Raw genomic sequence first — 56255 nt, 5'->3', positions numbered from 1 at the left:
CAGAGAACGGGGGCTGGCGGCTGACATTGCCGGCCGAATTCGCGTTGACCTCGCACCAGCCCGGCGCGGCGCACTCCGTGCTCGGCGGTGGTCGCCGGGTGATACTGGTCGGCGGCAGAGACGGCCGCCGGGGTCCGAGTGCGATCGCCGGGCTCAACCCGGAGCGGGGGCTCCTGCTCTGGCGTCAGGCCTTGCCGCTCGGCAGCCAGGTTTTCCTGTTGGAGAACAGCTCCGTGGTACTGACGGCGGTCTGCCGCCCCAGGTCCTGCCGCCTGACCGGCTGGGACGCCTGGTCGGGTGTACTCCAGTGGACGCGCGCAGTGTCCGGGGCGGTAGGAGTCGTCTGCCAGGCCGACGCGCTCGCCACCGCCGACGGCCGCAGTGGGGACCATTGCGGGCCCTATCTGGTCACCCCCGACCGTGTCGGCACTGTTGACCCGGGCGACGGCGGGCTTCACTGGCAGGCGGCGCTGCGGCCGCCCGACGGCACCGTCGATCGAATCATCAAGGAAAACGACCGGGTCATCATGGTCACCGCACCGGCCAAGGGCAGCTGCCACGCCACCGTCCTCGCCAGCGGGGTGGAATCCGGTGACGGGGACCGCGGCTGGCAGTACAGCTTCGTCTGGGACCAGCCTCAGGCCCCGCGCGACGCGCGCACCGGATGCCGCTGGGACCGCACTCTTCCCCTGATCGTCGGCTACCGCATGGTACTGCCGGACGCCAAAGGCACCCTGGTCGTCGATCCCTACTTCGGCACCCTGCGCCGCTCCCGGCGACTGGCCCCGGGCGAGTACCTGGTCACCTACGGCACCATGAACGAGATCATCCGCGCGCCCGGCCGCCCGGATCGGCTCCTGTACGCAGGCGCCGACCAGCTGGTCCGCCCCCACGGGCTGAGCCCCGCGGCGCGGTCCGTCACCGGCGGCTTCTGGCAGGACGGTCGCCGCCTGCTCCTGCTGGACCACCGGGGCAATACCCTCTGGCGGGGCACATCGGACTGCCAGGCGTTCCGGCCCGCCAACAAAGCCGTCGGCGGGCCGCTCGCCTACTGCGACGGCAACGACCTGGTGACCTTGCGTCCCGTGCACAAAGACTGACAGCCCCGTACGACCGGCTGGCAGGCACCGCTTGGTGGCGTACCGGCCTGGGCAGGGCCGCGCCGGCCGGGTGGCCTGTCGCACATCCGCCACACGGACGCTAGTGACAGTGCGAAGTCGACGGAACCCATCCACCGCGGGCATAGGCCAAAAGCGGAGTGGCCCGGAGCTTGCGAGCAGTCCCATCCACAGGATTTGACAATTCCTCGGCGCCAGCAGACCCGTGCCGCAAGCTCAACCGCCTTGACCCCCTACAGCTGGTCCCCCACTCCGGCTGGTTCCGGAGGATGGATCCCGCCACCGTCCTTGACGTCCTGATCGCAGGTTCGTCGGTCATAGGACTGGTCATTGGGGATCAACAGCACTCCGGCAACCTGCTCAGGGTGCTCGACAGCGAGCCGGCCGTCGCCCGTAAGAGCACCGTCCGGCTGCTGCCACGCCTCCGACGAATAGATCGTCTGACACCCCAACGCCACGCGCTTCTTATCGACCGCGCAGACGTCCACTGCACGGCCGGAGTATTCGTCGGCGCCGTCGAAGCGGTAGTGGAAGTGGACCTTGTCACCTTCGGAGGGCACCTGCGGGTGGAGCTCAAGGCGCCAGCCAACGACCTCGACGGTGACGCCGGGACGCTGCCCATACGTGTCCACGACCTGCACCCTGACACCGGCCTTACCGCGCTTCGCCGTCGTGTCGGTGCAGCCCCAGGACGAGCAACCGGACAGGGCGAGAATCACCAGAGCCAGCGGGGCAACGGCGAGTGTCCGTGCAGGTAACACTGAGGTGACCTCCGGTAAGGGTGAGGCGGAGCAGTGTATCCCTGGGCCGCCTGGCAGCTGCGGGAGATGACGGCGAGTGCCTGCGGCAGTGAAGCCGAAGCGCAGAGGAGCCCTGTGAACTGGGCGGGCGCATCCCGATGCAGCCGACTCACCAAGTGAAGCAATGTCACAGCTCCGGGTCGCGCTGCCGGTAGCCGTCCATCGCGGGGAGGAAGTCGGCCGGCTCCATGTCCGCGTGCACGCCGAGGTCGACCATGGTGGCGAGGCAGGCATCGCGCAGCCGCTGGCCTCGACTCTTGGCGGCGCATGGCCCGCCAGCACAAGGTGTTCATCGCGCTTGCCGGGGACATCGCGCACCAGGCCGGACCCCACAAGATCTGGACTTACTGGGGCGGCCGTCGTCACCGGCTTCAACGGATATGCAGCTGACACGTCCCTGCATGGCCAAGTAATCCGGCGTGCGGGGCGGTCGACATGAGAGGGTGGCGTGCCCACCCGGCGCGCCACCCCTACAGATCGCCATGAACACGGGCCTTCTTCGGGCGAGTTTCGTGTGGCCCGACAACTGCTTTGCCGGGCCACCTTCCCCTCAGTGGGTATCGGTGCGCTTTTCGAGGCGGGTGCGGTTGCGACGTGTGATCGACATCAGGTCGCTGGGGGCCTCCAGCTCCAGGCGGTGCCAGCGCCCGCGGGGAACGATCACGGCGGTGCCTGCCTGCAACTGCACCATTTCCTCGCCGCCGCCGGGCCTGTCGGGACGAAAGTAGAGACGGACACCGCCGGTCAGGCAGCACACCGCTTCCTCGGCCTCTGGGTGCATCTCCCAGTGGTCGGCGTGCACGTCGGCGTCGGTCCCCACGTGGAACGTGGCGATCTGCCAGGCGCCGGAGCCGTTGCTCGTCATCTGCCGTTCGACGGCTCGGACGTCGCCGTCGGGGTGGAAGTGCAGTGCCGAGGCGAACAGGTCGACGGTGGTGGTCTTCATGACGGTGTTCCTTCCAGCTGGTTCTCTGCGGGGGCGGTGGATTGCGGGAGAGGTGTGACGGTCCGGCGGCGCGGCAGCACACCTATCGCCACGACTGCCGCGAGCACGAAAATGGCGGCGGCGATGGCCAGGCCCAGGGCGTAGCCGTCGTTGAGCGCGGCGGGGTCGGTGGCTGTGCCGGTGTGGTGCGCGGCGATGGTGGCCAGGGCAGCCAGGCCGATGGAGCCGCCGAGTTGGCGGGAGCTGTTCATGAGGCCGGAGGCCATGCCGGCCTCACGCGGAGCGACGCCGGTGGTCGCGGCGGCGGCGACCGGGGCCAGGACCAGTCCGGCGCCGACGCTGGTGACGAGGGAGGGGCCGAGCACGTCGGTGAGGAAGCTGCCGTCGGGGCTGATGAGGGCGAACCAGGCCAGGCCCGCGGCGGCCAGCAGAGCGCCTGGCACCAAGGATGCACGGGGGGTGCGTGACGCGGTGATGCGGGTCGCGCCTATGGTTCCCGCGACCAGCCCCAGGGAGAAGGGCAAAAATGCGGTGCCGGTCGCTGCGGCACCCATGCCCAGGACCTGCTGCATGTACAGGGACACCAAGTAGAACGCCGTGAACTGCCCGGCCGCGGCCAGGAACACCAGCACGTTCGCGCCGGCGACCCAGCGGCTGCGCAGCAGGCCGAGGCGCAGCAGCGGTGCGTCGGCCCTCGACTCGGCGAAGACGAAGGCGGTCAGCAGTACGGCCGCGGCAGCCAGGGTCGCCCACGTGACTGGGGAGTCCCAGCCGAGGGTGTCGGTGCGGACGACACCGAGCACCAGCAGCCCGACTCCGCCGGTCGCCAGGACGGCGCCCACCCCGTCGAGCCTCTCGCGCCGGGCGGGTGCTGTTCCGGCGGGCACCCCAGCGGGGATGAGCGCGAGAGCCGCCACGACGATGGGCAGATTGATCAGCATGACCCAGCGCCAGCCCGCGTACTCGGTCAGCAGCCCGCCTGCCAGCACACCCAGCGCGCCACCAGCGGCGTTCACCGCGCTCCACACTCCGAGGGCGCGGACGCGCTGGGGGCCTTCGGTGAAGGTGGTGGTGAGCATCGCCAGCGCGGCCGGTGCGGCAGCGGCGGCGCCCAGGCCCTGCCCGGCGCGTGCGGCGATCAGTTGCCAGGGCGTCTGGGCCAGTCCGCCCGCCAGTGAGCACAGCCCGAAGACGGTAAGTCCCAGCGCGAACATCCGACGCTGGCCGTACAGGTCGCAAGCGCGGCCTCCCAGCAGCAGGAACCCGCCGAACGTGAGCGCGTACACGTGCACGACCCATGACAGATCGAGCGGCGCGAATCCCAGCGCGTTGCGGATCGCGGGCAACGCGACGTTGACCACGGACATGTCCAGGGCGACGACGAACTGGGCGACGGCGGCTGCCGCCAGCACCACGCCTCGTCTCTCCCGCGAGTTTTTATACATGTAAGAAAACTTAGCGCCGGACGATGGCCGCTGTCGACACCTGCGGGATGATGGGGGCATGCCGCAACCGTCCGCACCGCGCAAAACCCCGGGCCGACCTCCCCGTATCTCTCGAAAGGAGATCATCGAGACAGCCCGCCGGATCGTGACCGAGACAGGCGTGGAACGGCTGACGATGCGGCGGCTGGCCACGGAGGTCGGCAGTACGCCGATGGCGCTCTACCACCACGTCCGCGACAAGGAAGAACTGCTCCTCCTCCTGCTGGACGACTACGCCGCGCGGACGCTGCACCGACCCGAATTGCCGGCCCACCCTCGCGAGCGGGTCATCGTCGCCGCCACGGCGATCCACGAGGCGCTCGCCGCCTGCCCATGGATCGTGGAGGTGCTGACCGCCGACGACTTGATGTCCACATCCGCGCTGTGGTTTGTCGAGCAGATCGTTGACGGTCTGGTTGAATGCGGCCTCTCCCTCGACGGGGCCGTGCACGGCTACCGTTCCATCTGGTACTACACCGCCGGAGAGATCGTGGTCAGGACGACAGCGGCCCGGCGGCGCGCAGATGATGACCGTGCGACCTACCGGGAGCAGGTCTTTGCCGATCTCGACTCCAGCGAGTTGCCCCGCTTGGCGCAGGCCGCGGACCGCTGGGCGCCGCTGACCGCCGAGGACACCTACCAGGACGGGCTCCGGGCCCTGGTGGACGGCCTTCTCGTCGGCCCCGGTGTCCCAGCTCAGACACCAGCCGCAAAGTAGGCCGCGGTAGCGCGGCGGGCCCGTTTCTCTGTTGTAATGGCCGGGCGTCGGCCACCCTTGTCGCCCTTGGCCTCCTACTCCCAGCTCAAGAGCTGTTCCTCCTCCGAGGTCGCGGCGATGATCGAGGGCCTGCTGCTGCACTGCACGGACGCCGAGGTCGAGTCCAACTACGCCGGCACGCACGGCGCGAGCGTCGTCGGCTTCGCCTTCACCGAAACTGTTGAACTTCCGCCTGCTGCCGAGGCTGAAGAACATCGGCAGCATCCGCTTGTACCGCCCGTACGACACGCCGCCCGGCTGGCCGGCGCTCGGTGCCTCGCTGACGCGGCCGATCCGCTGGGAGCTGATCGAGCAGCAGTACGACCAGATGGTCAAGTACGCCACCACGCTCCGCCTCGGCACCGCCGAGGCGGAGCAGGTACTGCGGCGCTTCACCGGCGGCGGCCCCAAGCACCCCACCTACCAGGCCCTCGAAGAACTCGGCCGCGCCGTGCGCACTTTCTTCGCCTGCAACTACCTGGCCAGCCCGGCCTGCGCCGGGAGATCCACGGCGGGCTCCAGGTCGTCGAGAACTGGAACTCGGCGAACACCGTGCTGCACTACGGCAAGGACGGCGCTCTGACCGGCGCGGGCAAGGAACACGCCGAGGCCCTCGCGGCACGTTCGCCGGGCCTGCGCGACCCTGGCCGGGTGCGGCAGCTGGGACAGGGCGTACTGCAACGCGACGGTCTTGCCCTGGCCGGCGTCGCCGTACAAACACACCACCGCCCCCACCCCGGCCGCGTGCGCGACCGTCCGCAGCACCGACCGCACAGCAGGCGTGTGCACCACCTGGGCATCCGGGACCAGGACCGGGACCTGCGCCAGATGCTTCTGCTCCCGCAGAAACACCTGTCCACCGACGCCTTTCTCGGCCACCACGTTCAGGCCCAGCTCACTGAGGGGATCCGGCCTGCGCGGCCCGGCAACCTCAGGCTCCCGCCCGGTCAGCAAAGCCGCCCCGCCCTACGGTCCCGGCGGATCACCCGGCACAACGTCGACATCGACGGAATGGCCACCTCGCCGCCGGCAGCCACCAGCCGACGCCTCAGCTCCGAGACATTGCCCCCCGCCTCACCCAGCAGCGCCCACACCTCGTCCGACACCGCGTATCCCTGCCGGACCGGCGCCTCTGCCCGCCCGGTCGACTTGGCCTGCTCCAGCCAGCGCCAGACCGTACGCTCCGAAACACCCACCGTCTCAGCGACCGCACACACATACCGCGTCGACAACTCCCCCGCCTGCTGCCCCTCCAACAAACGACGCACCACCAACGCCCTCGGCAGCACAGCCCCACGACCGGCCCTTACCTCTTGATCCACCCCATGATCACACCGGCCGGACCAACCTCAGCACATAAGAACTCTCGAACCTGAGACAACATCGGCTGCCATGCGATAAAGCCCCACGACAGCGTTCCCGCCCATCAATCTCTCACTTCATGACAGCGACCTCCCCACTCACAAACAGCCGCTGACCAGCCCCAGAACACCACCACCGACTCTCACCACCACCGACACGAAACCGAGAGATCGCACCTGGCGCAGCGTCGTTCACCAGGCGGGTCGGTTGCGATCACTGACTCACCTTGCTTACTATTATGATCGTAATTCAATAGACCTGGGCCACGTCAGGCCATGCCATCAGCGCTCTGGTCATCTCCTCTCCACTTCACCGGGAACCTTCATGGACCTCTCCGCCAGTACCGCCCTTGTCACCGGAGCGAACCGTGGCTTCGGCCGGGCCCTCGCCGCCGAACTGCTCAGCCGCGGCGCCACGGTCTACGCCGGCGCCCGCAACCCCGACCAGGTCGACCTGCCCGGCGCCAAGCCGATCGCACTCGACATCACCGACCCCGCCTCCGTCGCAGCCGCCGCCGAGGCCACCGGCGATGTGACCGTCCTGGTCAACAACGCGGGCTCCTCCACCGGCGCCGACCTGCTCACCGCCGACCTGGATGACATCCGCCTAGAGATGGACACCCACTACCTCGGCACCCTGTCGGTGGTCCGCGCCTTCGCACCCCAGATCGCGGCGAATGGCGGCGGGGCGATCCTGAACGTCCTGTCCGGCCTGTCCTGGGTCAGCTTCCCGGAGATAGGCGCCTACTGCGCCGCCAAGTCCGCGGAGTGGTCGCTCACCAACGCCCTGCGCGTGCAGCTCGCCGACCAGGGCATCCGCGTGGCCGGCCTGCACGTCGGCTACATGGACACCGAGATGGTGCGGGCGGTCGACGCGGAGAAGTCCGACCCGGCCGACATCGCGCGCATCGCCGTGGACGGCATCGCCGCCGGCGCTTACGAGATCCTCGCCGACAACGCGGCCCGCCAGGCTCAGGCAGCACTGTCCGGGGGCGTTTCAGCGCTCTACCCGCAGCTCCCCTGAGGAGCCGCGCCTCCACCGGCCAACCGCCAGGCGCGTCCGCCAAGGGACCGTCACGACGCAGCGGCACAAGCAACCGGTTCGAGGCGACAGCTCCGTCCGGGCGTGGTCATCACCAGCATGGCCGGATTCATCACCGCAGAGGGAAGCCGCCGCCGAGATTCTCGCGGATGGAGGGGAGGGCGCTAGCGACGATCAGGCTGTCCAGCCGAAACGGCCGGCGATGATTCCCCCGCATGTCGAGTCTTGCCTGCTGAGCGCTTCCCGGCCTATTATATTATGATCGTAAGATAAATGGTGGGAGACGAGCGATGCCTCGCCATCAGCTCGAACTAACAGAGGCCACACCATGCCGCACACCTGCAGGCGGGGGCGGCACAACCGATGCATCTCCGGCTGACACGTCGGCGACACCCGCACCCCACCAGACCCAACAGCCGCGTGGTCGCGGGACGCGATCACGGCCACGCAAGCCCAAGCCCCTCCATGAAACGGAAACCACGCCATGAGCCAGCCCAGCACGATCCGCCTTGAGCGGACGACTCCGCGGACCGCGAGGATCACGTTCTCGAATCCTCCGGTGAACCTGGTGGTTCCCGAGTCGATCGTGACGCTGCACAAGATCGTCTCGGAGCTGGAGAACGACCCGGACATCCAGGTCGTCGTCTTCGCCAGCGAACTCCCCGACTTCTTCATCAACCACTTCGACGCCACCGCGGCCGCCGACATCCCCGCGCCCGAGCACGAGGACGACAACCCGCTGTGGACCGACATGGTCCTGCGGCTGACCAAGGCCCCGTTCGTCAGCATCGCGGCCATCCGGGGCCGTACCCGGGGCGCCGGCAACGAGCTGGCCCTCGCCTGCGACCTGCGCTACGCCAGCCGCGAGAAGGCGTTCTTCGGCCAGCCCGAGGTCGGCCTCGGCCTCGTCCCCGGCGGAGGCGGCGGCGAGCGGCTTCCGCGCGCCCTCGGCCGCGACCGCGCGCTGGAGGCGATCCTGACCAGCGCCGACTACGACGCCGACACCGCCGAGCGCTGGGGATGGGTCACCCGAACCCTGCCCGACGCGGAACTCGACGCCTTCGTCGACGCGACCGTCGTCCGCCTCGCCTCCTTCGACCGGCAGGCACTGGCGACCGCCAAGTCCCAGGTCAACCGGGCGACACTGCCGCCGGACGCCCACCTGGTCGCCTCCTTCGGCGAGTTCGCGGGCACCCTGACGCAGCCGGGATTCGCCGCGCGCGCGGTCGGGCTCGGCGCACTGGTCGCCGAAAAGGGCCTCGACGTCGAGTACCAGCTGGGCGAGTACATCGGCCGGGTCAGCGAAGCCCTCTGATCACCCACCACCCGACCGCAGCGCCCCACAGGGCGCCCGTGGGCGCCGCGACACCCCGGGCAGCGTCCATCCCCCACCCATCAGGGTTCCCACGGCGGCCGGGCACGCCTCAACGGCAGCCCGACAGCCGGCTTCCCGGCCGGAGGGCCCCGCCGCACCCACCGGTCTCCGAACACGGAAAACGCGACAGCCAATGTCCCACCGTCGTCACGTGCAAGTAGACCGAACGTTCGGTTCAAGAGCGACGGGATCGACTGTTCGGGGATCGCCGCGCTGATGGCCTGATGCCGGGGGCTGGACACGATTCGCCCCGCCCCCGGCGGCTGTCAGAACATCGTGTTGTCGTTGGCGGCGGTCTCGGGCACGGCCTGTTCGGAGCTCCAGTGCTCGACGATCCTGGCATCGCGGACCCGGAAGAGGTCGATGACCGACCGGCCACGCTCGCCCGGCGTGTCGACGTAGTGGCTGTGCACGGCGACCAGGTCGCCTTCGGCGATGACGCGTTTCGGTGTGACACTCGACTGCGGGAACTTGTCGAAGTAGCTGCCCAAGTCGGCCTTGAGGCCGGCCGCGCCGTCGGAGATGTTCGGGCTGTGTTCGTGGTAGTCGGCGCCGACGTAGGCGTCGATGGCGGTCAGGTCCTTGCGGACCAGCAGCTGGTCGACGAACGCGGTGACCAGTTCCTTGTGGTAGGCGGTGAACCAGCGCTGCCCGACCGCGTCGGTCCGCGGCTCGCTGAGCGTGGCGAACATGTCGTTGCCGCTGGCCGTGGTAGCGGGCACTTCCTGAATGACGTCCCAGTGCTCGGCGATCTTGCCGTCCTGGAAGCGGAACAGGTCGAACACGGCCAGACCCTCGGTGCCCGGCACCATGACATAGCGGGAATGCAGCAGCACCAGATCGCCGTCGGTGATGATCCGGCGGGGCTCGAAGGCGGCCTGCGGGAACTGCTGTCGCATGGCGCCGCTGAAGTACTTGAGGGCGTCGGCTCCGTCGGGCGCCAGGGGGTTGTGCTGGATGTAGGAATCGGGCCGCACGACCCGATCGACGATGGCCGTGTCGCCGAGGACGAACACGTCATGCAGCAGTTGGCTGGCAACGTGTGCCTTGCTGTCTCGGACAGTCAGCACGATCTTGCCGGTGGTGCGGCCGGTCTCGCCGAGCATGTGCGCCTTCGCGGCCTCGGCGAGCGGGAAGGTGGCCTCGACGTGGGCGCGCAGTGCGCCGGTCTCGACGAGGGCGGCGATGGCCTGCATGCCGGCCTGGTCGGCCTCGACCAGCAGCGACTCGTAGCGGATCCCCCGCTCGGCGATCGCCGCCAGTTCGCCGGCGTCGACGGGTACCGGAAGGATCGAGACGAGGGTGCCGCCCGGGCGCAGCACGGCCACGGATCGGGCGCGGGCGGCGGAGTCACGGGAGACCGGGTCGAGGACCACGTCGATGTCGCTGAGCACCTCGGTGAAGTCGACGCTGTGGTAGTCGATGACCTCGTCGGCACCGAGGGATCGCAGGAAGTCGTGTTTGGCGGCGCTGGCGGTGCCGATCACGTACGCGCCGCGGTCCTTGGCGATCTGCACGGCGAGGTGACCGACGCCGCCGGCCGCCGCGTGGATCAGGACTCGCTGCCCGGCCCGGACGCCGGCGGTGTCGACCAGTGCCTGGTAGGCGGTCAGCGCGGCCAGCGGCAGCGCACCCGCCTGGACGTGGTCGATGCCGGCGGGCTTGTGCGTGAAGACGCGGGCCGGCCCGGTCACGTACTCGGCGTGCGAGCCGACTCCGCCCGGGTAGGGCAGCATGCCGAAGACCTCGTCGCCGGGCTTGAACAGGGTGACGCCCACGCCGACGGCCTCGACGACGCCGGAGACGTCCCAGCCGAGCACCAGCGGCAGCCGGGCGATGGTCGCGGACTGGGCACGGTTGCCCCAGTCGGTCGGGTTGACCCCGGACGCGTGGACGGCGACCAGGATCTCGCTCACCCCTGGCGCCGGTTTGGGCAGCAGGGTCTCCTGCAGCACGTCGGGGGCGCCGTAGGTGTCCTGGCTGATGGCTCGCATGGATTCGGTGTCCGTCATGGGCCCAGCCTGGCCGCCGTCACAAGGCCCCTACAATGGCACGATCGCCAATTTTCGACGGGATCCTGCCATGATCAAGGTGCACCGCGTCGTTGTCCTCGCCTCGCACGGGGTGTACCCGTTCGACCTGGGCATTCCCCACCGCGTCTTCGGCGCCGCGGACGGCCGCTACGAGGTCGTGACCTGCAGCATCGACGGTCACCCGGTGCGCACCAACGCGGACTTCTCCATCAGCGTCGATCATGGCCCGGAGGCGTTGCGCACCGCCGACACCGTCATCATCGCGCCGTTCCACACCGGCAACCCCCGCCGTCAGACGTCGGTCGACCTGGCGCAAGTCCTCGCGTACGTGGCCCCCGGCACCCGGATCGTGTCGACCTGCACCGGCGCCTTCGTGCTGGCCGCGGCGGGGCTGCTCGACGGGCACCGGGCCACCACGCACTGGCACGCCACGGGCCTCTTCCGGGAGTGGTACCCGCAGGTGGAACTCGACCCGAACGTCCTGTTCGTCGACGAAGGCGACGTGCTGACCTCGGCCGGTGCCGCTGCCGGCATCGATGTCTGCCTGCACCTTGTCCGCAAGGACCACGGCAGCGAGATCGCCAACCGTGTGGCCCGCACCTGCGTCGTCCCCCCGTGGCGCGACGGAGGCCAGGCGCAGTACATCGAACACCCGGTCCCCGACGCAACGGCGAACGACACGTCCGCCGCCCGGCAGTGGGCGCTGCAGAACCTGCACAAGCCGCTGACCCTGAGCGACCTCGCCGAGCAGTCGAACATGAGCCAGCGCACCTTCGCCCGCCGCTTCAAAGAAGAAGTCGGCTTGAGCCCCGGACGCTGGCTCATCCAGCAACGCGTCGATCGGGCCCGGCAGTTGCTGGAATCCACCGACCTGCCGGTCGACGACATCGCCGGCCAGGTCGGCTTCGCCGGCGGCACCTCGCTGCGCGAACACCTGCACGCCGCCATCGGCGTCACACCACTGGCCTACCGGCGCACCTTCCGAGGCCCACTGGCAACGAGCCGCGCCGCCGCGGCGGATGCCCGGCGGGACGGTCAAGCACGTCGCCCTCGACCGTAAAATTATGCACGTCATACCATCGGCCCTGCCGGGAACCGGTATCGGTCGCGCGTATGACAGCAAACGCACCCGCGAGTCGAGCTGTGGCCGAACACGCTGATCCTCAACCGGGCCGGCACCGACATCGCCACCCGCGCCAAGGACATCGACAACGGCATCGCCGACGTCGTCACCGTGGGCTCGATGGCACTCGCCAACCCCTACCTGGTCGAGCGCATCCACCTTCTACGGCGGCGGCGCGGCCGGCTACACCGACTACCCCACCCACACCGCCTGACCACAGCCCCCGGCGCCCGAGGCAGTCGCCTTCCTCGGGCGCTTCGGCGTACGCACGGCGCAGCCAAACAGCGGTGAACATGCACTCGCGACGCGAGCGGTGCGCCGTCGATGACCACGAGGTCCCCTCCCGCGGCTCCGCATCCGGACTCGCCGCACGGGACGTGGACTCAGCCCCATCCGACAAGGTCGTACTCATCACCGGCGGGACTCGGCAGCGCCACGGCCCGAACCCTCCTCTCCCGCGGCGCCCAGGTCGGCATCGTGGATCTGCGTCCGGACACGCCGGAGATCGCGGCCGGCATCTCGTCGTCCCACGTCGTCGGCTCTACCGCGGACGTCTGCGACCGCAGCGCGCTCGACGATGCCGTGGCCCACGTGTGTGAACGGTTCGGGCGGGTTGACGTCGTGATCTCGAACGCCGGCATCATGGGGCAGGGCTCCACACGCCCGCACCCGCGGTCGACAAGGTGCTGGCCGTGAACATCAACGGAGTCGTCAACACGGTCAGCGCGGCGATGGAGCAGATCATCGCCAACCAGGGCCAGGTCGTCCTGATCAGTTCCGTCTTCGCCTTCCTCAACGGTGTGGGGGCCATTCCCTACGCGATGAGCAAGTCCGCGGTCGAGCAGCTCGGGCGCGGACCGCGCGTGGAACTCGCCCGCCACGGCGCCTCCGCCACCACCGCCTACTTCTCTCTGATCCAGACGGACATGATCAGAAACGGCGTCGACGCGGATCCTGCGATCACTGAGATGCTAGCCAGGACATCGCCGCGGCCGCTGCTCAAGCGCCTGGAACTGGACCAGGCCGCCGAAGCCGTCGTGCAGGCCATCGAACACCGTTGACCCCGTGTGATCCGGCCGGCTCGCTGGCCCCACTGTCCGTGCTGCGAGGAGTGATCAACCCGGCGATCGACGGGCGGCTGGCACAGGATCGCGTGCTGCACGCGATCCTCGGCAGGCTCGACGGGCGGTCAGGCCGCTGAGCAAGGTCGCAGCGGGCTGTCGGCACCGAAGCCGACCTGGCCCGCGATCCGTCGCATCCGGACCCACCTCGGGGACGGCTGCCTGTCTTGCTGTCTGGCTCTGCCGCCTGGGTCGAGGCAGCCGGCCTGATCAGGAGAGGTGGCGCTTGAGGATCTTGCCGGTGGAGGTCAGGGGCAGTTCGTCGACGAACTGGACGATGCGCGGGTACTTGTACCCGGCGAGCCGTTCCTTCGCCCAGGCCACGAGCTCGTCCTCGGTCGTGCCGCTGCCTGCCTCGCGCACCACGACGGCCTTGATCTCCTCGCCGTGGGACTCGTGCGGTACGCCGATCACGGCGACCAGGGAGACCGAGGGGTGCTCCATGAGGACTTCCTCGATCTCGCGCGGATAGACGTTGAAGCCACCCCTGATGATCATGTCCTTGGACCGGTCGACGATGTAGTAGAAGCCGTCCTCGTCCCTGCGGGCGAGGTCGCCGGAGCGGAACCAGCCCTCTTTGATCGCCTCGGCCGTCGCGCCGGGCCGCTTGTAGTAGCCCTTCATGACGTTGTGTCCCCGGATCGCGATCTCCCCGATCGCCTCGGGGCCACCCTCGGCATCCGACCAGTCATCGCGGATGAGCTTCATCTCCACGCCCGGAATGGGCACACCGATCGAACCGACACGGGGCTCCTCGCCGAAACGGGAGAAGGACGCGATCGGCGAGGTCTCGGACAGCCCGTAGCCCTCGAGGATCGTCACACCGAAGCGGTCCTTGAACTGCTTGTGGATCTCGGCGGGCAACGCCGCGCCACCGGCCACCGCCACGCGCAGGTTCGCCGCCAGGCGGGCGACGTCGACCGTCTCGTCGAGCGCCGCGAGCAGACCCCAGTACATCGTCGGGACCCCGGCGAAGAACGTCACGTCGTGGGCGAGCATGAGACGAAGGGCCGCCTGCGCCTCGAACCTCGGCTGCATCACGATCGTGCCGCCGAACGCGAAGGCGCCGTTCTGGACGACGGTCTGGCCGAAGGCGTGGAACAGCGGCAGCACACACAGATAGGTGTCGGGGCGCCCGGGATCGGTGGCGAACAGGTCGCGGCCGACGAGCGCGTTGTCGTACACGTTGCGGTGCCGCAGCTCCGCGCCCTTGGGGTGGCCGGTCGTGCCGGAGGTGTAGAGGACCACCGCGGTGTCGTCCTCGTCGCGCTCGACCGTACGGAACGTCACGGGCTGCTCGGCGACGGCCGCCTGGTACGACTCTGGTGCCCCGCCCCCGGCCGCGCCGCCGCTCTCGATCAGGAAGAACTCGGTGCAGCCATCGGTCGCCCGGAACCCCTCCCACGCGGCCTGCGCGATCGCAAGCTCCGGCGTGCCCTCGAACGCGAAGTACGCCTTCGCGTCCGAGTCGGCGAGGTGGTAGGCGATCTCGCCAGACCGCAGCAGCACATTCAGCGGCACGACCGCTGCGCCGGCCTTGAGGATGCCGAAGTAGACGCTGGAGAAGTGGGGCACGTTGGGGCAGGACAGCGCGACCTTGTCGCCCGGCTGGATCCCGCGCGAGGCGAGCAGGTTCGCGACACGGTTGGCGGCGGCGTCGAGGGCGGCATACGTGATGCGGTCGTCACCGAAGACGATCGCGGTGCGCTCCGGGTGTCGGGACGCGGTGTCAGTCAGCAGTCGTGACACGTTGCGGCTCGGGCTGAGCATCATTGCTCTCCTGGTCTGCGGGCGGGGGCGGTCGAGCCGGGCAACGGCCGAGGCCGCCACGTGGGACCGTTCGATGGCCCGCGGGTCGGCCACAAAATCACCTGTCGATCATAATATTACATGCGTCAGATCACGGATTAGGATGGGATACGAGGCAATGGCCCGGCGGAGTTGAGGGAGGAACCCTGTGGCGCGCTACGCCAAGGAGCACAAGCAGGTCACGCGGCAGCGGATCATCGAGCGGGCCGGCCACCGGTTCAAGCAGGACGGCATCGACGGCTCCGGCATCTCCACGCTGATGTCCGACGCCGGGCTCACCAACGGGGCCTTCTACGCCCACTTCGAGTCCAAGGACGACCTCGTCGCCCACGTCGTCGCCGAGCAGCTGCGCACGCAGGTCCAGCAGTACGCCACGCTGCGGCCCGGCCGCGAGGGACTCGAGGATTTCATTCGCTGGTATCTGTCGCCCGAGCACCGGGACAACCCCGGCGACGGCTGCCCGTCCGCGGCCCTGCTCGACGAGATCGGCCGCTGCGGTGACGCGACCAAGGATGCCTACACCGACGGCGCGAGGGCCATCCTGGACGAGCTCGCCGCCCGTCTGGCGCCCGAGGATCCGCAGTCCGCCCGGGGGCAGGCCATCGGGCTCTACACCATGGCGGTGGGAACGCTGCAGCTGTCCCGCGCGCTCTCCGACCGGAAGTTCTCCGACGAGGTCCTTGAGCAGGGGATCGAGAACGCCCTCGCCTTCGGGCGATGACGGTCAGTACCGACTGGGTGAGCACCTGGCATGGGCCGGGACGCCGGCGCCGTGCACCCGCGTTTGCGCGCTCAGCCTGAGCCGGTGGTCCCTGGGGCGACTGCGCTCTCGGCAGCGACACCGACACGACGGTCCTCCGCTCGTACGGCGGCCGGCGTCGCGCGCGTTCGGCAGGCGCCGCAGCGGCAGCGCACTCCGGGGCCTGGCGCCCGGACGGGACGCCGACCACACCGGTCTCCGCGTCGCCCTCCTGCACGACAACCGCCTCGGCGCCGTTTGACCGAGAAGCGAGCAGGTCAGTCACGTCGGACAGGTGACAGAACCGCCCGCCCACCCGGGCGTCACGGCTCTGACCCAGTCCTCGGCCCGTACAGACCGCACCGCGGCCCTACTACGGTCGGCCGAAGAACTCGAGAGCCGTCGGCACGAACTGCTCGTGGTACTGGAAGATGCCGCCGTGGCCGCCGTCGGGGTAGATCACCAGCTCGGAGTTCGGCAGTCGCCGGTCCATGTCGTACGAGTTCGACGTCGGAACCATCCTGTCGTGGTCACCGTTGGCGACAAGCACGGGGATCTTGATGACGGACAGATCCTGCGGCCGTGCCAGCCCCCAGCGGTGAATGGCCTTGAGCTGGGAGAAGTAGGACTTGAGAGCGATCGCCTTGTCGCGGTCCTTGGTGCGCTCCTTCAGACGGGCCAGGAACTCCTTGCCGGCCCGAATCCCGTTCGGGGTGCGGGTGAAGAAGAGGAACTGCTTCACGTCCTGGAAGGTGAGCAGCGCCCGGACGGTGTCGAAGTGGGAGATCCGGGTGACGTTCTTGATGCCCTCGCCTCCGGCCGGACCGGTGCCCGCGAGGATCAGCCTGCGGATGAGCTGCGGGTCGGTCTGTGCGATGACCTGGGCGATCATGGCGCCCATCGAGAAGCTGAGGACGTCGACCTGCTCGAAGCCCAGCGCCCGGATGAAGGTGACGGCGTCCTTGGCCATCTCCTCGATCGTCTTCGGCGTCTCACCGGTTGACGCGCCCACGCCCCTGTTGTCGAACGTGATCACCCGGTGCTTGGCGGCGATGCCGTCGACGACCCTGGGGTCCCAGTTGTCCAGGACCGCAGCGAGGTGGGTGATGAAGATGACCGGCATGCCGGTGCGGGGGCCGAGGTCGCGGTAGGCGAAGGTCACTCCGTCGGCGGTGACGGTGCGGGTCTGCGCGTTCTTGTACGACGTCACCACGTCGCCTCGTGTTTCGCGTGCGTTCACGGTCGTGCCCTTCAATGTAAGGATTACCGCCACTGTGCGCCGGCCTACTGCTTCCTCGCAGGTGGGCGCAGAGCGATTCCCGGGTCTCCCGGCTGCGGCTGCAGTCCGGGGTCGGCGGCCAGAGGAGGCCCAGGAAGCGGGAAACCCCTTGGATCAGGCCCCTGAACAACCCGCCAACCATTAAAGTATGACCGTAATTTCATCAGGGTGCAAGGGGCTTGCCGAACGCGATGCACAGCGGCGGAATCACGGGCTCCCCGGGCGCCGGGGTGCACCAGCACAGCGAACCACCAGGGCAGGAGCGGCTCACCCACGCCGGCGGCCACGAGACGCTGGTCGTGACCGGCGAGCCGTGGCCGTCCTGCCCCGGACCGGGGACAGCCGACGACCTGCACGACGGTTTCAGGACCTGGCTGCGCTCCGGGTTCCAGGACGAGGACTGGACCGGAGGGCGCACCGTGGACCACGACGACGCCCGCCTCAGCCCCGAACCCCCCGCCACCGGTACGGCGCACCTCCCGCCTGCACCCGCAGCGGACCTGGTGCAGCGCTTGCGGCGCTCGTCGGCAACACCGTCAGCCTGACCGGGGAAGGCCGCTTCATGGCGCTGGAGCTCATGGGGCGTCAGATCGCACTCCTCGACGCCCTCCGGAAGCTCGACCGGCCCATCGTCGTCCTGGTCCAGGGCAAGCCCTCGACCCTGCCCGCCCGGGCGCACCGAGCCGAGCGGGCGGCTGCCGGTCCACTACCAACCAGGGCCGGGGGCAGCACGGCTACAGGTGCGCCGATCTGACACAGGATCAGCTGTTCGCCTTCAGCGAGGGCCTCAGCTGCACGGCGGTGCACGACTCGGACCCGACGGATCCAGAATCCGTTGTCACGTCCACGGGGACGCTGCGGGCCACGGTGACACTGACCAGGACGGGCCGCCGTCCGGCACGGGAGACTGCGCAGGCGTATGCCCGCGACCGCGTCACGAGCGTGACGTGGACCGATCGCGAATGAATGCCTTCACCCAGGTCGGCGTCGAGCCGGGCGAATGGGTCGAGGTGATGATCCTCGTTCCCGCCGGTGACTGCACCGTCGTCGTCGCTCGGGACCCGCGTCGTCGGACCGGGTGAGTTCGACCCCCTGCTCGGCCGCGGCTCACGCATCGAGGAGCCCCGCGCCGCCGCCTTCACCGTCGACCACCTGCGCGGAGCGAGCGCCACGGCACCCTCTGGACGGGCCCGGCAACGCGGTGATGCCCGGTGCGTGTGATCGTTTCACTGTGAGCGCGCGGGACGGGACGCTTCACGGTCTCTTCGCGAGACCCGGCACCGAGACAGAATTGCGTGCCGCCGAAAGTCCCGGTCGCCGGACACTGCCGGCGACGGGAACAGACCCGCGGACCCCTGTCGCAGGACAGGCGCGGGGTGACGGCAGGCGGACGACCAGTAGTGCGTGCCGCCTGCCGTGTCGAGGAGCGCTACGAGGCCACGGGGCCGGTACGCACAGGCTGCCCGGACTCGACGGTGATGACGGCCGGAGCCGTGCAAGGGCCGCCTCACGGCTGTGAGGCGGCCCTTGCACGAAGGCTGACCGGCCGTCGACCGAGGCTCGGGATCGGCGGCGCGGTCGGCGTCTTCAGGCGGCGAGGAAGTCGGCCACCTGCTTGGTGAAGGCCCTGGCGTGCTGGAAGAGGAAGGCGTGGCCGGCGTCGCCGTAGAGGAGGAGGGTGGCGTCGGCCAGGTGCTGGACGGCGACGTAGGACGCGTGGGCGGGGACCATCACGTCGTGCAGGCCGTTGGCGTACAGGACGGGGTGCTTGATGGACTCCAGTTCGGCCTTGACCTCGTCGAAGGGGGCTGCCAGGAGCTGGCCGATCGCGGCGAGCATGCCCTGCGCCGTCGCCTCGGTGACCGCGGGGCCACCGGCGGCGAGCCGGGGCGCGACGTGGGCGAAGTGCTCGCGCCCCGAGGCGCGGGCCCCTTCCGTCTCCGGGTAGAACAGGTACAGCATGTCCTCCTGGTCGGCGTCGGGCTTGGCCATGATGCCCAGGACCTTCTCGCTCGCCTCCGGCGCACCGGGCACCCAGCCGGTCGGGCCGCTGCCCGCCACGATGATCTTGCGCACCAGTTCCGGGCGACGCGCGGCCAGGCGCTGGGCCACGAAACCCCCCAGGGACCAGCCGAGCACGTCGGCCCGCGCGAGGCCGAGGGCCTCGATGAACTCGGCGGCGCCCTCGGCGAATCCGTCGAGGGAGTCGCGCGGCTCGCCGGTGGTGTAGCCGGTGCCGACGTTGTCGAACACGATCACGTCGTGGTCGGCGGCCAGGTAGTCCAGGAACTCCGGGTCCCACCAGTCGATGGTCGCCCGGAAACGCTGCAGCAGGACCAGCGGGACACCGCCCTGCGGACCCATGCGCCGGTAGGTGAAGGTCGCGGAGGACCCCTCCACGGTGAGGTTCTCGGCCTTGTCTGCCAGATAGGTGCTCATGACGTCCTTCTCTTGCAGGCGGGTGCCCGTCATGTCTCGCGGGTCTGCTCACGCAGCACACCAAGACATGCCGGGTCTGCGGGGTCGCTGCCCCCGGCTGCCCCATGCGGCGAGCCAGGGCTGTGGATCAGGCCGACGGCCTGCTCGGATCACTCGGTCACCGGCTCGAGCCCGATTAAATTACGCTCATAATATTAAGCAGGGGCGACTCGGGTGCGCAAGGGGGTTCCCGTGGTGCCGCGGCCCGGCCGCGGAACCCCCTGCGGGCCGGCGGCGCAAGCGGTCCGGCGCGGCGGGGGCCGAGGGGCGGCGGCCCCGCCCCGGCCGCGAGGGCGCCGGAATCCGGGGTCATTGAATTACGTTCACAATACAATACATTGGAGGAGCCGACGGAGGGCGAGCGGCCCACCCGGCGCGCAGAGGAGTTGCGGTGCGATACAGGAAAGAGCACAAGCAGGCCACCAGGCAGAGGATCATCGAGACGGCCGGCCGCCGCTTCAAGGAAGACGGCATCGACGGCTCGGGCATCACGGCGCTCATGAAGGACGCCGGGCTGACCAACGGCGCCTTCTACACCCACTTCACGTCCAAGGACGACCTGGTGGCCACCACGATCGCCGACCAGCTGCAGGCCCAGAACGCGAGCATCGTCGCGCACGCACAACCGGGCCGCGCCGGCCTCGAACAGATCGTGCGCTGGTACCTGTCCCCCTGGCACCGTGACAGCCGTGACGTCGGCTGCCCCTCCGCCGCCCTGCTCGACGAGATAGGGCGCTGCACACACCCCACCAAGCAGGCATACACCGAGGGCGTCCTGGCGGTCGCCGACGGCATCGCCGCGCGCCTGGCGCCGGGCGACCCGCTCTCGGTCCGCCCCATGGCACTCAGCTCCTACGCCATGATGGCCGGCACACTCCAGCTCTCCCGAGCCCTCGCCGACCCGCAGCTCGCCGACCAAGTCCTCGAACAGGGCATCCACAACGCCCTCGCCCTCCTGGGCATCGAACACGAAGGGGACACCAGGACGGCGCACTGACCGGCGTACACACAGACACTGCGGAGCGCGCGCCGCACCGCCCGCGCCGCGCCAACCCCTCACCTGCGGCGCGACACCCCTACGGGAAGAGGCGTCCACTCGACACCCGGAGCCTGCACGCGGACCCGTCCACCCTCTACGCCCAGGCACGACGCCGCGGGCGTCGTCCGCCACAAGGACCAGCCGGCCGGTCCGGGTTTCGTGGACTCGCCCAGGTGCCGCATCAGCTCGTCGTACAGGTCGAAGCGGACTGCCCATCGGGCTGCAGGCCATGGGCCCGAGCGGAGGCGATCTCACCACCATCGAATTCGCCCCGCTGCTCGGCCGGGAAGTAGACGGGTTCGTGCCGCCTCCGGCCCTCGTCCAGATCTGACCGCCCAACCCGGGGAACCAGGAAAACGACGCACACCACCCGACCCGCACGTGTCACGGCCGCCGCCGGATTCCGCCTGCCACTTCTCCAGAGCACACCGCGACCTCGTCAGCGACGACCGCATCGCACACGACGTCTTCGGCGCCGCAGCCAGCCGGATCGCGACCCAGCCAAGGTCGTGGCCAGGTCGTAGATCTCGTACAGGGCGATCCTGCCGGGCCCTCCTGTTCGGGGAAGCCCGGATACCCACCTGCTTGTGGTCACGCTGGGGGCGGCACTGACGGCCCGCGTTCTTGTAGACGCCTGGACCAAGGACATCTCGGCGTTGAGCTTCTCACATGCCTCCGAGAACCCCCGCCCCCGATCGCCCCGCACCAAAGGATCAGGGCCCTCGGAAGCTCGAGGGCGCGAAGCCGTCCGAGCACCCACGGGCCCTGTTGCCGCGTGACGAGCACATCCCGCTACATGTTGATCATGTGGCCGGCGAGGCCGTGGACGGCTTCCTTGACCGCTTCACCGAGGGTGGGGTGGGCATGGACGTTGCGGGCGACCTCGTGGACCGTGAGGTCCCACTGCTGGGCCAGGGTCAGCTCGGGCAGGAGTTCGGTGACGTCGGGGCCGATGAGGTGACCGCCGAGGAGCTCGCCGTACTTGGCGTCGCTGATCAGCTTCACGAACCCGGTCGCGTCGCCCAGGCCATGGGCCTTGGCGTTCGCGGTGAACGGGAACTTGGCGACCTGGACGTCGAAGCCCTTCTCCCGCGCCTGCGCCTCGGTGTAGCCGAAGCTGGCGATCTGCGGCTGGCAGAAGGTGGATCGCGGGATCATCACGTAGTCCAGCTCCATGGTCTCCGCGTCCGCGATCGTCTCGGCGGCGACCACGCCCATGGCCTCGGCGGCGTGCGCGAGCATCAGCTTCGCGGTGACGTCGCCGATGGCGTAGATGTGCGGGACCGAGGTGCGGCAACGGCCGTCGACATCGATCGCACCGCGCTCGGTGACCCTCACGCCGGTGTTCTCCAGGCCGTAGCCGGTGACGTTCGGCGCAAAGCCGATCGCCTGCAGGACCTTGTCCGCCTCCAGCACCTGCTGCGCGCCGTCCTTGCCGGTGACCGTGACACGGACCTGCGCGCCCGACTCGTCGATCGACTCGACCCGGGTCGAGGTGAGGACGTCGATGCCCAACTTCCGGTACTGCTTGGCCAGTTCGGCGGAGACCTCGGCGTCCTCCAGCGGGGCGACCCGGTCCAGGAACTCCACGATCGTGACCTTGACACCGTAGTTGTGCAGGACATACGCGAACTCGACGCCGATCGCGCCGGCACCGGCGATCACGATCGACTGCGGCAGGTCCTCGGCGAGGATCTGCTCCTCGAACGTCACCACGCGCGACGTACGGCGGGTGCCGGGCAGCAGCTTGGGGCTCGCCCCGGCAGCGATGATGCAGTGATCGAAACCGATGGTGCGGGTGTTGCCCTCGTAGTCGGCCACCTGGAGCGTGTGCGGGTCGAGGAACGTACCGCGACCGCTGATCTCCGTGATCTTGTTCTTCTTCATCAGGAAGTGGACGCCCTTGACCCGGCCGTCCGCGACCTTCCGGCTACGGCGGAAGGCCTCCCCGTAATCGAAGGAGACCTCCCCGTCCACCTTGATGCCGAAGGTCTTCGCCTCGCGCGTGAAGATGTGCGCGAGCTCGGCGTTGCGCAACAGGGCCTTGGTGGGGATACAGCCCACGTTCAGACAGACGCCGCCCCAGTACTTCTCTTCGACGACCGCGACACGTTTGCCCAGTTGGGCAGCCCGGATGGCGGCTACGTAGCCGCCGGGGCCCGCGCCGAGTACGACGACGTCGAAGCGCTCACCCTGCTCGTCCATGGACGGCTTCCTTTCCGCTGGGGCGACCGACTCCCGCGAGGGCCGATCGCTCCCGATCGAACGATCTGTTCATCAACACGTCGGCGGCGGCATCCGCCACCCCCCGCCAGGGGGAACCGGTGGAGGCGACCGTATGGTCCGCCATCTCGGCAGCGGCTTCCCGACGTCAGCTTCAGCGGCGCGGCACGGTGATCTATGCCCGCTCAGTCCTCATCGACGGCGGGCCGACGCCTCGTCGGCTTCGTGTACTCCGGCCTCGGCGGCACCGAGCCTGAGGTTGTCGAGGCCGAAGGCGGCGACCGGGCCGTGCGCGCCGGGCTTGAGAACGGCATCCGGCTGTGCCGCGCGGGCGGCGCCCCATGCCAGGAGGGATCCCGTCATCTCGTACGGATCGGGTCCGGTGAGCGCCGTCGTGGCCAGCGGTCGGCCCCGGCTGTCGCGGGCGACGGCGATCACCAGGGAACGGCCGTCGGGATCCGGCTCGCGCTGCGATCCCGGGAGCCGCTCGGACCACCGCTCCAGGGCGGCCCGCACCTTCGCCGAGCGCAGCAAGGGCGCCTGGACCGTGGCGGCGATCTGCACCGGGCGCGTCCACCGTCCGAACCACCCGAGGCCCACCTCGACGCTCTCCAACTGGGGGAAGACCTCCGGCAGTCCGAGATGCTCCGTGCCCGGGACGGTCATGGCCGCACGTTTCACGCCGCCGTAATAGAAGGTACGCACCCGCTTGCCGACGCGCTCGTCGACCACACGGGCGGTGGCCCAGGGCCGCGGGCTGCGGTGGGCGAACCCGTCCCCGGCCGCCGAAGCGACCAGCGTCTGACGTGTTCCTCCGGTGGTCAGGGTGTACGCGTCGCGCAGGGTGCTCCGGAAGAGCAGTTCGTCCGCGTGTCCGGAACGGGTGATGAAGTATCCGGTCTCCACATGCCGTGCCCGCTCGCCCGCCCGCGTCAGGGCGAGCGCGCCGGCGAGGTTGCCCGGCACGTAGTCGTAGCCGAACGCGGGTACGAGGGTCACTCCCCGGACGGCCGCGACGGCGTCCAGCTCAAGGAGGACGCGGCGGGCGAAGGCCCCCTCCCCCGTCGAGTCCAAGTAGTGAGCCCCCACCCGCGCGGCTGCCGTGACCGCGGCGATACCGAGCCGCATGAACGGGCCGATCGTGGAGACGACGACATCGCTGGGTTGCAGAAGGCGCGTGAGTTCGGCGGTCGAGGTGATGTCGACCTCGGCCACCGGCAGGTCCGCCTCGAAGCGGTCCGCCAAGGTCAGCATCCTGGTGCGGCTCCGCCCGGCCAAGGTCGGCTTCTCCCCTCGTGCGAGCAGTTCCCGGAGCACGCGCTGCCCGGTGTACCCCGTCGCACCCAGCAACACGACCCTGCGCTTTTCCACGGCTCCGCCTGCCTTCCGGAGGGCACTGTCACGATCGACTGACCCTCGGTCATTCACTGACCTCAGGTCATTGAATATACGATGGTTCGCATGCGAGGCCCAAACCGACGACAGATGTACGCGGAGCAGACCCGGGCGGACCTGGTGACGGCCGCACGGAAACTGTTCGTGGACAACGGGTTCGCCAACACGTCGGTCGAGGCCATCACCGGAGCGGCACAGGTGAGCAAGGGCACCTTCTACAGCCACTTCCCGGACAAGAAGGCGATGTTCGCCGGGCTCTACACCGAACTGCTACAGCAGGTCGGCGCCCTGAGCGACGCGACGTGCGAGGCGATCCGTGCGACAGGGCCGGACCAGCCCGCCCTGACCGCGGTCGCCGATCTCACGCACGCCTTCCTGCGGCGGACCATCGACGACCCCCTGCACCGGGAGCTGATGGCCCAGGCACCCTCGGTCCTGGGAGAGCAGTACCGGCACATCAACGACACCGTCGCCCAGCCACCCATCGAACGGCTGCTGACCGCTTTGGCCGAACGCGGTGAGCTGCAACCAGACGTTCCCGTCGCCACTGTCGCCAGACTGCTGCTGGCCGGCCTGTGCGAGGGCAACCAGATCATCGCCGCCGCAAGGAACAGAGAGGAAGCCCTGACCAGGACGTTCCATGCGCTCACCCTGCTGATGTCGGGCGTGGCGGCCGACAACATCAGCGCCCGCGGTTGATCTGAACCGGGGCCTGACGGACGGCGTCGGCGTATGACGACCCGCCTCGGCCGCGTGGCCTGTCGTCAGCGTGCTGCCTCGTCCTCGAACCCTAGCCGACCGCATGGGCCACCGGAGGAACATCATGTTCTTCGCGGCGAGATGCCGCATCGTCGCGTCGGCATTTCCGGCATTCGCCGGCTTCCTCAGCGGCAGTCCCGGCATGGGCGCAAGCGGCCTGTGCGCAGGAAGCTCTTACGGCATCGGCGTCCTCCCCGAGACCTCACACAGGGAACCCGACACCCAAGCTCTGACCACTCTGTTCAACTCCCTACTTCGCACACATCCGTTCGCCGCTCTTGATCGTGGGTGCTCTCCAAGGAGATCGCCGATGCGCTCATGGACAAAAACCCGCGCTAAACAGCCCTTGCGTCAGCCAGGAATGGCCGCAGATGCGCCAGCAGCGCTGTCGGCTGCTCCTCCGGGATGAAAGGCCGCACTCCGCGATCTCGGCACCGATGACGTCGTCCGCGTACTCGCGCCAGATTTCCAGCGTCGGCAGGCGGGAGGGCAGCCCCACGGAACCCCACAGCGCCAGCACCCGCATGGTGAGGCGCCGGCCCTCGGCGGCGTCGATGTCGTCGAGGGCGACGTCCTGCTCCATGGCGCGGTAGTCGTCGAAACTCGCGCGCAGGGCACCCGGACGGGAGAACGCCCGGACGTAGGCGTCGACTGCTTCGGGTGTCAGGCCGTGGCGGTTGTAGGTCCAGCGCTCGAAGAAGTACTCGAGATATCCGCGGATGTCGCGTCCCACGAGGCGCTCTGGAAGGTCGGGTTGCATGTGGAACAGCCAGTGCCAGTACCCGGAGGCGAGGGAGGCATCCAAGCGACGGAACATCTCCCGGGTGGGCACGATGTCGAGTACGGCCAGCCGCTCCACCTGCTCGGGGCGGTCCAGCGCCCAACGGTGCGCCACACGGGCGCCGCGGTCGTGCCCCACGACCGCGGCCTTCTCGAAGCCGAGCGCTTCAACGAGACCGGCGATGTCGGCAGCCATCCGCCGCTTGTCGTAACCGGCCGTGGGTTTGTCACTCAGGCCGTAGCCGCGCAGGTCGGGCGCCACGACAGTGTGGTCGGCCGCGAGATCCGCCAGCACCGGCCGCCAGCAGTCGGAGGTCTGCGGCCAGCCGTGGAGCAGCACGAGCAGGGGGCCGGATCCGGCTCGGACGTAGTGCAGGCGGACCCCGTCCACCTGCTTGACTCCGGTCGTCACTGTCGGCTGTCCCATCAACGCGCCTCCTCGGCACGACAAACCGTCTTATATCCGGCGGGTACGCGTCTGCGGTGCGGACGAATGCGCCCTGCGCTTCGTGGACCGCTCCCCCTGCCCGCAACCGCCGCTGGTGCTCCATGTCCCGCTGCGACAACCGCACAAAGGTCCGTCTCCACCAGGCCGGGCCAGGCGGAGTGTGAGTACACCCCGGCAGACTGACCCCCTCGAGCTCCTGGCGCCACCGCGCTCAGGTCACTCGGCGGGCCTCAGACGAAAGGCGGGGCCTGGGATGCTCTCGATGTCTTCCGGCTCTACGGCGTGGCCCCGGTCGCAGCGGATCTGGGCGTCGACGTGCGCGCCGCATCCACGGTGCAGGGACAGCATGGCCGGGCCCTCGGGGTCGGCGCGGTAGCGGTCACCCCACTGCAGGAGCCCCATCACGGCCGGGACCAGATCCGCACCCTTGGGCGTGATCACGTACTTCGGCCGGCTCCGCGAGCCCGGCTCCTTGTAGGCCTCGGCGGCCAGGATCCCTTCCTCCACCAGCATCTTGAGCCGCGCCGCGAGGAGGTTGCGAGGACAGCCCAGAACACGTTCGAACTCACTGAAACGGGATGATCCGTACCAGACCTCGCGCAGGATCAGGATCGTCCACTTCTCACCCACGACCTCAAGGGTCCGGGCGATCGAGCAGTTCGACGTGTCCCGGTCCAGGCGGGGGTCCCTGCCGGCGTCCTGAAGAGTTTCGGTCCTCGCATCCATGCAGTGATACTAACCTCTTCTGAGTTTACTTTTCTATACTCAGCCAGTAGCGTCATGACCAGCAGCTCCCCCGGCCGCACGCGAGAAACGGGGCGCACAAGGGGACCTGCCCGAAGCATCACATCGAGCACCGAAACACCCACACAGAAAGGCGGCCGGCATGAAGGCCTTCGTCGTCGAGAAGTACGGCAAGGACGGCGTACGCGCCGCGGAGGTACCCGAGCCCGCCGTCGGGGACCGCGACGTCCTGGTCAGAGTGAGCGCCGCCGGCATCAACCCGCTGGACAAGATGGTCCGCAACGGGGAGTTCAAGCAGCTCCTGAAGTACAAGCGCCCGTTCGTGCTCGGCCACGACGTGGCGGGCGTTGTGACGCGGGTCGGTTCCGCCGTCCGCGGCTTCGAGGTCGGCGACGAGGTCTACGCCCGTCCGCGCGACCTGCGCGTGGGAGGCTTCGCGGAGTTCATCGCGATCGACGTCGACGATGTCGCGCCCAAGCCGGCCTCGCTGTCCCTGGAGGAGGCGGCCGCGGTGCCGCTGGTGGCCCTGACCGCCTGGCAGGTCCTCGTCGACCGCGCGCACGTGAAGCCGGGGCAGAAGGTACTCATCCACGCCGGAGCCGGAGGCCTGGGGTCGACGGTCATCCAGCTCGCCAAGCACCTCGGCGCCACGGTGGCGACCACCGCGAACCCCAGGAACGAGGAGCTGGTCAGGAGCCTCGGCGCCGACCTCGTCGTCGACTACACCACGGAGGACTTCTCGAAGGTGCTGTCCGGCTACGACCTGGTGCTGGACTCCGTGGGCGGGGCGAACCTGGAGAAGTCGCTGACCGTGCTGAAGCCCGGCGGTCTGGCCGTCAGCGTTGTCGGCCCGCCCGACGCCGGTTTCGCCAGGCAGCTCGGCGCCCCCTCCGTCCTGGGCCTGGTCATGAACACCCTCAGCCGCAAGGTCCGCAAGCGGGCCAAGGCGCTGGGCGTGCGCTACGAGTTCCTCTTCATGCAGGCCAACGGCTCCCAACTGCGCAAACTCAGCGCCCTCTACGACAGCGGGAAACTCCGCCCGGTCATCGACAGCACTTTCCCCTTCGACCAGACCCTCGAGGCGATGGCATATGTCGAGCAGGGCCGCACCAAGGCCGGCAAGGTCGTGGTCTCCATGGTCCCCGGCACCGACTGAGACGCGGCCGGCAACAGCCCCTCCGTTCCGGCACGGTCATCACAGGACGGACGGCATCGTCCGCCCGCCGAGCGACGCACGTTGCCAGGTGGGAGCGCGGTCCCTGTCGACCAGGGCGGCGCGGACGCCCTCCAGGAAGTCCGGCGTGCGGATGGTCGTGCGCGTGAGGGCGAGTTCGGCCTCCAGGCACTCGTGCAAGGTGCGCTGCCTGCCCCGGGCCAACAAGGCATGGGTGATCTCCAGGCTCTGCGGCGAGGCGGACTCCAGGGCACCCAACGCGGCTGCCGCCCAAGGGGTGTCGCGTTGGCGCAGGCGTTTGTCGATCTCGCCGAGGGTCGGCGCGCCGAAAGCCCAGTCCACGTCCCCGCGTACCTCCGCCAGCCTGCTCTGCGCCACCGGGGATCGGCCGGCGAGACGGTTCAGGACGACGTCGACCGGCTCGTCGGGGCTGTCGGCCAGGGCTTCCCCGACCGTGTCCAGCTGGTCCGAGGGAACGAAATGCGTGGCCAGCCCCGCGTACAGGGCATCGGCCGCGTCGATCCGCTGCCCGGTCAGCCCCAGGTACATGCCGATCGCTCCGGGCAGCGTCGGCAGGAAGTAGCTCGCCCCGATGTCCGGGAAGAACCCGATCCCGGTCTCGGGCATCGCCAGCACCGCGCGCTCGGTGACGACACGGAAGCCGCCGTGGACCGACAGCCCCAGACCGCCGCCCATGCACAGGCCGTCGATGAGCGACACAACCGGCACGGGATACCCGGCGATCCGGGCGTTGAGCCGGTACTCGGAGGCGAAGAACCGCTCACTGGCCTCGACATCGCCCGCGAGGCTGTGCTCGCGGATCGTCCGGATGTCCCCACCGGCGCAGAACGCCTTCGTGCTGGTACTGGCGAGCACCACAGCGGACAGCGGTGCCTGCTCCCATGAGGCGAGCGCACGGTCGATGGCGGCGACCATGTCCGTGGTCAGGGCGTTGAGCGCCTTGGGCCGGTTCAACAGGATGCGGCCGACGCCCCGGTAGACGTCGGCGAGAACCTCGCCCGCAGCGGTGTCAGGCATGGCTCGTCATCTCGTCCCCGCGGACCTGGCTGTCGTGGCCATCACGTTCCTTGACTCGGCGTCGGCGCCGCGGGCTTGAGGGGTAGGCACCAGGCACCTCAAGATCCTTGCACAAGGCGCGGAGCGCCTCGACGAGCTTACCGGCGGCCACGGCGGGGCTGCGGCACCGCCTTCGCCCCCCCGCCCTGGGACGCGTTCGCCGCCGGTACCCCAAGCTCCAGGTCGAACTCATCACCGCGACACGGCAGCTCGCCCTGCGCCCGTCCGGTTTCGATCCTGCTCTCGTCATCGGCGTTCCCTCCAGCAGCCGCCTTGTGACCGAGCACCTCACCGACTGCACGACCTCGCACTGGATCAGAGCGGACCACCTCTCACCCCCGGCCTCCAGGGCCCGGGGCGATTGCGCCGTTGGACGTCCCCGGTCGAGATGGGGCCCATCTCCGATGCCCTGAAGGGCCTCCTCGCATCCATGAGGCTGATATCACCCCATCTGAGTTTACTTTTCTATACTCAGCCAGTAGCGTCATGACCGGCACATCGACCCGGCTGCCGCAGGGGAACCCGGCACGGCACCCGCCCGAGAAGGAGCACCACCATGGGAGTAACTGGCTCTAACAAAAGCTATTGATCATGTGACTGTCGGCCTGCTGGATCGTTGGTGTGGCCGTGAGGAAGAGACAGTCGAGGCCGTGGATCGTCTCGGATGAACTGTGGTCGCTCATCGAGCCGTTACTGCCAGAGCCTGGGCCAAAGCAGGTCGAGGGCCGGCCGAGGGTGCCGGACCGGCAGACGCTGTGCGGGATCCTGTTCGTCCTGCATACCGGCATCCAGTGGGAGTACCTGCCGCAGGAACTGGGCTTCGGCTCCGGCATGACCTGCTGGCGGCGCCTGGCTGCCTGGAACGAGGCCGGCGTCTGGGACCAACTGCACGCGCTTCTGCTGAAGAAGCTGCGGTCGAAGAACCAGCTCGACTGGTCGAGGGCGGTGATCGACTCCTCCCACGTCCGGGCCGCACGCCGGGGCCCAAAAGCGGTCCCAGCCCGGTCGACCGCGCACGGCCGGGCAGCAAGCACCACGTCATCACCGACGGCCAGGGCATCCCGCTCGCGGTGTCCCTGACCGGCGGAAACCGCAACGACGTCACCCAACTCCTGCCCCTGCTCGACAAGATCCCAGCAGTGGCCGGCACCGTTGGACGACCCCGTCGACGGCCCGACACGCTGTTCGCGGACCGCGGCTACGACCACGACAAGTACCGCCGACTCCTGCGCGAGCGAGGCATCCGCCCGGCGATCGCCGAACGCGGTCAGCCGCACGGCACCGGCCTGGGCACCTTCCGGTGGGTGGTCGAACGCACCATCTCCTGGCTGCACGGCTTCCGCCGCTTGCGCATCCGATGGGAACGACGCGACGACATCCACGAAGCCTTCCTCGGTCTCGCCACCTGCCTCATCACCCACCGACACGTCCAACGCCTTTGTTAGGGCCTCTAAGGAGGAGGTCGCACGCCGCTAGGGCGTCCTGACCTCCTGGACGTGCTGAAGAACGCCGAAGTCCTGAGCGGTTTCACTGCGTCGACCTGGGACCGGCCGCCGCCGTATCCCGCCCCCGCAGCCCGGCGGATGCCACCGATTGCTCGCGGACGGAGAAGCGAGAAGAACTTCCAGGACCTCACCGACCTCGGATGAACGTGGGCGCGTCGCGGACCTCGGTCTGACACGCTCCTGCGCAGCGCGGGACCGTGCGGCGATCGTCGGGCACGTCGCACCGCACGTCCAAGTGGAGGCGGGCCGGAAGCCCCGGCCCGCCCACCGCAGCGTCAGGCCTTCAGCGCTTCGCTGAGGGTCGAAGGCTTGAGTCCGAAGGTGTCGCGGATATCGCTGTCGTCCACGATGAACGGACGCTCGGACATGTAACTCATCTCGGCGAACTCCCGCCACAGTGGATCGGTGAAAGCCAGCAGTGTCAGGTCCCGTTCGGTGAGCGGCTCCAACCGCGGTTCGGGCGTTCCGTGGAGTTCGGCGAGGCCGGTCGCGGCCTGGCGCAGGGTTGTGGTGATGACCGGGGCGTGCCAGGCCCGGCCCCAGGTCCGCTCGTCGCCGCTGACCGCCACCAGTGCCGCTGCGACGTCCTCGGTGTACGAAAACGAATGCGCCGTATCGGGGTTGCCATGGACGAGAGCCAGTTCACCTTCGCGGACCCGAGGCGCGACCAGCAGCGTGAACGCCGAGACTGCGCCTGGGCCCAGGTACTGGCCAACTCGCACTTCCGTGGCCCGCAGCCGCCCTTCGTCGTGGGCATCCTTGGCCTGCCGCCACAGCTCGGCCCTCACTCGGCCCTTTCGGGTGTTCGGGACCATCGGGGTGCGCTCGGTGACTGGCCCGGTGGTCTGCTGATAGCCGTAGTGGTTACCGAGCATCACGTAGTCGGCCCCGGCCCGCTCGGTCGCGGCGAGGATCGAAGCGAACAACGGTGGCATGGTCTCTGGCCAAGTCTGGTAGGCGGTCATGGCGGCGTTGAAGACCGTGGTCGCTCCGGCCAGTGCCTCGGCCAGTTCGTCGGTCCGGCCCGCGTCCAGGGCGATCCGTTCGATGCCGGGGTGGTCAGGGCCGCTGCCGCTGCGGGTAATGAGGCGGACCCGCTTGCCGCTGTCGGCCAGTTGCCTGGCGGTCGCGACCCCTGTCGCGCCTGCCCCGATGACGACTGATTCAGCCATGACGTTGTCTCCGTTATCCGTCAAAAATGGAACGCTTCCCTGAAGAGGGAAACGTGGTTCGCGGGGCCCCGACCGCTTGGCCAACTGTGCCGTGCGGCCGCAGGGTAGGGTCAGTGGCCTGAAAGCCACGAGATCCAAGGATCTAGCCATGCATCGTGTCGCCGTGCTGGCCGTCCCCGCGGTAAGCCCTTCGACCTGTCCATGCCGTCGACGCTGCTCGGCGCCGCCGAACTCGAGGGACACCCCGGCTACGAGGTGACGGTGTGCACCGCCATGCCCGGTACAGTCGCCGCCTCCGGTGGCATCGAGGTGGTGATCCGGCACGGCCTTCAGGCGGTCGCGGAGGCGGACACAGTGATCGTCCCCTCAACCGCCAGCCGGCACGACGCCGAGCCAGCCGCGCTGGATGCCCTGCGGGAGGCGGCCGCCGCAGGCAAGCGCGTTGCCTCGATCTGCAGCGGCGCCTTCGTCCTCGCACAGGCCGGGCTCCTCGACGGCCGCGCTGCCACCACCCACTGGGCCCTGGCCGAAGAACTGCAGCGCGCCTTCCCTTCGGTGCGCGTGGACGCCGACCGGCTGTTCGCCGAGGACGGACCGATCGTCACCGGTGCCGGCTCGGCCGCCGGGATTGACCTGTGCCTGCACCTAATCAGCTCTGACTACGGCGCGGCCGTGGCCAACACGGCGGCCCGCGCCGCCGTCGTCACCCCGGTGCGCCACGGCGGGCAGGCGCAGTTCGTACAGACCCCACTACCGGCCAAGACCGACTCCTCACTAGACGCCGCCCGCATCTGGGCACTGCAGCATTTGGACCAGCCGATCTCTCTAAAAGACCTGGCCGGTCAGGCCAAGGTCAGTGTGCGGACCCTGACCCGCCGCTTCACAACCGAGACTGGTGTGACCCCCTTCCAATGGCTGCTCCAGCAGCGACTGCTCCGGGCCCGCGAACTTCTGGAGACCACCGATCTCACCGTCGACCACGTGGCCCGCCGCAGCGGCCTTGGCTCTGGCGAGTCGCTCCGCCAGCACCTGAGCCGCCAGATCGGCATGACCCCGGCCGCATACCGAGGCGCCTTCACTCACCGCCCGAGTGTGAAGACTGGTCAGTGACCGCACGTGGCGGCCATGTCCGGCATGGAGCGCGTACATCCGCGACCGCGCCCTCGAAGACCATGAGTCCGCCCGCAAGCGCGGCAAGACCATCAGCGAAGCTGGCGTCACCGACGAGGACATGCTGGCCATGGCCCTCACCACCGGCACGAAGAAGGGCCAAGCACCCCTCGCCCGCCACTGCGCGAGCACGACGAGAAAGCCACCACGGCGGCGAGCGCGTGATCACCCTCTCCTTTGCGGCTGGTGTCTGGGCTATAGGACTCCGAGGCCAAGTCGGGCGGGGTGTCATCCCTCGCAGGCCGCGCCTTCGTCTGGGGCCCGGCTGCGCGGCGGCAACATCAGCCCCAGAAGGACATGTCCACCACACAAAAGAGCAGATCAGACCCCACGAATCACTGCTGAGCTGCCCATAAGCCAGTGGGCCGGCCTGTTCTCCACGTCCTTCCCGGCGAGGATGCAGGTCGTCCAGGGCTGGCGGATCGTGATGCCCCGGATCCAGGTGCCCGGGTCGGCGGTGGTGGTTTCGCTCATGCCGCCCGCCCCAGGGTGCTGGTGCCCGGCCGTCCGGCGCGGCGGCCGTTGATGGACGGCACCGTGGCGTGTTGCGGCCCGGCGAGGACCGCGCGGCCGGTGTGCTTGCCTGCGTACATCGCGGCGTTTCTTCCGCCAGTTCGAGTTGCTACTGCCCTTCGTCGGGTGGGGCTGACCTGCTGACACGTCTGGCATCGTGACAACAGCACTGTTGCAGGCGCATCATCCCGTTGCGCTGATTCCGCTGCGAGAATGTGCTTCATGGTCAGCGTCGAAGAGTGGATCCAGGCCCGGAGAGGCTTGCGATCGGGACAGAGGCTTTCGGGGACGGTAACCGCGGTCCCGAATCCGGGTGCGACGGGGATCTTCATTGACATCGGCCTTACGGTTGTAGGGTTCGTCGACGTGCTGCTACTTCCGGCCGCCGCGGAGCGCTGGCCGACGGTAGGGACCGTGGCGGAGTTCGAGGTCTGGTGGGCCGATGCGCGGCCGCAGGTGCGACTCAAGCCCGTAGAGCGCCAGTTCCTGCGCGAGGACTTCGACGAGTGGCTGGCCCAGTGGCGGCCGGGCTGGCCTGAGAACGTGCCCGTGGACCAGGCGTGGGTTGAAGCGGATGTGGCGACTCGGCGGGATGCCGGCGAGGTCGAGGAAACGCTGTGTGCGGCCGGATGGATGCCAGGGCGACGCGTCCCGATTCAGCAGTGGCGCGAGATGCTGGAGGCAACTGAACTGGTCCGGATGCATGAGGCCGCCGAACGATTCTTGACTGAGTTCGGAGGCTTGGACGTACAGATCAGCGGGCCAGGCATCACCTGCGCCAGGGCGCCCTTCACCTTTGATCCCGAACTCGCGGTGGGCGAGGAGGATCGATTCGCAGACTGGAGCTCGACGGTTGGGCGGGACATCTTCCCCATCGGTGAGCTCGACGAGGGCCGGTTTTTCCTCGGTATCGACGAGACCGGCGAGATCTACCTGATCGAGACCTGGGTAGCGACGTTCGGCCCGGTCCGGGAAGCGCTGGAGAAGCTCGTCCTGGGCGTTTCCCCACGGCGCATCGGTTGAGGTAAGTCACCGTCGCATGTCGCGCAACAGCAGTGTTGCTCTGAACCAGGGTCTTCCAGTGCTTGTCAGGGCATGTGCTGCGGCTGCCGCGGCATGGCTCGGATCTTGGTCGCGTCAGCGTCTCGGCCTGAGAGGGCCGCGTTCTCCAGGGACAGCAGGTTCAAGGTGGTCGCGTAGAGCTGAAGACGCGCTTCCAAGATCCTGCAGTGGGCCTGCAGCTCCTTGTGCTTCTTCTTCAGCTCCTCGAAGGCGTCCGAGGAATGGACGTTCGAAGTCCTCTTCGTCTCCAGCTCGATGGCCTTGGTCTGAAAGAGCTGTCGGAGATCGGCATGCTGGTGAGTCAGATGCCAGCGTTTGACGTTTGCTTCAATAGCCAACTGAGAAACGTTGAGCCGTCCGTTCGACCCTGAAGGATGCCGGCGAAGAGCCGGTTCATCGCGCCGATGATTGCCCGACGAGTTGGGTCCTGCTCGTTGTCGAGCGGAATGCTGTTCACGTGCTCGCCACCCCTCGCTCATGGTTGCTGATGATCGACATGAGGCGGTCGAGTTCACGCCGCTCGCGTTCGTGGCGGATGGGTGGTGCCAGTGGATCAGCGACGATGTCAGCGGCGCTGTCACGTTGTTGAGTGGGCGGTGTCTGATGGTGCGTCGCAGCGTGGTGGAGCCCAGTTTCGGGCTGTACTCAGGCCGCGGTGGCAAGGCCGGTAACGCCGGTGAGCTCCCAGATTGCGAAGCGGACGGTCATCTCGGCTCGGTGGGCGGCAGCGGTCATCAGGTGGCGGCGGGGCCGGAAGTGGGGCGAGATGCCGCTGAACGCGGACAGGAACCGCTGGGCCCCGCCCACTGAGCGGAAGCCCTTCATCGCTCCTTCGCGTTGTCTGGTGGGCTGGTGGCTGTTCTCGGCCCGGTTGTTGAGGTACTTCGACTGTCGGTGCTCGATGCAGGGCATGACCTCGCGGTGGGCGGCACTGTAGGAGCGGAGCTTGTCGGTGACGATGACCCGCGGCACCGCACCGGTCCTCTTCATCAGTCTGCGGAAGAAGCGCCTGGCCGCGGCCTTGTCCCGCCGGTTCTGCACCAGGATGTCCAGCACGTTGCCGTCCTGGTCGACGACCCGCCACAGGTACTTCTGTTCTCCATTGATCTTGACGAAGACCTCGTCCAGGTGCCATTTGTCACCAGGCTGAGGCTGTCGGCGGCGCAGCGCGCCTGCGTAGGTCTGCCCGAACTTGGCGCACCAGCGGCGGATCGTCTCGTAGGAGACGACGATCCCACGCTCGAGCATGAGCTCCTCGACCTCGCGGAATGACAGCGGGAAGCGGTGGTAAAGCCACACACAGTGGGAGATGACCTCGACCGGGTACCGGTGCCCCTTGTACGACGGCGACACGGCCCCCACAGACAGCCCCTTCCAGCACGATCAACCAGAAGATCATCCCACCCCGCCAACCAACGTGACAGCGCCGGTGGCGTGGTTGCTTGGAAACGACCAGTCCCCCACTCCGGGGCATTCCGCGACAGATTCGACGCCTGCGCGTAACGCACGGCAAGGGCGCTCCTCGTCCACCACGAGCTTCACCGCTTCGCTCACCGCATAGGCCACGACGGTGCCGAGACCGGTCAGAACGGATCCGGCAATCCCCCGTGTGTCTTTGCGGCGGATTGCCGTCCACCACATCCAGACCAGCAACATTCCGAGGATCACAAGAGTGCCTTCGGTGGCCATGTCCAGGAGGGGGCCCAGCCACGACGGTGCATCGGCCACCGACCCGGTCACCGACCGGTACGCGGACGCCGAAGCTCCACCTGTGACCTCGACAGCACCAACCTCACCCAGGCCACCGGGGGACAGCCAGGTGACAACTCCTGCTCCTACGCCCAGGACGGCCAGCGTGCCGAGCAGCCGACCGGCTCGCGCTTTCATTCGCGGTTTTCGTTCCATGAGGACCGAACGTAGAAGCGGCAATAGCCGGGAACCCGAGCCGAACGGCAGCACCGGACCTTGACGATCGTCAGGGCTGACAGCTGCGGGCACTCTCGTTCCGTGTCCCGGACGCACACCCGAAGTGGTGCCGGGCTGACGGCCTGGTCACTCGCGCTGGTTCAGGGCCCTGGTCAGTTGCCGGTTGGCTTCCCGGGCAGCCTCCAGTTCGGCCTCGCGCTCCTCCAGGGACGCCTTCAGATCGACGGTCTGCTGTTCCAGGCGGGTGATCGTCCGCTGGAGTTCCTCGACATCGGCGGGGGCACCGAGGCCGGACTCGTGCCAGACCTGTTCCCCGAGCGCGACGGAGAGGCGCTTCTCCAGCTGTTGGATGCGGCCCACCAGCCGGGTGCTGCGAGCCTGCGCGTTGGCGAGATCGGCCTGGAGCGAGGCGCGGCTGACAGGAGCGGAACCAGCAGGGGTGTTCGTGACGGGTTCGCGTTCGGCGGTGTGGATCAGGGCGAGCAGGTCGCGGTGGCGGTGGAGGAAGGTGCGGTCCACGCCGGCCTGCCGGGCGATGCCGGAGACGGTGATGGGTGAGCCGCTGCTGGCCGCTGTCGTGAGGGCGTTGGTCACCCGCTGCCGTCGGCGGTCGGTGCCGGCCTTTCGGCCGTCGTTCATTGCGGTCGTCACGGGGCGGTCCTCGGGGGGCGGACGTCGGGCAGGGGCTGGCCGATGCGGGGCATGCCGAGCAGGACGGTGGGGCTGCGGCGTACAAGGCTGACGGCCTGCTCGATCTGGGCGCGCTCCTCGGGCGTGAGGTCGTCGAGGTCGGACTTGACGCGTTGGATGAGGCGTCGGACTCGTCGGATCTCCTCTTCGGAGGGCATGGCCTGGGCTCGTGCCCAGTCGTCGGCCTCGAAGGCGGACATCAGGCGTTCGCGGCTACGGAGCAAGTCGGCGAGGTGGGCTTCGAGGTCGGGCAGGTAGGAGACGTCGGTGCTGAAGTGCTCGCAGCCCAGGCAGCGAAAGCGGAGCGGGCAGGCGTGACCGCCGGCGGCCACGTTGGACGGTTCCCGGCAGACGCCGTAGGCGGTGGCGACCTCGCCGATCGCCCGGCGCACGCGCTCGGAGTCCAGCAGGCTCTTCGCTGTGCGCCAGACCCGCTGACCGTGCCGGTCAAACTGAAGGGCGGTCACGCGGTCGACGGCCTCCCGGCGCCGTTCGGCGGCGCCGACTAATGGTGACGTCGGGTATTGGAACTGTCCGAATGCACCTGCGGGTCACGTGTGCTGTGCGTCTGGTGCTGTGTTGAGGAGAGGCGCCAGGGCTGTGAGGAGATCTTCGATCTGCCGGTAGTGCAGGGCGGTCATGCCCACTTCGCTGGCTGCGATGACGTTGGCGGCAGTGTCGTCGATGAAGAGACAGCGGTGGAGCGGGGCGCCGGCGCGTTCTGCGGCCAGGAGGTACACGCGGGGATCCGGCTTCATGACGCCGACGCGAGAGGTGTTCACCACGATGTCGGCGAGGTCGTCGAGCCCTTGCTGGGCGAGATCCCACTCCAGTCGGGTGGTCGCGTTGGAGACCAGAGCGACGGTTGCGATGGTGCGAGCCTGGGCGAGGAGGAACACGACCTCGTGATCGACGCGGGGCACCAGGTTGGACCAGTCGGTGACCGCAGCGTGGGCGTGGGCGCTCGATCCGCAAATTTCAGTGAGGTCCGCAGCCACCGCCGAGCGCCACTGCTCGTCGGTGGTCTCTCCGGTGATCGCGGGGTGAAGGCGTGACGGGGCGAAGGCCGCCTTCGCGAGTGCACCTGCGGGAAGCCCGTGGCTGCGTTCGATGCCATCGGCGGTGGGCCAGTGCCGGACCACGCCGTCGATGTCACAGAGCACAGCGTCGTAGGGGCGAGCGGTCATGGTGATGACTCCTTGGTGGTGGTGTTCCGCGAGCTCACTTCGGCCGCGTAGCTGGCCCAGTCGCCGGCGGAGAGCCGTTGCCAGGCGACGGCGACGTCGGTGTGGATGCCCAGGGTGCGGGCGAGGATCGCGGCGGGGATCTCGGTGGCGAGCTGGAAGAGTGCGGTGCTGCGGGCCTGGTTGGGCCGGATCCCGAGCTGGTTCAGCCGTTGTGTCAGCTGTGTGGTGCTGATCGGTCGTCCGGGCTGGCCTCCGGGGAAGAGCCAGGGTGAGGGGCCAGGGCGCCGATGGTCGCGTGGCCCTTGCGGTTCGCGGCGACGGTGCGGGCCAGTGCGGCGACGGGCTCGGGCAGCTGGACGGGTGCATCGCCGAGGTGGAGACGTACTGTCTGGGCGCCGACCTCGATGTCCTCGGTGGTCAACCGGTGGATCGCTGAGGGTTTTTGGGCATAGAGGAGGAGCAGCAAGGTGATGCGCCCCAGGGGATGGCCTGCTCGATGCGTCAGAACGCATACCTGGCAGTCGGGCCCGCGCAGCCTCACATCCGCGATCTCAGCACATCGACCTCACAGCCCGGCGCGAACGGGTCGAAGCCGTGCTCGACCAGCCAGCGAACTATCAGCAGGCTTCGCAACGACCACCACGCGTGGATCACGACAAGGTCGATGTCGGTGCCATAGCCGACGATGACGTCGGCGAGGTGCTCCTCGTGTCCGAGCGTGAAAGTGGCGAGGTCGTACAGGGCATCACCCTGGCCCGCCTCGGACCAGTCGATGATGCCGGTGACCTCGTCGCCGTCGACGAAGACGTGATCGATCTGCAGGTCGCCGTGCGTGAACGCCGGAATCCACGGCCGGAGCGCGGCCTCGGCGACCCGGCGGTTGCGGGTGACCAGGTCGGCGGGCAGGACGCCGTTCGTCACAAGCAACTCGCACTCGGCGTCGAGTTCCTCCGCCAGCGCGACGATGCTCCGGCCGGCCTGGCCCGGCCGGGACGGCAGCGGCGCGTCGTGCAGCTTCCGGATGGCGGCGCCCACCGCGGCCCACGCCGCCGGCGACCCGGTCGACGGCCCGCCGAGGCGCCCAAGCGTCGTCCCCGGGAGTGCGGCGGTCGCGAGCACGGACGGCTTGCGCCACAGGACCTCCGGGGTCGGGACCGGCGCGAGAGACATCGCCTCGACCTCGACATCAATGCGCGCCTGATCGGCGTCCACCTTCAGGAAAACGTCGCCGACGCGCAGAGTCGCGCGCTCGGAATGGGCGACAACGACTTTGACCTCATCCATGGGCGACCAGTATCCCGGGGATGAACGCCGACGTCGCCGGGTTTATCGCGTGCGATTACGCGGCTGACCGCGTCCCGCTACCCAGCGGCCTCGTGCACGACACGGGACTGCTGCAGGGTTCGGTGACACCTGACCTGGCTTGCTGAGAGGCAGCCTGGAAGGATGTTGCAGTGCCCAAGCCGTATCCGAAGGAGTTCCGCGAGGACGTCGTGCGGGTCGCGCGCAACCGTGCCCCGGCGTCACGCTGGAACAGATCGCCGCCGACTTCGGCGTCCACCCGATCACATTGTCGAAGTGGCTGCGCCGCGCCGAGACCGATGAGGGCGCCAGGCCCGCAACGGCCTCGGGCGAGTCGGCCGAGCTGCGCGAGGCCCGCAAGCGGATCCGGTTGCTGGAACAGGAGAACGAGGTGCTGAGGAGGGCCGCGGCGTACCTGTCGCAGGCGAACCTGCCGGCAAAATGATGTACCCGCTCGTCCGCGAGCTGGCCGCCGCCGCTGCCCCTTACCGGGTGCCGGTGGCGGTGACGTGCCGGGTGCTCGGGCTGGCCCGCCAGCCCTGCTACCGGTGGCTGACCAGACCGGTCACCGATGCCGAACTGGCCGAGGCATACCGGGCCAACGCCCTGTTCGACGCTCACCCCGACGATCCCGAGTTCGGACACCGCTTCCTGCTCGACGAGGCCCGCGCCCGCCGGTGAGGCGATGGCTGAGCGGACCGCCTGGCGGATCTGCCGGGACAATGGCTGGTGGAGCGCCTTCGGCAAGCGAAGATGCCGCGGCAAGAACGCCAAAGCCGGGCCACCGCTCCACGATGACTTGGTGCGGCGGAACTTCACCGCGGCCGGGCCGAACCGGTTGTGGCTCACGGACATCACCGAGCACGCGACGGGCGAGGGCAAGCTGTACCTGTGCGCAGTCAAGGACGCCTTTTCGGGCCGCATTGTGGGCTACTCCATCGACGCCCGGATGCAGTCCCGCCTCGCCGTGGCCGCGCTGCAGTCCGCCGTCGCCCGCCGCGGCCAAGTCGCCGGGTGCGTAGTGCATTCGGACCGCGGCTCGCAGGGTGGATTCAACTGGTCGTCGCAACACCCTGATCTCGGAGGTGTGCGACGTGGCTACGGCGGACTGGAGTTTGAAGACCAGCGATGTCCCGGAGGGGCGGCGTCGGCAGTGGCGCGCTGACCGTGCGTTGCGGCCGGCGATGCGTTCGCCGGGGCGGCCTGATCCGTCTCGGGTCGTGCAGCGCCAGTTCTGGCGACTGATCGCCACGGGGGTCACGACGGTGGAGGCGTCGTTGGCGGTCGGCGTGTCGTGGCCGGTGGGTGCGAGGTGGTTTCGTCACGCTGGCGGCATGCCTCCGATCTCGTTGGCCGAGCCCACGGGCCGGTACCTCACGTTCGAAGAGCGCGAGGAGATCGCGATCCTCAGGGCGATGAGCAAGGGCGTGCGCGAGATCGCCCGCGCCCTGGGGCGTGACCCCGGAACGATCTCTCGCGAACTGCGCCGCAACGCCGCCACGCGCAGCGGCAAGCAGGAGTACCGCGCGACGGTCGCCCAGTGGAAAGCACAGCAGGCCGCCAAGCGGCCGAAGACCGCGAAGCTCGCAGGCAACGACAGGTTGCGTGAGTACGTGCAGGACCGGCTCGCCGACAGCATCCGCCGCCCCGACAGCACGATCGTCCCCGGACCCAGGACGCCCGCATGGAAGGGGCTGAACAAGCCGCACCGGCAGGACAGACGATGGGCGACGGCATGGAGCCCGGAGCAGATCTCGCACCGTCTCCATGCCGACTTCCCCGATGATGAGTCCATGCGCATCAGCCACGAAGCGATCTACCAGGCGCTGTTCATCGAGGGCCGTGGCGCGCTCAAGCGGGAGCTGGTCACGTGTCTGCGTACCGGCCGGGCGCTGCGGACTCCCCGTGCACGGTCGCAGAACAAACCGCAGGGGCATGTCACCGCGGACGTCGTCCTCAGCGAACGCCCCGCCGAGGCCACGGACCGCGCGGTCCCCGGACACTGGGAAGGCGATTTGATCATCGGGACGGGCCGCTCCGCGATCGGCACGCTCGTCGAGCGCAGCAGCCGCTCCACGCTCCTGGTGCACCTGCCCCGGCTCGAGGGCTGGGGCGAGAAGCCGCCCGTGAAGAACGGCCCCTCGCTCGGGGGCTATGGCGCGATCGCGATGAACACAGCGCTCACCACGTCGATGACGCAATTGCCTGAGCAGCTACGCAAAACCCTCACCTGGGACCGCGGGAAGGAACTCTCCGCTCATGCCCAGTTCGCCCTCGATACCGGGACGAAGGTGTTCTTCGCCGATCCGCACTCGCCCTGGCAACGACCGACGAACGAGAACACGAACGGGCTGCTGCGCCAGTACTTCCCGAAGGGCACCGATCTCTCCCGCTGGTCGTTCACGGACCTCGAAGCCGTCGCCATGGCGATCAACAACCGGCCCCGCAAAGTCCTGGGTTGGCGGACGCCGACCGAGGTCTTCGAAGAACAGCTACGCTCGCTGCAACAGCCCGGTGTTGCAACGACTGGTTGAACTCGCCCAGTTCCGGTCCCGGAAGTTCGTCTCCGCTCTCGCCCGTCACAAAATGACCGGCTCGATGGGCCGGGTCGGTGCGGCGGGTGACAACGCCGCGATGGAGAGCTTCTTCGCGCTGCTGCAGAAGAACGTCCTCGACCGCCGTACCTGGGCCACCCGCCAGGAGCTGCGGATCGCGATCGTGACCTGGATCGAGCGCACCTACCACCGGCGCCGACGCCAGAAACGCCTGGCCCGATTGACCCCCGTCGAGTACGAGACCATCATGACCCCACCCGCAGCTCTGGCTGCATAGACCCCGCTGTCACCCGATCATGCAGCAGTCCCGTTCTGGTTCGGTGATGGAGGAGCGGAGGTTCTGGCTAGTGTGCTGAGCTGTCGCTTTGTCAGGTGGAGTGAGCGTTGGTCAGCGTGGTCAGTTTGCTTGCGTGCTGTTCAGGTTCGTTGAGTGCTGGTATGTGCCGGTGTGGTGTGGGGTGCCTGGACCGGTCTCTTCAGGCCTGTGACAGCATGCCGAAGACCTCGTCAGCCGCCGGAATGAATGGGGTGACTTTGGTGCCGACGGCCTCGACGACTCCGCAGACGTCGTCCGGGCACCACTTGCCGCCCGGTCCGTTGCCGCCGCCGTGAGGACGAAACCCTCTCCGCGATCTGCGCGTCGGTCTGTCTTCAGTTTCGGTCGGTCTCACAGTGCGTCCTTCCTCGCAAAGCGGCGCTGGTCGAGGCGTCGCGCGGGGTGGAGAAGTGGAGCAGGGCCGACTCGGCAGCGGCAGCGGCAGCGGCGTCGGTGTCGTCGTGTTCCTGTTCCTCGCCGTTCTCGCCGCCGGCCCGACGTTCTGCCGGTCCTCATCGCGCCGGACGTGCACCTTGCGCTTCCCGCTGCTGAGGGCACGGGAGGTGAGCTGCTCGACGAGTTGTTCGTCATGACTGCGGGGACCTTGGAGGGCTGCTACAAGAGGGCGGAAGCTGGCTGAGGCGACCATGTCGGTGGGCCCTCGCCGGGCTCCGGGAACACCGGCACGATGATCCGTGCGACCTTCGTTGAGCTGTCGCGGTTCAACGTGAGTGCGCGGCCGATGTTCTGCAATGGTGGTCGGCTGCGGCTGCCCGCGGCTGTGGCTGAGCGTGTCGGTTGATGGCGGCGATCACCCGCGGATCAGGCCCAACTCGCCCGCGCGTACTCCGGCCTGGAAACGGGAGTCCGCGTTGAGGGTGACGAGCAGTTCGGCGACCCGGCGGCGGTAGGTGCGCAGCGACATGCCGAGTTCCCGTGCGGCTGTCTCGTCGGTGGCGCCGGAGGTCAGGGCGCGCAGAACCCTTGCGGCTTGGGCGTCGATCCGGGGCCGTTGCGCGCTGAGGAAGGCCGCGAGGTCGGTGGCGCTCTCCCAGGCGGCTTGGAACAGTGCGTAGGCCCCGTCGACCAGGGCCGGTGTGGCGCTCATGGTGTAGGTGCGGTGTCCGTGGGCGGCCGGTGCGGGTGTGATGGGGCTGGTGAGGATCATGGTTCTCCGGTCGATGAAGAAGGTTCCCCGGGACAAGGGGGCGGCGGTGATCCGGATCTGCATGCCGTGTGCTGCCATCTCGCGCAGGGCTTCCCGGTCGCGCTCGTCGGCGAGTACGGCGGGGCTGTACAGCTTGCGGGCCGGAACTGCCCCGTTGCGGCGCATCGTCAGGCGGGCGGCCTCGCGCGCGCCGGGCCAGGTGTCGAGGTCGCGGGCGACGTTGACCCATTCCGTGTCGTCGGACTCCGTCAAGGGCTTGAGCCGCGTCCAGAGCTCAACATCACCGCGAAGCATCATGACCTGTGGCATGCGTTCATTGTGCGGGTGGCAGCAACATGCCACGCTCTCGTCGGCTGGTGCCGGGCCGTACAGGCTCAAGCCCATGAGCAACAGATTCCGCCTCGGCGGCGACCTGGACGTCAACCGGCTCGGATTCGGCGCCATGCGCCTGCCGTCCAAGGACGGTATGGGCGGCCCCGCCCGCGACCCGGAGGCCGGCCGTGCCGTGCTGCGGCGCGCCGTCGAACTCGGGGTCGACCACATCGACACCGCCGACTTCTACGTCAGCCACGACGGTGCGGTGCGTGCGAACAGCCTGATTCGCGAGGCGCTGTACCCCTACCCGTCCAACCTGGTCATCGCGACCAAGGTGGGCCCGATCATCCGTCCCGACGGCCTCCACCAGGGCACCCCGGCCGACATGCGCGGCCTTGTCGAAGCCAACCTCACCGGCCTGGGCGTGGACCGGTTCGATCTCGTCTACCTGCGAATCGGGGCGATGACACCCCCGCGCGGCGAGTCGCTCGCCGAACGCTTCGAGGCGCTCGCCGCGCTGCGCGAGGAGGGCCTGATCCGGCACCTCGGCCTCAGCAACGTCGACACCGCGCATCTCGCGGAGGCCCGCGCCATCGCACCTGTCGCCGCCGTACAGAACCACGCCGCCCAGTCTGGTGACGCGGACGTCCTGGCCGCCTGCCAGGAGTCCGGCATCGCTTTCGTGCCCTTCTTCCCGGTGGGCGGCGGTCGGGAACTCGACGACGAGCGTCTTGCGAAGGTGGCGGCCCGGCACGGCGCCACCGTCCCCCAGATCGGCCTCGCCCGGCTGCTGGCCACCTCCCCGGTGGCCCTGGCCATCCCGGGCACGGGATCCCTCCCGCACCTGGAGGACAACATGGCCGCCGCCGCGATCACCCTTACCGACGACGACCTCGCCGACCTGTCCTGACATCGCCCACGAAAGAAGCCCCTGCCATGAAGCTGCTGATCCTCGGCGCGACCGGTCCCACCGGTCGTCATGTCATCGACCTGGCGGTGCGATCCGGTGACTCGGTCACGGCCTTCGTCCGCAACCCGGCGGCCCTGGGTGACCTGGCCGAGCGGGTCACGCCGGTCACCGGCGACGCCATCTCACACCGCGACCTCGCCGCAGCGGCGGCCGGGCACGACGCGATCGTCTCCGCGCTCGGCAGGGGAAATTCGGTTCGCGCCGACGGCCTCTTCACGCGCGCCTCGGCGGCAGTGATCGGCGCCGCCGGGGAAGCGGGTGTCTCCCGCCTGGTGTGGCTGTCCTCGTTCGGTGTCGGCGACACCTTCCACTGCTCGAGCACCACACAGAAGCTGATCTACAGCACGCTGCTGCGGTCGATCTACGCCGACAAGGAGATAGCGGACGAGAGCATCCGCTCCAGCGGGCTGGACTGGACCGTGGTCTACCCCACCAGGCTGACCCACGGCCCCGCCATGGGTGCCTACAGGGCGGACGACCGGCTGCCGATGAAGGGCAACCCGACGATCAGCCGCGCGGACGTCGCCGCCTTCATGCACCAGGCAGCACACGGCAGCGAGTGGATCAACCGCGCCGCCGTGATCTCGGACTGAGTGTCCACACCCGAGTATGACAGTCGTTATAGACGGGTGTAACCTCGGACTCTATAACGTCTGTCATAGGAGGTTGTCGTGACGATCATTACCGTGAACGCCCCCAAGGGACGCCTCGGCCTTGAGCAGCGCCGTGAGCTGGCCGAGACGCTGACGGACGCGGTGCTGGTGCCCGAGGTGGGACAGCCCGCTCCGGCCGCCCGCGTCGGGTTCCAGGTGCACTTCATCGAGCGCGAGCTGGACATGATGGCCATCGGCGGACGGCTGCTTTCGGACGCCGGCCAGGAACTCGACGTGATGGTGATCGACATCGCGGTCATGGACGCCGCCTGGCAGCCGGACGTACGAGGCCAGGTCATCGAGCGCGTCCTGGCCGCGCTGGCGGAGTCCTGCGGACTGGAGGAGCCGTCACCGACGTGGTGGGTCAACTTCCGCGTGATCGACGAGGGCAGCTGGGGCTCGTCCGGGGGCGTGCTGTCCGTCCTCCCGCTCCTTGAGAGCGGTGTGTTCACGGAGGAGAGGGCCAAAGCCGTCCGTGCCGCGCTGGGCGCCTGAAGTCGACAGCGGCGGTTCCAGGCATGCACGGAGCCCTGCCCCTGCCCGGTCAGCACTTGATCGCGGCGAGGACGAGAGCCTGCAACTGCTCCGCGGTGCGGTCCAGGGGCTGAGTGCTGCGCTTGGCGCGGCACATGGCCACGGTCCCCTCGACGGCCGCGACGACGAGGGTGGCGAGCTGGGCCGCCTGCTCACGCTCGGCGCCGTGCTCGCGCAGCGAGTCGGCCAGCAGGCTCTCCCAGGCGTCGAAGACGTCGGCTGCGGCTACCAGGGCGGCCGGCGTCTCGTCCGTGGGCGGCTCCTCGATGGAGACGGCGAGAACCGGGCAGCCCGCCCGGAAGTCACTGTCGACGACGATCTTGCGCCACAGGCCGAGGAACGCCCGCAGCCCGGCGACCGGTCCCGCCTCCAGCTCTTTGCGCAGACGGCGCGCGACCCACTCACCCGTGTAGCGGACGGCCTCGGTGGCCAACTGCTGTTTGCCGTCGGGGAAGTAGTGGTACGTCGAGCCGAGCGGCGCCCTGGCGTGCTTGGCCGTGTCGCGGATGCTCGTCGCGTTCAGGCCGCGCCGGCTGATCATGTCGGCCGCGCCGGCCACGATCCGCTCGCGCGCCGCCGGGCTGGGCTTGGTCACGTACATGATCCCTTCTGACCCCACTGGATATAACAGCCGTCATAGTCTAGCGTGACCGGCACTTATAACGACCGTCATAGACCTGTGTCGAACGACAAGAAGACGAACGAAACAAAGCGAGGTATGCCATGCCGATGATCCGGCTCACCGCCCCGGCCGCCGCCCTGACCGCACAAGGCCGCCAGAGCATCCAGCGTGACCTCGCGGCGGTGCTGCTGCGCTGGGAGGGCGCACCCGACACGGCGTTCTTCCGCGCCCAGGCGTGGAGCTACCTCACCGAACTGCCGGAAGGCGCCCAGACCACCGCCGAGGACGACGCGCCGCGCTTTTTGGTGGAGGTCACCGTCCCACAGGGAGCCCTGTCCGAGCGCCGCAAGGCGGGCCTGGTCGAGGAGGCGACGAAGACCGTCCTGGCCGCAGCCGGCCTCGGCCGGGACGACGCCCCGCGGGTGTGGGTGCTTGTGCACGAGCAGCCCGACGGCTCCTGGGGTGCGGGCGGCTCCGTCATCCGCTACGCCGACCTGGTGGCACTGGCGAAGGGACAGAGCACCGATGCGTGAACTGACCTACATCGCCCGGCGCACCGTCGAATGGCACGAGGCACCCGACCCTCCACTCCAGTCCGATGTACAGGCGATCGTCGCCCCGGTGGCCGCCACCTCCTGCGACGTCGACTCCTCCATCCTGGCCGGTCACGGCTTCATCGACCCACCGTTCGCCCTCGGCCACGAATGCGTCGCCCGAGTCGTCGAGACCGGCGACGCCGTGACCACCGTCGCACCCGGCGACCTGGTCGTCGTCCCCTGGTCCATCAACTGCGGCACCTGCGAGCGATGCCGGGCCGGGCTGACCGCGCACTGCACCGCCGTCCCCTACATGGCGATGTACGGCGCACCGATCGGCGGCACTTGGGGCGGGCTCTTCTCCGACCTGGTCCGCGTGCCCTACGCCGACGCCATGCTCGTCCCGCTACCGGCCGGCCTCGACCCGGTCGCCATGGCCTCGGCCAGCGACAACTGGTCCCTGGCCTGGCGACTGGTCGCCCCGCACCTCAAGGCCCGCCCCGGAGCACGCGTCCTGGTCGTCGCCCGCGGCAGCATCGGCCTATACGTGTGCGACATCGCCCGCGCCCTCGGCGCCTCCGACGTGCTCTACGTCGACCCCGACCCCGAACACCGCACCCTGGCACGCGCGTTCGGGGCCGCGACCGCCGAGACCCTGGATCCGATTTCCCAGGGCTACGACATCGCCGTCGAGGCCACCGGACGCGTCGACCAGCTCGCCCTGGCCGTCAAATCCCTGACTCCGGAGGGGATTTGTGAGTCGGCGGGCAACCATTTCCGTCCCGGTGAACTGCCCCTGCTCGACATGTACCTCACCGGCGTCACCCTGCGCATCGCCCGCGACAACGTACGCGCCCACATCCCCGACGCCCTCGAACTCGCCGCCTCCGGCAAGGTCGCCCCCGAGAAAGTCGTCTCCCACGTCATCGACTGGGAGGACCTTCCGACCGCGCTGCCGGAGAAGCACCTGAAGCCGGTCTTCGTCCGGACCGATGACTGACCCCACCTGGCCCGCACCCCACCAGCCCACTCCACCGAGAAAACCGATGCACACTTCCCTCACCGACCCGCCGCCCACTGACACTGCCACCGACCCCACGCGAGCGACAGCCGAAGAAGAGGAACTGGAAGACCAGAAGGCGGCGATCACCCACCTCGGCCACGAACTGCGCGCCCTGGTGGAAGCCACCGTCCGCACCGCCGCCTCCCCGGGCACCCTCCACCGTGTGGCGGACGGCGTCCGCGCCATCACCAGCCAGCTGACGGGCCGACAGCGGTCGCGGGCGGAGATCCCCGAGGTGGACGAGTTCCCCACAGGGACACGTATCTACAGCCCAGTGACCGGGGCCGGAAGCCCGCTGGCCCCGCCCGTACAGGTAACACCCACCGTCGACGGCCTAGTGGGTCACTGCACGCTCGGCATCGCCCACGAAGGGCCGCCCGGCTACGGCCACGGCGGCATGAGCGCCATGCTCCTGGACGAACTCATGGGCCGTGCCTGCGCAGCAGCGGGAACGCCCGGCCTGACCGTCTCCCTTCAGATGCGCTACCACCGCCCGGTCCCACTAAAAACACCTCTGCGGATTCTCGCCCGCGTCACCGGCACGGACGGCCGCAAGATCTTCGTGAGCGGGTCGATCACCACCCAGACAGACCCTGACGCGAACCTCGTCACGGCCGACGGGGTCTTCATTGCTCCCGACCCCCACCGCACGCGCACCCTGTTCCCGGGGCTGCAAGCCGAACGGTAACCAGCCGGGCACACGGCGTGTCCCCCGCCAGAAGTTGCCGGCGGAACGGATCCAACACACAACCCCATTGCCTCCTGGGCCAACAGCACGCCCACCTCCGGTCCTGCCCCCACCGTCGGCACCGTTACGCCCACTCCAGGCCCAGCTTCCGCAGTGCGGCGCCCTGCTCCGCGGTGAGCTTGTCCCGCCTGGACTTGATGTTGCTCATAAACACCCCCAGCCGGACCGCTACCGGCGCGACCTCGCCCTCCACCACGATCTCCTCTGTATAGCTCCTAGGGACGCGGTGATGGCCTTCGCGGGCGATGTACCGCGCAAGGGCCGCAACGCCCCGCTGGAAGGCTGCTGACGCCTTCCCCTCCGCCTTCCTGGCGCTCTTGGCTTCTGGGGCCGGAGCGGGCCGCTTGGCGGGCGTCACGCCCAGCTGGGACAGTCGTTCCTGCTGCTCTTCCGACAGCTGCGCCCAGGTGCCCGGATTCTTCTGCCGCTGGAGCCACTTGCCGATGTCGTCGCCGTCCATCAGCACGCCGGGCTGGATCTCGGGCAGGATGCCGTCGGCGTTGACCAGGTCGGCGAGGACGCGGTAATGCCACTGCCAGTCCAGCGGCCACGGGCAGTCCCAATCCGGGGCGATCGCGGCCAGCTGCTTCGCGCGCTGTGCTGCCCGCTCCGGGTCCTTGCCCAGGCCGCCCTTCCGTCGGAGGTTGGCGATGTGCTGGCCTAGGGGCACCATTGCCTCGCCCTCGCCCCACACTGCGTCCTGACGCGGGGCGAGGTGCCCGGTGGCCCGCCGGTAGGAGCGGAGCGCGGCGAGCTTGTTCTCCCACGCCTCCTCTCCCGGCTCCCACACCATCCCGGCCTCGGGTGCGTCCAGCAGGGTCTTGCGCCGTTCCTCCAGTTCGCCTGCCCGCAGCGCCTTCCTCTGCTGGTGGACCCAGCGCCCCAGCGGGAAGTCCTTCGTGACTCCGACTTCGACCCTGACGTCGTAGGGCACGGCGTAGAGGCCGGTGATCTCGTTCTCCTTCCGCCAGCGCAGCAGAGCTTGGTAGCCCTCCAGCCACACCAGGGACTCGGGCCGGTAGACCCGGGTACGGAGGAACGCGGCGATGGTCGCGGCGTCGCGTGGGCTGGAGAAGTGCAGCAGCGCCGCTTCGGCAGCGGCCCGCGTGTCGTCCTCCTGGTCCTCGCCGTCACCCTCGCCGCCAACCCCGACGATCTGCCCGTCCTCGTCGCGCCGGATGTGGACCTTGCGCTTGCCGCTGGTGAGGGCGCGGGAGGCGAGCTGCTCGACGAGTCGTTCATCATGACTGCGGAGTCCTTGGAGGACCGCTACAAGGGGGCGGAACGAGGCGGAGGCGACCATGTCCTGCGGGTCCTCGCCGGGCTCCAGGAACACCGGCACGATGATCCTGGCGACCTTGGTGGAGCCGTCCTTGTTGAGCCGGAGTGCGCGGCCGATGTTCTGGACGATCTCGACCTGGGAGCCGCGGGTGTCGGCGAAGCAGACGGCCTCGACTCCGCGTTCGCCGGTGATGTCGATTATCTGGATACGCACGAGGGCTGAGGCATGTTTGTTTCGGGGATGAGTTAGTCCTGAGGTGATGCTGCTGCGCGTACGAGTGCTGACATGTGGCCTTGGAGTTCGGTCTGGAGGGCGCTGTCACGTTGGTTGGCGGGGTGGGATGATCTTCTGGTTGATCGTGCTGGAAGGGGCTGTCTGTGGGGGCCGTGTCGCCGTCGTACAAGGGGCACCGGTACCCGGTCGAGGTCATCTCCCACTGTGTGTGGCTTTACCACCGCTTCCCGCTGTCATTCCGCGAGGTCGAGGAGCTCATGCTCGAGCGTGGGATCGTCGTCTCCTACGAGACGATCCGCCGCTGGTGCGCCAAGTTCGGGCAGACCTACGCAGGCGCGCTGCGCCGCCGACAGCCTCAGCCTGGTGACAAATGGCACCTGGACGAGGTCTTCGTCAAGATCAATGGAGAACAGAAGTACCTGTGGCGGGCCGTCGACCAGGACGGCAACGTGCTGGACATCCTGGTGCAGAACCGGCGGGACAAGGCCGCGGCCAGGCGCTTCTTCCGCAGACTGATGAAGAGGACCGGTGCGGTGCCGCGGGTGATCGTCACCGACAAGCTCCGCTCCTACAGTGCTGCCCACCGCGAGGTCATGCCCTGCATCGAGCACCGACAGTCGAAGTACCTCAACAACCGGGCCGAGAACAGCCACCAGCCCACCAGGCAACGCGAACGAGCGATGAAGGCTTTTGCTCAGTGGGCGGGGCCCAGCGGTTCCTGTCCGCGTTCAGCGGCATCTCGCCCCACTTCCGGCCCCGCCGCCACCTGATGACCGCTGCCGCCCACCGAGCCGAGATGACCGTCCGCTTCGCAATCTGGGAGCAGATCACCGGCGTCACCGGCCTTGCCACCGCGGCCTGAGTACAGCCCGAAACTGGGCTCCACCACGCTGCGACGCACCATCAGACACCGCCCACTCAACAACGTGACAGCGCCCCTTGAACGGCTCCAGGACGCCGTTGGGGCGGCGCTCGCGGGCGGAGGCGAGCAGCTGGTCGAAGTCGGTGTCGCGGAAGCGGCGCACGTCTTGCGGTCGAGATTCAGACGGCGGGCGATCGCGCTGATGGTCCAGCCTTTCTCCAGCAGGCGGTGGATGTCCTCGTAGCGGTGGCGGGTGCGTTCGATGATCTGAGTGCGGGGCAGTTCCGCGGGCGGTAACAGCATTGGGGGCGGCTCCGGAACCTCGGTCACCGTCTTCTCCTCGGCGCGTTTGCGCAGGCAGTCGCGGTGCTGGTGGCAGGTCTTCTCCACCGCCGCGGACAGGTTCTGTAACAGGTGCCGGCGATCAGCGACTTCGAGGGCTTTGGGACCTGCTTCCCTGACCGCCTTGGTGTAGGCAGTGGCCCGGTCTCGGCAGATGATCTCGGCTCCGGGATGGCTCTTGAGCCAGGCCGCGAACGTTTCGGAGGTGCGATCGGGCAGCACGTCCACGACCCGGCCGGCTTCGACGTCGACCAGCACGGTGCCGTAGGTGCAGCCCTTGCGGAAGACGAACTCATCCGCCCCCAGCACCCGCGGCGCACGGTCCGACACCGTCGGCGCCGTCAACAGCCTGAGCAGCCGGGTCTTGCCAGCCAGCCGCAGGCGGCGGCACAACCGCGCGGCCGGAGGTCCGCCCAGCTCGATCGCGATCGACCGCAGCCAGTCTGTCAGTCCGGTGCTGGAGCGACGGTGCCGCTCGGACAGGCCCGGCACCTGCTCGACGAACGTCTTGCGGGAACAGTTCTTCCGGTCACAGAAGTACCGGCGGACCCGCGGACAATGACCCGGCGCGCCCCAACGGCCTTACATCCAGGGCTCGTTGATACGTGCTATGTATGCGCCTCGCCTGTTTCCGGCAGTCCGGGCACCGGCCCGGGCGAGCGGTGGACACGGCCTCCACCCCGAGGACGTCGGGGGAGTCGCTGACCCGCTCCACTCGCACATCGATCCGGGGAAACAGCACAGCCTCGACCGTCTTGCTTGCCACGCCGGGACATACTCTACCGAAACGATCCCTCGCTCACTCCGCTGACCTGGGGATTCTCGGAACTGCGGACAGAGCCTCGAATCCGCCCAGGCCCGCTGGCGCGCGGTCACCGGAGCCTGCCTCGTCACCCTGGTCCGCGCGGGCGCGAAGTTCGGAAACGGCATCCTCGTCGAGCGCGCGGAGGTCGCAGCCGCCTAAAAGGCCGCGATCGGATCGGTGGCGCGTTCGCGGCGGGCCAGGGTGCGCATCACCGGAAGGACGCCGTGCCGAACCACGGCCATACGGGTAAGGCAGGCGATCACCAAGTCGGTGGCCTCGACCGACACCGACGGCGTGGGTGCCTCCAGGCTGACGGCAAGGTCGTCGAGATGGACAACAAGTTCCACAAGCCGGGTTAGCAGACACTGATCGAGCGGCAGTACCTGGGCGAACACGCCGACAGGCCGGTCGAGCGGCATGGTCGGCAACTGCACTGCGAGCCGGGCGCGAGCGGCGTCAAACTCCTCGACCAGGGTGGCAGGCCCACCGGCCGCCTCCTGCTCGCCCACCTCGCGGATCCGACGCGGCACCGCATCCTCCAGCTGCGACGCCGGGCCGGCGCCAGACAGGAAGTACGCGACAGCATCGATGGGCGTCCCGCCCGCCGGTGGCAGCTCAGCCAGCCAACGCTCGACGTTGAAGACCGCCCGAGCCAGATGCCCGGCTAGCCCGCTGACCCGGAACTCGGCCAATGCACTCGGCTGCTCCCACCGTTCGGCCAGCACCGGCGAGCGCAGCAGCCGGGACGCGACCTCGGCCGTGTCGAGAAATGCGGAAATCACACCGGCAGGCTAGCGGCCTGCCTGCCGCGTTGCCATCCGCTGTCCGCGATTGCCACGGCGGCCCCATCTGACTACGCGTGTGATCCGCCAGACAGGCCCTCATCACAACGATCCACAACTCTTGACAATTACTCTCGCTGTGACGGGGATGACGTTTGGCCGCAGGCATTCGCGAGCCCGGCTCGGATCGAGCGATCCGGGCCGGGTCAGGCCGCGACGGGTCTACGGGTCAGTGAGCCGTGTCGGCGAACATGTCGGGCTGGTAGTCGCCGCCGCGCTGGCGGACGATGACGCCCATGCGGTTGGTGGCGTTGATCAGGGCGATGAGCATCACCAGGTCGGACAGCTGGTCCTCGTCGTAGTGCCGGGCGGCGCTCGCCGACCTCGGGCTCAACTGGGCGGCATGAGGAGCGTGGGTGATGGCTTCGGCGTGGGTGGTTCCGTCGGTTGATGTTGGTGACGTCAGTTGTTCGTGAAAGCTGACGGCACCAGGTGATGGCTCCGAAAGATGTTCGCGCATTCTGACGTCACCATCGGGGTTGCGGTGTCAAGCTGGATGTGTTCAGCAGAGGAAGCACCCCCGATGCCGCCTGGCCAGTCGAAGGTCGAGTTGTACGCCGCGCTGCGGCGCGACTCCCGCGATGGCATGTCGAACCGGGCGTTGCAGTGCACGTACGGCGTCACCTGGAGCACGGTCGACAAGGCCCTGGCCTCGGCTTGGCCGCAGCCACGCACGACAACCGCTTCGGCGCGGCCGTCGAAGCTGGATCCGTTCACGCTGCTGATCGACGAGATCCTGCTCATTGATCTGGGCGTGACCAGGAAACAGCGCCACACCGTCACCCCGGAGCTACCGCCGTCTGATCGACGAGCGCTCCTCGTCCGAGTCGTTGCGTTGACCACTTGAAACCCGCACCGATGAGAGGGCGCAAGCGTCCTGCGAGCAACCGCGCGGTCCGGCCAGGGACTGAGAGTCCGGTGTTTATACCTTGCTCGCGACCACCATGTAGTTCTCGGCCTCACGATCGAACGTGCTCAGTTCCGTTCGGAGTCCGACCCGGTGCAGCTCGGCTTCGAGTTCCTCGTACCGGTAGGGCCAGCAGGACAGCAGTTCCGAGCGGACAAGAACCAACCCGGTCGCGTCAACTTGCGCGATCGCAATCTCGATGTGGTGCTCCTCCTCCCAATGCGGCGCAATCTCCCAGCGGTAGACCACGACGGCATCGCGACCGTTCCGGCGGACGAGTCGGTCACTGATCTCCAGCCGGGAACCTCTGGCCCTCACGAGTTCCCAAGTGCGGGATGTGAGTACCAAGCGCCCGCCGGGGCGCAGAAGCCGTGACATCGACTCCAGAGCAGCACCTCTGCCTGTCGCGCCCGCGGCATGGTGAAGCGAGTTGCCAACGCAGAACACCATGTCGAACGTGTTGTCCTGGAAATGGTCGGGCAGCTCTTCCCAGTTCGCCCGTACGGCCCGGACAGATGCCCCGAACTCCTCGGACAACTCTGCAGTGCGACGAACCATCGCCTCGCTGGCGTCAGTTGCGACAACCTGCATGCCACGACCGGCGACGCCAACCGCCAACTGTCCTGTTCCGCACGAACAGTCGAGGACGTGCGCGTTCGACGGCAGGAGATTGAGGACGTCGTCGAACGACGCAGCGAACTCGGCTGGCGGCAACTTTGCATCCGAGATGAGCCATTCGTACACCCCGGCAAGCACGTCATAGCCTGTCACAACCACTACCTCCGTCACGCGGCAGACTCACGGTAGGACGTCAGTCCATCAGCGGAGCAAGCCGGGCACCAATGGTTTTCGCAAGGATGGCTCTGACGGTGTTTGTGGATTGTCAGTTGTCCGTCTGAGTGGATGTCACCGGCTGGTTACTGAGCTTTTTCGGGTTGTCGTCGGGGCGGTGACTGTTCATGATCCCTGCGGTATGCCGGTGGGATGCGGTACCCGCCGCTGGTGCATGAAGTTCGGGGCAGCAGTACGCCAATTCGCTGCGCCGCCGCCAGCCCCGACCTGGTGACAAGTGGCACCCGGACGAGGTCTTCATCAAGATCAACGGTGAGCAGACGTACCTCTGGCGGGCTGTCGACGAGGACGGCATGGTGCTGGACATCCTGGTGCAGAACCGGCGGGACAAGATCGCGGCCAGGCGATTCTTCCGCCGACTCCTCAAGACGGCAGGCGCGGTGCCGCGGGTGATCGTCACGGACAAGCTGCGCTCATACGGCGCCGCTCACCGCGAGGTCATGCCCTCCGTCGAACACCGCTCCCGCAAGGGCTTGAACAATCGGGCCGAGAACAGCCAGCAGCCCACCAGACAGCGCGAACGCGCGATGAAAGGCTTCCGCCGTACCGGGGCAGCCCAGCGGTTGCAGTCCGCGTTCAGCGGCATCTCACCCCGCTGGTGACCCCACCGGCATCTGATGACCGCTTCCCGCTGCCGAGCCGAGATGACCGTCCGCTTCACCGTCTGGGACCACGTCACCGGCACCGCTGGCCAGCCCGCAACAGCCTGACCCAGGGCCGACACCCCGCCCCACCACACCCCGGTACACCGACAGGCACCCACACACCCCACAGCGCGACAACGCCCTGCCCAGCGCTTGCGCAGGTTGCGTGAGCCGGGACGAACGCGGACCGAACACTCCCCGCTGTCTGCCCTCCCTCTCGGATCGCCGCAGATCACCAGCCGACACCGCGACCTCATTTTGCAACGATCAGTAGGAACTCCGGCCAGGGCTTCGCCGGTGTCGTCCAGGGAGCACAGCAGCGGGTGGTAGCCGAAGCCGCGCTTGTAGGTCGCCGCTGCCTGCTCCTTCTCGGG

General features: G+C 68.6%; 49 protein-coding genes and 15 pseudogenes (2 of these 64 cut by a window edge). 30 read left to right on the top strand and 34 right to left on the bottom strand.

Annotated features, from left to right (window positions below; translation table 11 throughout):
* On the top strand, nucleotides 1–1100 hold the 3' portion of the coding sequence (locus QF032_RS40490; RefSeq protein ID WP_307054180.1) for a PQQ-binding-like beta-propeller repeat protein. It extends 193 nt beyond the left edge of the window; 1100 of the gene's 1293 nt are visible here — the last part of the coding sequence; the start codon falls outside the window, past its left edge; it ends in the stop codon at nucleotides 1098–1100.
* 251 nt (nucleotides 1101–1351) lie between these two features.
* Here QF032_RS40490 and QF032_RS40485 read toward each other — a convergent pair whose 3' ends face one another.
* The 3 genes from QF032_RS40485 to QF032_RS40475 form a co-directional block, all read right to left on the bottom strand.
* Nucleotides 1352–1879, bottom strand: a complete 528-nt coding sequence (locus QF032_RS40485) for a hypothetical protein (RefSeq protein WP_307054182.1) — start codon at nucleotides 1877–1879, stop codon at nucleotides 1352–1354.
* A gap of 589 nt (nucleotides 1880–2468) precedes the next feature.
* Nucleotides 2469–2864, bottom strand: a complete 396-nt coding sequence (locus tag QF032_RS40480; RefSeq protein ID WP_307054184.1) for a cupin domain-containing protein — start codon at nucleotides 2862–2864, stop codon at nucleotides 2469–2471.
* Nucleotides 2861–4309 (bottom strand): MFS transporter, encoded by a 1449-nt coding sequence (locus tag QF032_RS40475; protein ID WP_307054186.1) that lies wholly within the window; start codon nucleotides 4307–4309, stop codon nucleotides 2861–2863. The genes QF032_RS40480 and QF032_RS40475 overlap by 4 nt, the downstream gene beginning before the upstream one ends.
* A gap of 58 nt (nucleotides 4310–4367) precedes the next feature.
* Here QF032_RS40475 and QF032_RS40470 point away from each other — a divergent pair, with 58 nt between their 5' ends.
* Nucleotides 4368–5066 (top strand): TetR/AcrR family transcriptional regulator, encoded by a 699-nt coding sequence (locus QF032_RS40470; protein ID WP_307038869.1) that lies wholly within the window; start codon nucleotides 4368–4370, stop codon nucleotides 5064–5066.
* Nucleotides 5067–5141: 75 nt separating this feature from the next.
* Nucleotides 5142–5687 (top strand): annotated as a pseudogene (locus QF032_RS40465) (Tn3 family transposase); the annotation flags it as partial.
* A gap of 365 nt (nucleotides 5688–6052) precedes the next feature.
* Here the strand turns inward: QF032_RS40465 and QF032_RS40460 are convergent.
* Nucleotides 6053–6301: a hypothetical protein gene (locus QF032_RS40460; RefSeq protein WP_307060554.1), complete on the bottom strand. Its 249-nt coding sequence runs from the start codon at nucleotides 6299–6301 to the stop codon at nucleotides 6053–6055.
* A gap of 490 nt (nucleotides 6302–6791) precedes the next feature.
* Between QF032_RS40460 and QF032_RS40455 the strand changes: the two genes are divergently transcribed.
* Nucleotides 6792–7490, top strand: a complete 699-nt coding sequence (locus tag QF032_RS40455; RefSeq protein WP_307038871.1) for an SDR family oxidoreductase — start codon at nucleotides 6792–6794, stop codon at nucleotides 7488–7490.
* Between the two features lie 502 nt (nucleotides 7491–7992).
* Nucleotides 7993–8823 carry an enoyl-CoA hydratase/isomerase family protein gene (locus QF032_RS40450; protein WP_307038873.1) on the top strand — a complete coding sequence of 277 codons (831 nt, stop codon included), beginning with the start codon at nucleotides 7993–7995 and terminating at the stop codon, nucleotides 8821–8823.
* Nucleotides 8824–9149: 326 nt separating this feature from the next.
* On the opposite strand, the pseudogene QF032_RS40445 reads toward QF032_RS40450, so the two are convergent.
* Both QF032_RS40445 and QF032_RS40440 read right to left on the bottom strand, forming a co-directional pair.
* Nucleotides 9150–9908: pseudogene (locus QF032_RS40445) on the bottom strand (nuclear transport factor 2 family protein); the annotation flags it as partial.
* Between the two features lie 33 nt (nucleotides 9909–9941).
* Nucleotides 9942–10877: pseudogene (locus QF032_RS40440) on the bottom strand (NADP-dependent oxidoreductase); the annotation flags it as partial.
* Between the two features lie 88 nt (nucleotides 10878–10965).
* On the opposite strand from QF032_RS40440, the gene QF032_RS40435 reads away from it, so the two are divergent.
* Entirely contained in the window at nucleotides 10966–11976 is a 1011-nt protein-coding gene (locus tag QF032_RS40435) for a GlxA family transcriptional regulator (RefSeq protein ID WP_307038875.1), read from the top strand.
* Nucleotides 11977–12363: 387 nt separating this feature from the next.
* Nucleotides 12364–13100, top strand: a pseudogene (locus tag QF032_RS40425) (SDR family NAD(P)-dependent oxidoreductase).
* Nucleotides 13101–13370: 270 nt separating this feature from the next.
* Here QF032_RS40425 and QF032_RS40420 read toward each other — a convergent pair.
* Complete coding sequence (locus tag QF032_RS40420) at nucleotides 13371–14930, bottom strand: long-chain-fatty-acid--CoA ligase (protein WP_307060118.1); 1560 nt, start codon at nucleotides 14928–14930, stop codon at nucleotides 13371–13373.
* A 187-nt stretch (nucleotides 14931–15117) separates the two neighbouring features.
* Here QF032_RS40420 and QF032_RS40415 point away from each other — a divergent pair, with 187 nt between their 5' ends.
* A complete protein-coding gene (locus QF032_RS40415; RefSeq protein ID WP_307038885.1) occupies nucleotides 15118–15690 on the top strand; it encodes a TetR/AcrR family transcriptional regulator in 573 nt (190 codons plus the stop codon).
* Between the two features lie 391 nt (nucleotides 15691–16081).
* On the opposite strand, the gene QF032_RS40410 is transcribed toward QF032_RS40415, so the two are convergent.
* Entirely contained in the window at nucleotides 16082–16948 is an 867-nt protein-coding gene (locus tag QF032_RS40410; RefSeq protein WP_307038887.1) for an alpha/beta fold hydrolase, read from the bottom strand.
* Between the two features lie 218 nt (nucleotides 16949–17166).
* Between QF032_RS40410 and QF032_RS40405 the strand changes: the two genes are divergently transcribed.
* Together QF032_RS40405 and QF032_RS40400 are read left to right on the top strand one after the other, a co-directional pair.
* Complete coding sequence (locus QF032_RS40405; protein ID WP_307038889.1) at nucleotides 17167–17532, top strand: hypothetical protein; 366 nt, start codon at nucleotides 17167–17169, stop codon at nucleotides 17530–17532.
* A gap of 17 nt (nucleotides 17533–17549) precedes the next feature.
* Entirely contained in the window at nucleotides 17550–17741 is a 192-nt protein-coding gene (locus tag QF032_RS40400) for a hypothetical protein (protein WP_307038892.1), read from the top strand.
* 833 nt (nucleotides 17742–18574) lie between these two features.
* Here the strand turns inward: QF032_RS40400 and QF032_RS40395 are convergent.
* Nucleotides 18575–19426, bottom strand: a complete 852-nt coding sequence (locus QF032_RS40395; protein ID WP_307038894.1) for an alpha/beta fold hydrolase — start codon at nucleotides 19424–19426, stop codon at nucleotides 18575–18577.
* Nucleotides 19427–19856: 430 nt separating this feature from the next.
* On the opposite strand from QF032_RS40395, the gene QF032_RS40390 reads away from it, so the two are divergent.
* Entirely contained in the window at nucleotides 19857–20462 is a 606-nt protein-coding gene (locus tag QF032_RS40390) for a TetR/AcrR family transcriptional regulator (protein WP_307038895.1), read from the top strand.
* 834 nt (nucleotides 20463–21296) lie between these two features.
* Here QF032_RS40390 and lpdA read toward each other — a convergent pair.
* Both lpdA and QF032_RS40380 read right to left on the bottom strand, forming a co-directional pair.
* Complete coding sequence (lpdA, locus tag QF032_RS40385) at nucleotides 21297–22709, bottom strand: dihydrolipoyl dehydrogenase (RefSeq protein ID WP_307038896.1); 1413 nt, start codon at nucleotides 22707–22709, stop codon at nucleotides 21297–21299.
* 210 nt (nucleotides 22710–22919) lie between these two features.
* Nucleotides 22920–24098: a saccharopine dehydrogenase NADP-binding domain-containing protein gene (locus QF032_RS40380; protein WP_307060116.1), complete on the bottom strand. Its 1179-nt coding sequence runs from the start codon at nucleotides 24096–24098 to the stop codon at nucleotides 22920–22922.
* Nucleotides 24099–24188: 90 nt separating this feature from the next.
* Between QF032_RS40380 and QF032_RS40375 the strand changes: the two genes are divergently transcribed.
* Complete coding sequence (locus tag QF032_RS40375) at nucleotides 24189–24821, top strand: TetR/AcrR family transcriptional regulator (protein WP_307038900.1); 633 nt, start codon at nucleotides 24189–24191, stop codon at nucleotides 24819–24821.
* 376 nt (nucleotides 24822–25197) lie between these two features.
* On the opposite strand, the gene QF032_RS40370 is transcribed toward QF032_RS40375, so the two are convergent.
* Nucleotides 25198–26088 (bottom strand): alpha/beta fold hydrolase, encoded by an 891-nt coding sequence (locus QF032_RS40370; RefSeq protein ID WP_307038903.1) that lies wholly within the window; start codon nucleotides 26086–26088, stop codon nucleotides 25198–25200.
* Between the two features lie 122 nt (nucleotides 26089–26210).
* Here QF032_RS40370 and QF032_RS40840 point away from each other — a divergent pair, with 122 nt between their 5' ends.
* Nucleotides 26211–26273 (top strand): hypothetical protein, encoded by a 63-nt coding sequence (locus QF032_RS40840; protein WP_373430518.1) that lies wholly within the window; start codon nucleotides 26211–26213, stop codon nucleotides 26271–26273.
* Nucleotides 26274–26325: 52 nt separating this feature from the next.
* Here QF032_RS40840 and QF032_RS40360 read toward each other — a convergent pair whose 3' ends face one another.
* Nucleotides 26326–26835 carry a winged helix-turn-helix transcriptional regulator gene (locus QF032_RS40360; protein ID WP_307038905.1) on the bottom strand — a complete coding sequence of 170 codons (510 nt, stop codon included), beginning with the start codon at nucleotides 26833–26835 and terminating at the stop codon, nucleotides 26326–26328.
* Between the two features lie 160 nt (nucleotides 26836–26995).
* On the opposite strand from QF032_RS40360, the gene QF032_RS40355 reads away from it, so the two are divergent.
* Entirely contained in the window at nucleotides 26996–28009 is a 1014-nt protein-coding gene (locus QF032_RS40355) for an NADP-dependent oxidoreductase (RefSeq protein WP_307038907.1), read from the top strand.
* 39 nt (nucleotides 28010–28048) lie between these two features.
* Here QF032_RS40355 and QF032_RS40350 read toward each other — a convergent pair whose 3' ends face one another.
* Nucleotides 28049–29065, bottom strand: a complete 1017-nt coding sequence (locus QF032_RS40350) for an enoyl-CoA hydratase/isomerase family protein (RefSeq protein WP_307060114.1) — start codon at nucleotides 29063–29065, stop codon at nucleotides 28049–28051.
* 107 nt (nucleotides 29066–29172) lie between these two features.
* On the opposite strand from QF032_RS40350, the gene QF032_RS40835 reads away from it, so the two are divergent.
* Nucleotides 29173–29517: a LysR substrate-binding domain-containing protein gene (locus tag QF032_RS40835; RefSeq protein ID WP_373430455.1), complete on the top strand. Its 345-nt coding sequence runs from the start codon at nucleotides 29173–29175 to the stop codon at nucleotides 29515–29517.
* A 208-nt stretch (nucleotides 29518–29725) separates the two neighbouring features.
* Nucleotides 29726–30549, top strand: a pseudogene (locus tag QF032_RS40345) (IS5 family transposase).
* A 335-nt stretch (nucleotides 30550–30884) separates the two neighbouring features.
* Here the strand turns inward: QF032_RS40345 and QF032_RS40340 are convergent.
* Entirely contained in the window at nucleotides 30885–31781 is an 897-nt protein-coding gene (locus tag QF032_RS40340) for an NAD-dependent epimerase/dehydratase family protein (protein WP_307060110.1), read from the bottom strand.
* A gap of 201 nt (nucleotides 31782–31982) precedes the next feature.
* Here QF032_RS40340 and QF032_RS40335 point away from each other — a divergent pair, with 201 nt between their 5' ends.
* On the top strand, nucleotides 31983–32891 hold the full coding sequence (locus tag QF032_RS40335; RefSeq protein ID WP_307060108.1) for a GlxA family transcriptional regulator: 909 nt from the start codon (nucleotides 31983–31985) through the stop codon (nucleotides 32889–32891).
* 381 nt (nucleotides 32892–33272) lie between these two features.
* Here QF032_RS40335 and QF032_RS40330 read toward each other — a convergent pair whose 3' ends face one another.
* Entirely contained in the window at nucleotides 33273–33425 is a 153-nt protein-coding gene (locus QF032_RS40330) for a hypothetical protein (protein WP_307050559.1), read from the bottom strand.
* Nucleotides 33422–33553 (bottom strand): annotated as a pseudogene (locus tag QF032_RS40325) (GGDEF domain-containing protein); the annotation flags it as partial. The gene QF032_RS40330 and the pseudogene QF032_RS40325, both read right to left, overlap by 4 nt.
* A gap of 133 nt (nucleotides 33554–33686) precedes the next feature.
* On the opposite strand from QF032_RS40325, the gene QF032_RS40320 reads away from it, so the two are divergent.
* A complete protein-coding gene (locus QF032_RS40320; RefSeq protein WP_307060106.1) occupies nucleotides 33687–34487 on the top strand; it encodes an SUKH-3 domain-containing protein in 801 nt (266 codons plus the stop codon).
* Nucleotides 34488–34552: 65 nt separating this feature from the next.
* Here QF032_RS40320 and QF032_RS40315 read toward each other — a convergent pair whose 3' ends face one another.
* The 8 genes from QF032_RS40315 to QF032_RS40280 all read right to left on the bottom strand — a co-directional run bounded on the left by QF032_RS40315 (nucleotide 34553) and on the right by QF032_RS40280 (nucleotide 39613).
* Nucleotides 34553–34864 (bottom strand): hypothetical protein, encoded by a 312-nt coding sequence (locus QF032_RS40315; RefSeq protein WP_307060105.1) that lies wholly within the window; start codon nucleotides 34862–34864, stop codon nucleotides 34553–34555.
* A 307-nt stretch (nucleotides 34865–35171) separates the two neighbouring features.
* A complete protein-coding gene (locus tag QF032_RS40310) occupies nucleotides 35172–35888 on the bottom strand; it encodes an IS6 family transposase (RefSeq protein WP_307060102.1) in 717 nt (238 codons plus the stop codon).
* Between the two features lie 33 nt (nucleotides 35889–35921).
* Nucleotides 35922–36215, bottom strand: a complete 294-nt coding sequence (locus QF032_RS40305; protein ID WP_307049830.1) for a phosphatase PAP2 family protein — start codon at nucleotides 36213–36215, stop codon at nucleotides 35922–35924.
* A gap of 363 nt (nucleotides 36216–36578) precedes the next feature.
* Nucleotides 36579–37103, bottom strand: coding sequence for a hypothetical protein (locus QF032_RS40300; RefSeq protein ID WP_307049829.1), 525 nt, complete (start codon nucleotides 37101–37103; stop codon nucleotides 36579–36581).
* Nucleotides 37100–37609: a hypothetical protein gene (locus tag QF032_RS40295; protein WP_307060101.1), complete on the bottom strand. Its 510-nt coding sequence runs from the start codon at nucleotides 37607–37609 to the stop codon at nucleotides 37100–37102. Before QF032_RS40295 ends, QF032_RS40300 begins: the two co-directional genes overlap by 4 nt.
* An 84-nt stretch (nucleotides 37610–37693) precedes the next feature.
* Nucleotides 37694–38329, bottom strand: a complete 636-nt coding sequence (locus QF032_RS40290; protein ID WP_307060099.1) for an HAD-IA family hydrolase — start codon at nucleotides 38327–38329, stop codon at nucleotides 37694–37696.
* Between the two features lie 214 nt (nucleotides 38330–38543).
* Complete coding sequence (locus tag QF032_RS40285) at nucleotides 38544–38750, bottom strand: hypothetical protein (protein WP_307060098.1); 207 nt, start codon at nucleotides 38748–38750, stop codon at nucleotides 38544–38546.
* Between the two features lie 116 nt (nucleotides 38751–38866).
* A complete protein-coding gene (locus QF032_RS40280; protein ID WP_307060096.1) occupies nucleotides 38867–39613 on the bottom strand; it encodes a phosphotransferase family protein in 747 nt (248 codons plus the stop codon).
* A 170-nt stretch (nucleotides 39614–39783) separates the two neighbouring features.
* Here QF032_RS40280 and QF032_RS40275 point away from each other — a divergent pair.
* The 3 genes and pseudogenes from QF032_RS40275 to QF032_RS40265 all read left to right on the top strand — a co-directional run.
* A pseudogene (locus tag QF032_RS40275) lies at nucleotides 39784–40676 on the top strand (IS3 family transposase); the annotation flags it as partial.
* A gap of 70 nt (nucleotides 40677–40746) precedes the next feature.
* Nucleotides 40747–42165 (top strand): IS30 family transposase, encoded by a 1419-nt coding sequence (locus QF032_RS40270; RefSeq protein WP_444875865.1) that lies wholly within the window; start codon nucleotides 40747–40749, stop codon nucleotides 42163–42165.
* A gap of 4 nt (nucleotides 42166–42169) precedes the next feature.
* Nucleotides 42170–42463 (top strand): annotated as a pseudogene (locus QF032_RS40265) (IS3 family transposase); the annotation flags it as partial.
* Nucleotides 42464–42858: 395 nt separating this feature from the next.
* Here the strand turns inward: QF032_RS40265 and QF032_RS40260 are convergent.
* Together QF032_RS40260 and QF032_RS40255 are read right to left on the bottom strand one after the other, a co-directional pair.
* A pseudogene (locus QF032_RS40260) lies at nucleotides 42859–43255 on the bottom strand (DEAD/DEAH box helicase); the annotation flags it as partial.
* Nucleotides 43256–43313: 58 nt separating this feature from the next.
* The gene (locus QF032_RS40255) at nucleotides 43314–43979 is read right to left on the bottom strand and encodes a helix-turn-helix transcriptional regulator (RefSeq protein WP_307060094.1); all 666 of its coding nucleotides are present in this window, start codon (nucleotides 43977–43979) and stop codon (nucleotides 43314–43316) included.
* Between the two features lie 73 nt (nucleotides 43980–44052).
* On the opposite strand from QF032_RS40255, the gene QF032_RS40250 reads away from it, so the two are divergent.
* The 3 genes from QF032_RS40250 (at nucleotide 44053) to QF032_RS40240 (ending at nucleotide 46103) form a co-directional block, all read left to right on the top strand.
* Nucleotides 44053–44895 (top strand): aldo/keto reductase, encoded by an 843-nt coding sequence (locus QF032_RS40250; protein ID WP_307060092.1) that lies wholly within the window; start codon nucleotides 44053–44055, stop codon nucleotides 44893–44895.
* 26 nt (nucleotides 44896–44921) lie between these two features.
* Nucleotides 44922–45548 (top strand): NAD(P)-dependent oxidoreductase, encoded by a 627-nt coding sequence (locus QF032_RS40245; protein ID WP_307060091.1) that lies wholly within the window; start codon nucleotides 44922–44924, stop codon nucleotides 45546–45548.
* A 78-nt stretch (nucleotides 45549–45626) separates the two neighbouring features.
* A complete protein-coding gene (locus QF032_RS40240) occupies nucleotides 45627–46103 on the top strand; it encodes a tautomerase family protein (protein WP_307060090.1) in 477 nt (158 codons plus the stop codon).
* A 49-nt stretch (nucleotides 46104–46152) separates the two neighbouring features.
* Here the strand turns inward: QF032_RS40240 and QF032_RS40235 are convergent, their stop codons facing one another.
* A complete protein-coding gene (locus QF032_RS40235; RefSeq protein ID WP_307060088.1) occupies nucleotides 46153–46743 on the bottom strand; it encodes a TetR/AcrR family transcriptional regulator in 591 nt (196 codons plus the stop codon).
* A 122-nt stretch (nucleotides 46744–46865) separates the two neighbouring features.
* Between QF032_RS40235 and QF032_RS40230 the strand changes: the two genes are divergently transcribed.
* The 3 genes from QF032_RS40230 to QF032_RS40220 are packed head-to-tail and all read left to right on the top strand — an operon-like array spanning nucleotide 46866 to nucleotide 49051.
* Nucleotides 46866–47297: a tautomerase family protein gene (locus tag QF032_RS40230; protein WP_307060086.1), complete on the top strand. Its 432-nt coding sequence runs from the start codon at nucleotides 46866–46868 to the stop codon at nucleotides 47295–47297.
* Nucleotides 47290–48300: a zinc-dependent alcohol dehydrogenase gene (locus QF032_RS40225; protein ID WP_307060084.1), complete on the top strand. Its 1011-nt coding sequence runs from the start codon at nucleotides 47290–47292 to the stop codon at nucleotides 48298–48300. Before QF032_RS40230 ends, QF032_RS40225 begins: the two co-directional genes overlap by 8 nt.
* Before the next feature lie 46 nt (nucleotides 48301–48346).
* Entirely contained in the window at nucleotides 48347–49051 is a 705-nt protein-coding gene (locus tag QF032_RS40220; protein ID WP_307060081.1) for a PaaI family thioesterase, read from the top strand.
* A 124-nt stretch (nucleotides 49052–49175) separates the two neighbouring features.
* Here QF032_RS40220 and QF032_RS40215 read toward each other — a convergent pair.
* Nucleotides 49176–50618, bottom strand: a pseudogene (locus tag QF032_RS40215) (Helicase associated domain protein); the annotation flags it as partial.
* A 152-nt stretch (nucleotides 50619–50770) separates the two neighbouring features.
* On the opposite strand from QF032_RS40215, the pseudogene QF032_RS40210 reads away from it, so the two are divergent.
* Nucleotides 50771–51489: pseudogene (locus QF032_RS40210) on the top strand (IS6 family transposase).
* Between the two features lie 345 nt (nucleotides 51490–51834).
* Here QF032_RS40210 and QF032_RS40830 read toward each other — a convergent pair.
* The 3 genes and pseudogenes from QF032_RS40830 to QF032_RS40195 form a co-directional block, all read right to left on the bottom strand.
* Nucleotides 51835–52140, bottom strand: a pseudogene (locus QF032_RS40830) (ISL3 family transposase); the annotation flags it as partial.
* A 651-nt stretch (nucleotides 52141–52791) separates the two neighbouring features.
* The gene (locus tag QF032_RS40200) at nucleotides 52792–53418 is read right to left on the bottom strand and encodes a maleylpyruvate isomerase N-terminal domain-containing protein (RefSeq protein ID WP_307049802.1); all 627 of its coding nucleotides are present in this window, start codon (nucleotides 53416–53418) and stop codon (nucleotides 52792–52794) included.
* Between the two features lie 229 nt (nucleotides 53419–53647).
* Nucleotides 53648–53797, bottom strand: a pseudogene (locus QF032_RS40195) (carboxymuconolactone decarboxylase family protein); the annotation flags it as partial.
* Nucleotides 53798–54001: 204 nt separating this feature from the next.
* Between QF032_RS40195 and QF032_RS40190 the strand changes: the two are divergent.
* Entirely contained in the window at nucleotides 54002–54325 is a 324-nt protein-coding gene (locus QF032_RS40190) for a hypothetical protein (protein WP_307049800.1), read from the top strand.
* A gap of 75 nt (nucleotides 54326–54400) precedes the next feature.
* Here the strand turns inward: QF032_RS40190 and QF032_RS40185 are convergent, their stop codons facing one another.
* The gene (locus QF032_RS40185) at nucleotides 54401–55156 is read right to left on the bottom strand and encodes a class I SAM-dependent methyltransferase (RefSeq protein WP_307060079.1); all 756 of its coding nucleotides are present in this window, start codon (nucleotides 55154–55156) and stop codon (nucleotides 54401–54403) included.
* A gap of 223 nt (nucleotides 55157–55379) precedes the next feature.
* Between QF032_RS40185 and QF032_RS40180 the strand changes: the two are divergent.
* Nucleotides 55380–55947, top strand: a pseudogene (locus tag QF032_RS40180) (IS6 family transposase); the annotation flags it as partial.
* Between the two features lie 209 nt (nucleotides 55948–56156).
* Here QF032_RS40180 and QF032_RS40175 read toward each other — a convergent pair.
* Nucleotides 56157–56255: pseudogene (locus QF032_RS40175) on the bottom strand (transposase); its annotated part runs 504 nt beyond the window's last position; the annotation flags it as partial.

The organism is Streptomyces achromogenes (assembly GCF_030816715.1).
GTDB lineage: Bacteria > Actinomycetota > Actinomycetes > Streptomycetales > Streptomycetaceae > Streptomyces > Streptomyces achromogenes_A.
This window is presented reverse-complemented; position numbering and strand designations above follow the sequence as displayed.

Excerpts from the sequence above, each read along its gene's own strand:
- QF032_RS40395 (WP_307038894.1), bottom strand. The coding sequence starts at position 19,426 with ATGAGCACCTATCTGGCAGACAAGGCCGAGAACCTCACCGTGGAGGGG.
- QF032_RS40360 (WP_307038905.1), bottom strand. The coding sequence starts at position 26,835 with ATGGATGCGAGGACCGAAACTCTTCAGGACGCCGGCAGGGACCCCCGC.
- QF032_RS40330 (WP_307050559.1), bottom strand. The coding sequence starts at position 33,425 with ATGAGCGAAACCACCACCGCCGACCCGGGCACCTGGATCCGGGGCATC.
- QF032_RS40235 (WP_307060088.1), bottom strand. The coding sequence starts at position 46,743 with ATGTACGTGACCAAGCCCAGCCCGGCGGCGCGCGAGCGGATCGTGGCC.
- QF032_RS40250 (WP_307060092.1), top strand. The coding sequence starts at position 44,053 with ATGAGCAACAGATTCCGCCTCGGCGGCGACCTGGACGTCAACCGGCTC.
- QF032_RS40470 (WP_307038869.1), top strand. The coding sequence starts at position 4,368 with ATGCCGCAACCGTCCGCACCGCGCAAAACCCCGGGCCGACCTCCCCGT.
- QF032_RS40220 (WP_307060081.1), top strand. The coding sequence starts at position 48,347 with ATGCACACTTCCCTCACCGACCCGCCGCCCACTGACACTGCCACCGAC.
- QF032_RS40290 (WP_307060099.1), bottom strand. The coding sequence starts at position 38,329 with ATGACCGCTCGCCCCTACGACGCTGTGCTCTGTGACATCGACGGCGTG.
- QF032_RS40320 (WP_307060106.1), top strand. The coding sequence starts at position 33,687 with ATGGTCAGCGTCGAAGAGTGGATCCAGGCCCGGAGAGGCTTGCGATCG.
- QF032_RS40475 (WP_307054186.1), bottom strand. The coding sequence starts at position 4,309 with ATGTATAAAAACTCGCGGGAGAGACGAGGCGTGGTGCTGGCGGCAGCC.
- QF032_RS40375 (WP_307038900.1), top strand. The coding sequence starts at position 24,189 with ATGCGAGGCCCAAACCGACGACAGATGTACGCGGAGCAGACCCGGGCG.
- QF032_RS40400 (WP_307038892.1), top strand. The coding sequence starts at position 17,550 with ATGGCGCTGGAGCTCATGGGGCGTCAGATCGCACTCCTCGACGCCCTC.
- QF032_RS40280 (WP_307060096.1), bottom strand. The coding sequence starts at position 39,613 with ATGGATGAGGTCAAAGTCGTTGTCGCCCATTCCGAGCGCGCGACTCTG.
- QF032_RS40255 (WP_307060094.1), bottom strand. The coding sequence starts at position 43,979 with ATGCCACAGGTCATGATGCTTCGCGGTGATGTTGAGCTCTGGACGCGG.
- QF032_RS40455 (WP_307038871.1), top strand. The coding sequence starts at position 6,792 with ATGGACCTCTCCGCCAGTACCGCCCTTGTCACCGGAGCGAACCGTGGC.
- QF032_RS40480 (WP_307054184.1), bottom strand. The coding sequence starts at position 2,864 with ATGAAGACCACCACCGTCGACCTGTTCGCCTCGGCACTGCACTTCCAC.
- QF032_RS40245 (WP_307060091.1), top strand. The coding sequence starts at position 44,922 with ATGAAGCTGCTGATCCTCGGCGCGACCGGTCCCACCGGTCGTCATGTC.
- QF032_RS40350 (WP_307060114.1), bottom strand. The coding sequence starts at position 29,065 with ATGCCTGACACCGCTGCGGGCGAGGTTCTCGCCGACGTCTACCGGGGC.
- QF032_RS40420 (WP_307060118.1), bottom strand. The coding sequence starts at position 14,930 with ATGCTCAGCCCGAGCCGCAACGTGTCACGACTGCTGACTGACACCGCG.
- QF032_RS40190 (WP_307049800.1), top strand. The coding sequence starts at position 54,002 with ATGCCGCCTGGCCAGTCGAAGGTCGAGTTGTACGCCGCGCTGCGGCGC.
- QF032_RS40450 (WP_307038873.1), top strand. The coding sequence starts at position 7,993 with ATGAGCCAGCCCAGCACGATCCGCCTTGAGCGGACGACTCCGCGGACC.
- QF032_RS40225 (WP_307060084.1), top strand. The coding sequence starts at position 47,290 with ATGCGTGAACTGACCTACATCGCCCGGCGCACCGTCGAATGGCACGAG.
- QF032_RS40370 (WP_307038903.1), bottom strand. The coding sequence starts at position 26,088 with ATGGGACAGCCGACAGTGACGACCGGAGTCAAGCAGGTGGACGGGGTC.
- QF032_RS40340 (WP_307060110.1), bottom strand. The coding sequence starts at position 31,781 with ATGGCTGAATCAGTCGTCATCGGGGCAGGCGCGACAGGGGTCGCGACC.
- QF032_RS40335 (WP_307060108.1), top strand. The coding sequence starts at position 31,983 with ATGCCGTCGACGCTGCTCGGCGCCGCCGAACTCGAGGGACACCCCGGC.
- lpdA (WP_307038896.1), bottom strand. The coding sequence starts at position 22,709 with ATGGACGAGCAGGGTGAGCGCTTCGACGTCGTCGTACTCGGCGCGGGC.
- QF032_RS40305 (WP_307049830.1), bottom strand. The coding sequence starts at position 36,215 with ATGGCCACCGAAGGCACTCTTGTGATCCTCGGAATGTTGCTGGTCTGG.
- QF032_RS40355 (WP_307038907.1), top strand. The coding sequence starts at position 26,996 with ATGAAGGCCTTCGTCGTCGAGAAGTACGGCAAGGACGGCGTACGCGCC.
- QF032_RS40435 (WP_307038875.1), top strand. The coding sequence starts at position 10,966 with ATGATCAAGGTGCACCGCGTCGTTGTCCTCGCCTCGCACGGGGTGTAC.
- QF032_RS40230 (WP_307060086.1), top strand. The coding sequence starts at position 46,866 with ATGCCGATGATCCGGCTCACCGCCCCGGCCGCCGCCCTGACCGCACAA.